The sequence below is a fragment of the Actinomadura sp. 7K534 genome (assembly GCF_004348575.1).
Lineage (GTDB): Bacteria > Actinomycetota > Actinomycetes > Streptosporangiales > Streptosporangiaceae > Spirillospora > Spirillospora livida.
Genome location: NZ_SMKB01000022.1, coordinates 1 through 54,171, shown reverse-complemented (window position 1 = coordinate 54,171; position 54,171 = coordinate 1). Strand labels below are relative to the sequence as shown.

57 protein-coding genes are annotated in these 54,171 nt (G+C 69.7%); 30 read left to right on the top strand and 27 right to left on the bottom strand.

Annotated features, from left to right (window positions below; translation table 11 throughout):
* Together E1266_RS07460 and E1266_RS07455 are read left to right on the top strand one after the other, a co-directional pair.
* Positions 1-776: alpha/beta fold hydrolase (locus tag E1266_RS07460; protein ID WP_132045138.1), on the top strand; the 776-nt coding region annotated here is incomplete at its 5' end.
* A 132-nt stretch (positions 777-908) separates the two neighbouring features.
* Positions 909-1,247, top strand: coding sequence for a TraR/DksA C4-type zinc finger protein (locus E1266_RS07455; RefSeq protein ID WP_132045136.1), 339 nt, complete (start codon positions 909-911; stop codon positions 1,245-1,247).
* 44 nt (positions 1,248-1,291) lie between these two features.
* On the opposite strand, the gene E1266_RS07450 is transcribed toward E1266_RS07455, so the two are convergent.
* Together E1266_RS07450 and E1266_RS07445 are read right to left on the bottom strand one after the other, a co-directional pair.
* Entirely contained in the window at positions 1,292-2,860 is a 1,569-nt protein-coding gene (locus tag E1266_RS07450) for a serine/threonine-protein kinase (RefSeq protein WP_132045134.1), read from the bottom strand.
* A gap of 11 nt (positions 2,861-2,871) precedes the next feature.
* Entirely contained in the window at positions 2,872-5,997 is a 3,126-nt protein-coding gene (locus tag E1266_RS07445; protein WP_132045132.1) for a DEAD/DEAH box helicase family protein, read from the bottom strand.
* A gap of 303 nt (positions 5,998-6,300) precedes the next feature.
* On the opposite strand from E1266_RS07445, the gene E1266_RS07440 reads away from it, so the two are divergent.
* Positions 6,301-8,697 carry a tetratricopeptide repeat protein gene (locus E1266_RS07440; protein WP_132045130.1) on the top strand — a complete coding sequence of 799 codons (2,397 nt, stop codon included), beginning with the start codon at positions 6,301-6,303 and terminating at the stop codon, positions 8,695-8,697.
* On the opposite strand, the gene E1266_RS07435 is transcribed toward E1266_RS07440, so the two are convergent.
* The 4 genes from E1266_RS07435 to E1266_RS07420 all read right to left on the bottom strand — a co-directional run bounded on the left by E1266_RS07435 (position 8,688) and on the right by E1266_RS07420 (position 10,808).
* Complete coding sequence (locus tag E1266_RS07435; protein ID WP_243718272.1) at positions 8,688-9,203, bottom strand: GNAT family N-acetyltransferase; 516 nt, start codon at positions 9,201-9,203, stop codon at positions 8,688-8,690. The two genes, E1266_RS07440 and E1266_RS07435, sit on opposite strands and share 10 nt — an antisense overlap.
* The gene (locus E1266_RS07430; RefSeq protein WP_165965971.1) at positions 9,200-10,033 is read right to left on the bottom strand and encodes a phytanoyl-CoA dioxygenase family protein; all 834 of its coding nucleotides are present in this window, start codon (positions 10,031-10,033) and stop codon (positions 9,200-9,202) included. The genes E1266_RS07435 and E1266_RS07430 overlap by 4 nt, the downstream gene beginning before the upstream one ends.
* Positions 10,006-10,602, bottom strand: coding sequence for a DUF6879 family protein (locus E1266_RS07425; RefSeq protein WP_132045124.1), 597 nt, complete (start codon positions 10,600-10,602; stop codon positions 10,006-10,008). Before E1266_RS07425 ends, E1266_RS07430 begins: the two co-directional genes overlap by 28 nt.
* Before the next feature lie 65 nt (positions 10,603-10,667).
* Complete coding sequence (locus E1266_RS07420; RefSeq protein WP_243718271.1) at positions 10,668-10,808, bottom strand: hypothetical protein; 141 nt, start codon at positions 10,806-10,808, stop codon at positions 10,668-10,670.
* A 442-nt stretch (positions 10,809-11,250) separates the two neighbouring features.
* On the opposite strand from E1266_RS07420, the gene E1266_RS07415 reads away from it, so the two are divergent.
* From E1266_RS07415 to E1266_RS07400, 4 genes are all read left to right on the top strand, one after another.
* Positions 11,251-11,622 (top strand): hypothetical protein, encoded by a 372-nt coding sequence (locus E1266_RS07415; RefSeq protein WP_132045120.1) that lies wholly within the window; start codon positions 11,251-11,253, stop codon positions 11,620-11,622.
* A gap of 65 nt (positions 11,623-11,687) precedes the next feature.
* The gene (locus E1266_RS07410) at positions 11,688-11,912 is read left to right on the top strand and encodes a hypothetical protein (RefSeq protein ID WP_132045118.1); all 225 of its coding nucleotides are present in this window, start codon (positions 11,688-11,690) and stop codon (positions 11,910-11,912) included.
* Positions 11,913-12,234: 322 nt separating this feature from the next.
* Complete coding sequence (locus tag E1266_RS07405; protein WP_165965970.1) at positions 12,235-14,391, top strand: DUF262 domain-containing protein; 2,157 nt, start codon at positions 12,235-12,237, stop codon at positions 14,389-14,391.
* Positions 14,392-14,729: 338 nt separating this feature from the next.
* The gene (locus E1266_RS07400; protein WP_165965969.1) at positions 14,730-16,001 is read left to right on the top strand and encodes a serine/threonine-protein kinase; all 1,272 of its coding nucleotides are present in this window, start codon (positions 14,730-14,732) and stop codon (positions 15,999-16,001) included.
* 90 nt (positions 16,002-16,091) lie between these two features.
* Here E1266_RS07400 and E1266_RS07395 read toward each other — a convergent pair whose 3' ends face one another.
* A complete protein-coding gene (locus E1266_RS07395; RefSeq protein ID WP_132045112.1) occupies positions 16,092-16,703 on the bottom strand; it encodes a TetR/AcrR family transcriptional regulator in 612 nt (203 codons plus the stop codon).
* Positions 16,704-16,922: 219 nt separating this feature from the next.
* Here E1266_RS07395 and E1266_RS07390 point away from each other — a divergent pair, with 219 nt between their 5' ends.
* Positions 16,923-17,378, top strand: a complete 456-nt coding sequence (locus E1266_RS07390) for a dihydrofolate reductase family protein (RefSeq protein ID WP_132045110.1) — start codon at positions 16,923-16,925, stop codon at positions 17,376-17,378.
* Positions 17,379-17,604: 226 nt separating this feature from the next.
* Here E1266_RS07390 and E1266_RS07385 read toward each other — a convergent pair whose 3' ends face one another.
* Genes E1266_RS07385 through E1266_RS39295 form a run of 3 tightly spaced genes read right to left on the bottom strand, consistent with a single transcriptional unit; the run spans position 17,605 to position 18,867 of the window.
* Positions 17,605-17,835, bottom strand: coding sequence for a DUF397 domain-containing protein (locus E1266_RS07385; RefSeq protein WP_132045108.1), 231 nt, complete (start codon positions 17,833-17,835; stop codon positions 17,605-17,607).
* 19 nt (positions 17,836-17,854) lie between these two features.
* Entirely contained in the window at positions 17,855-18,058 is a 204-nt protein-coding gene (locus E1266_RS39300; protein ID WP_243718270.1) for a DUF397 domain-containing protein, read from the bottom strand.
* A complete protein-coding gene (locus tag E1266_RS39295) occupies positions 18,055-18,867 on the bottom strand; it encodes a helix-turn-helix transcriptional regulator (protein ID WP_132045104.1) in 813 nt (270 codons plus the stop codon). Before E1266_RS39295 ends, E1266_RS39300 begins: the two co-directional genes overlap by 4 nt.
* Positions 18,868-19,020: 153 nt before the next feature.
* Here E1266_RS39295 and E1266_RS07370 point away from each other — a divergent pair, with 153 nt between their 5' ends.
* Positions 19,021-19,236 carry a hypothetical protein gene (locus E1266_RS07370; RefSeq protein WP_132045103.1) on the top strand — a complete coding sequence of 72 codons (216 nt, stop codon included), beginning with the start codon at positions 19,021-19,023 and terminating at the stop codon, positions 19,234-19,236.
* A gap of 215 nt (positions 19,237-19,451) precedes the next feature.
* Here the strand turns inward: E1266_RS07370 and E1266_RS07365 are convergent, their stop codons facing one another.
* The 3 genes from E1266_RS07365 to E1266_RS07355 are packed head-to-tail and all read right to left on the bottom strand — an operon-like array spanning position 19,452 to position 24,345.
* Entirely contained in the window at positions 19,452-20,648 is a 1,197-nt protein-coding gene (locus E1266_RS07365) for a restriction endonuclease subunit S (RefSeq protein ID WP_165965968.1), read from the bottom strand.
* A 32-nt stretch (positions 20,649-20,680) separates the two neighbouring features.
* The gene (locus tag E1266_RS07360) at positions 20,681-22,705 is read right to left on the bottom strand and encodes a class I SAM-dependent DNA methyltransferase (RefSeq protein WP_132045099.1); all 2,025 of its coding nucleotides are present in this window, start codon (positions 22,703-22,705) and stop codon (positions 20,681-20,683) included.
* A complete protein-coding gene (locus E1266_RS07355; RefSeq protein WP_132045097.1) occupies positions 22,702-24,345 on the bottom strand; it encodes an N-6 DNA methylase in 1,644 nt (547 codons plus the stop codon). Before E1266_RS07355 ends, E1266_RS07360 begins: the two co-directional genes overlap by 4 nt.
* Before the next feature lie 168 nt (positions 24,346-24,513).
* Between E1266_RS07355 and E1266_RS07350 the strand changes: the two genes are divergently transcribed.
* From E1266_RS07350 to E1266_RS07330, 5 genes are all read left to right on the top strand, one after another.
* A complete protein-coding gene (locus E1266_RS07350) occupies positions 24,514-26,214 on the top strand; it encodes a DUF6119 family protein (protein ID WP_132045095.1) in 1,701 nt (566 codons plus the stop codon).
* A 129-nt stretch (positions 26,215-26,343) separates the two neighbouring features.
* On the top strand, positions 26,344-26,967 hold the full coding sequence (locus E1266_RS07345; RefSeq protein WP_132045093.1) for a hypothetical protein: 624 nt from the start codon (positions 26,344-26,346) through the stop codon (positions 26,965-26,967).
* A 75-nt stretch (positions 26,968-27,042) separates the two neighbouring features.
* Complete coding sequence (locus tag E1266_RS07340; RefSeq protein WP_132045091.1) at positions 27,043-27,423, top strand: VOC family protein; 381 nt, start codon at positions 27,043-27,045, stop codon at positions 27,421-27,423.
* A 101-nt stretch (positions 27,424-27,524) separates the two neighbouring features.
* Complete coding sequence (locus E1266_RS07335; RefSeq protein ID WP_347876705.1) at positions 27,525-28,898, top strand: potassium transporter TrkG; 1,374 nt, start codon at positions 27,525-27,527, stop codon at positions 28,896-28,898.
* On the top strand, positions 28,891-29,547 hold the full coding sequence (locus E1266_RS07330; RefSeq protein WP_243718268.1) for a TrkA family potassium uptake protein: 657 nt from the start codon (positions 28,891-28,893) through the stop codon (positions 29,545-29,547). The genes E1266_RS07335 and E1266_RS07330 overlap by 8 nt, the downstream gene beginning before the upstream one ends.
* Before the next feature lie 12 nt (positions 29,548-29,559).
* Here the strand turns inward: E1266_RS07330 and E1266_RS07325 are convergent, their stop codons facing one another.
* Positions 29,560-30,702, bottom strand: a complete 1,143-nt coding sequence (locus E1266_RS07325) for an acyl-CoA dehydrogenase family protein (protein ID WP_132045089.1) — start codon at positions 30,700-30,702, stop codon at positions 29,560-29,562.
* Positions 30,703-30,779: 77 nt separating this feature from the next.
* Here E1266_RS07325 and E1266_RS07320 point away from each other — a divergent pair, with 77 nt between their 5' ends.
* Positions 30,780-31,481, top strand: a complete 702-nt coding sequence (locus E1266_RS07320) for a MerR family transcriptional regulator (RefSeq protein ID WP_132045087.1) — start codon at positions 30,780-30,782, stop codon at positions 31,479-31,481.
* A gap of 6 nt (positions 31,482-31,487) precedes the next feature.
* On the opposite strand, the gene E1266_RS07315 is transcribed toward E1266_RS07320, so the two are convergent.
* The 7 genes from E1266_RS07315 to fdxA all read right to left on the bottom strand — a co-directional run bounded on the left by E1266_RS07315 (position 31,488) and on the right by fdxA (position 36,927).
* Positions 31,488-33,095, bottom strand: coding sequence for a polyamine aminopropyltransferase (locus E1266_RS07315; RefSeq protein ID WP_132045085.1), 1,608 nt, complete (start codon positions 33,093-33,095; stop codon positions 31,488-31,490).
* A gap of 63 nt (positions 33,096-33,158) precedes the next feature.
* Positions 33,159-33,599, bottom strand: a complete 441-nt coding sequence (locus E1266_RS07310; protein WP_132045083.1) for a DUF350 domain-containing protein — start codon at positions 33,597-33,599, stop codon at positions 33,159-33,161.
* 10 nt (positions 33,600-33,609) lie between these two features.
* A complete protein-coding gene (locus tag E1266_RS07305; protein WP_243718267.1) occupies positions 33,610-34,044 on the bottom strand; it encodes a DUF4247 domain-containing protein in 435 nt (144 codons plus the stop codon).
* Positions 34,041-34,547 (bottom strand): DUF2617 family protein, encoded by a 507-nt coding sequence (locus tag E1266_RS07300; RefSeq protein WP_132045081.1) that lies wholly within the window; start codon positions 34,545-34,547, stop codon positions 34,041-34,043. The genes E1266_RS07305 and E1266_RS07300 overlap by 4 nt, the downstream gene beginning before the upstream one ends.
* A 2-nt stretch (positions 34,548-34,549) precedes the next feature.
* Positions 34,550-35,167 carry a DUF4178 domain-containing protein gene (locus tag E1266_RS07295; RefSeq protein WP_229808740.1) on the bottom strand — a complete coding sequence of 206 codons (618 nt, stop codon included), beginning with the start codon at positions 35,165-35,167 and terminating at the stop codon, positions 34,550-34,552.
* A 191-nt stretch (positions 35,168-35,358) separates the two neighbouring features.
* Positions 35,359-36,444 (bottom strand): succinyldiaminopimelate transaminase, encoded by a 1,086-nt coding sequence (gene dapC / locus E1266_RS07290; protein ID WP_132045077.1) that lies wholly within the window; start codon positions 36,442-36,444, stop codon positions 35,359-35,361.
* 156 nt (positions 36,445-36,600) lie between these two features.
* The gene (gene fdxA / locus E1266_RS07285) at positions 36,601-36,927 is read right to left on the bottom strand and encodes a ferredoxin (RefSeq protein WP_132045075.1); all 327 of its coding nucleotides are present in this window, start codon (positions 36,925-36,927) and stop codon (positions 36,601-36,603) included.
* A 111-nt stretch (positions 36,928-37,038) separates the two neighbouring features.
* Between fdxA and E1266_RS07280 the strand changes: the two genes are divergently transcribed.
* Positions 37,039-37,290 carry a hypothetical protein gene (locus E1266_RS07280; RefSeq protein ID WP_132045073.1) on the top strand — a complete coding sequence of 84 codons (252 nt, stop codon included), beginning with the start codon at positions 37,039-37,041 and terminating at the stop codon, positions 37,288-37,290.
* Positions 37,291-37,317: 27 nt separating this feature from the next.
* Here the strand turns inward: E1266_RS07280 and E1266_RS07275 are convergent, their stop codons facing one another.
* From E1266_RS07275 to E1266_RS07265, 3 genes are all read right to left on the bottom strand, one after another.
* Positions 37,318-38,130, bottom strand: a complete 813-nt coding sequence (locus E1266_RS07275; RefSeq protein ID WP_132045071.1) for a polysaccharide deacetylase family protein — start codon at positions 38,128-38,130, stop codon at positions 37,318-37,320.
* A gap of 200 nt (positions 38,131-38,330) precedes the next feature.
* Positions 38,331-39,203, bottom strand: a complete 873-nt coding sequence (locus tag E1266_RS07270; RefSeq protein WP_132045069.1) for a crotonase/enoyl-CoA hydratase family protein — start codon at positions 39,201-39,203, stop codon at positions 38,331-38,333.
* Positions 39,204-39,261: 58 nt separating this feature from the next.
* Positions 39,262-39,603, bottom strand: a complete 342-nt coding sequence (locus E1266_RS07265; RefSeq protein WP_132045067.1) for a hypothetical protein — start codon at positions 39,601-39,603, stop codon at positions 39,262-39,264.
* A gap of 45 nt (positions 39,604-39,648) precedes the next feature.
* Between E1266_RS07265 and E1266_RS07260 the strand changes: the two genes are divergently transcribed.
* The 3 genes from E1266_RS07260 to E1266_RS07250 all read left to right on the top strand — a co-directional run bounded on the left by E1266_RS07260 (position 39,649) and on the right by E1266_RS07250 (position 42,465).
* Positions 39,649-40,455, top strand: a complete 807-nt coding sequence (locus tag E1266_RS07260) for a class I SAM-dependent methyltransferase (protein WP_229808738.1) — start codon at positions 39,649-39,651, stop codon at positions 40,453-40,455.
* 42 nt (positions 40,456-40,497) lie between these two features.
* A complete protein-coding gene (locus E1266_RS07255) occupies positions 40,498-41,157 on the top strand; it encodes a hypothetical protein (RefSeq protein WP_132045064.1) in 660 nt (219 codons plus the stop codon).
* A 120-nt stretch (positions 41,158-41,277) separates the two neighbouring features.
* Entirely contained in the window at positions 41,278-42,465 is a 1,188-nt protein-coding gene (locus E1266_RS07250; protein ID WP_132045062.1) for an alpha/beta fold hydrolase, read from the top strand.
* On the opposite strand, the gene E1266_RS07245 is transcribed toward E1266_RS07250, so the two are convergent.
* Complete coding sequence (locus E1266_RS07245) at positions 42,462-43,400, bottom strand: zinc-binding dehydrogenase (protein WP_132045060.1); 939 nt, start codon at positions 43,398-43,400, stop codon at positions 42,462-42,464. The genes E1266_RS07250 and E1266_RS07245 overlap by 4 nt on opposite strands.
* Positions 43,401-43,557: 157 nt before the next feature.
* On the opposite strand from E1266_RS07245, the gene E1266_RS07240 reads away from it, so the two are divergent.
* Positions 43,558-44,148: a hypothetical protein gene (locus tag E1266_RS07240; protein ID WP_132045058.1), complete on the top strand. Its 591-nt coding sequence runs from the start codon at positions 43,558-43,560 to the stop codon at positions 44,146-44,148.
* A 23-nt stretch (positions 44,149-44,171) separates the two neighbouring features.
* Positions 44,172-44,942 (top strand): hypothetical protein, encoded by a 771-nt coding sequence (locus tag E1266_RS07235; protein ID WP_132045056.1) that lies wholly within the window; start codon positions 44,172-44,174, stop codon positions 44,940-44,942.
* A gap of 191 nt (positions 44,943-45,133) precedes the next feature.
* Here E1266_RS07235 and E1266_RS07230 read toward each other — a convergent pair whose 3' ends face one another.
* Positions 45,134-45,514 carry an ATP-binding protein gene (locus E1266_RS07230; RefSeq protein WP_132045054.1) on the bottom strand — a complete coding sequence of 127 codons (381 nt, stop codon included), beginning with the start codon at positions 45,512-45,514 and terminating at the stop codon, positions 45,134-45,136.
* 140 nt (positions 45,515-45,654) lie between these two features.
* Here E1266_RS07230 and E1266_RS07225 point away from each other — a divergent pair, with 140 nt between their 5' ends.
* The 5 genes from E1266_RS07225 (at position 45,655) to E1266_RS07205 (ending at position 49,911) form a co-directional block, all read left to right on the top strand.
* Positions 45,655-46,437: a helix-turn-helix transcriptional regulator gene (locus E1266_RS07225; protein WP_132045052.1), complete on the top strand. Its 783-nt coding sequence runs from the start codon at positions 45,655-45,657 to the stop codon at positions 46,435-46,437.
* Positions 46,425-46,604, top strand: a complete 180-nt coding sequence (locus tag E1266_RS07220) for a DUF397 domain-containing protein (protein ID WP_132045050.1) — start codon at positions 46,425-46,427, stop codon at positions 46,602-46,604. Before E1266_RS07225 ends, E1266_RS07220 begins: the two co-directional genes overlap by 13 nt.
* Before the next feature lie 318 nt (positions 46,605-46,922).
* A complete protein-coding gene (locus E1266_RS07215) occupies positions 46,923-47,459 on the top strand; it encodes a hypothetical protein (RefSeq protein ID WP_132045048.1) in 537 nt (178 codons plus the stop codon).
* A gap of 14 nt (positions 47,460-47,473) precedes the next feature.
* Complete coding sequence (locus tag E1266_RS07210) at positions 47,474-48,328, top strand: phosphotransferase (protein WP_132045046.1); 855 nt, start codon at positions 47,474-47,476, stop codon at positions 48,326-48,328.
* Positions 48,329-48,495: 167 nt separating this feature from the next.
* Complete coding sequence (locus tag E1266_RS07205) at positions 48,496-49,911, top strand: hypothetical protein (RefSeq protein WP_132045044.1); 1,416 nt, start codon at positions 48,496-48,498, stop codon at positions 49,909-49,911.
* A gap of 7 nt (positions 49,912-49,918) precedes the next feature.
* Here the strand turns inward: E1266_RS07205 and E1266_RS07200 are convergent, their stop codons facing one another.
* Positions 49,919-50,263 carry an MmcQ/YjbR family DNA-binding protein gene (locus E1266_RS07200; protein ID WP_132045042.1) on the bottom strand — a complete coding sequence of 115 codons (345 nt, stop codon included), beginning with the start codon at positions 50,261-50,263 and terminating at the stop codon, positions 49,919-49,921.
* A gap of 85 nt (positions 50,264-50,348) precedes the next feature.
* Here E1266_RS07200 and E1266_RS07195 point away from each other — a divergent pair, with 85 nt between their 5' ends.
* The 4 genes from E1266_RS07195 to E1266_RS07180 form a co-directional block, all read left to right on the top strand.
* A complete protein-coding gene (locus tag E1266_RS07195; RefSeq protein WP_132045040.1) occupies positions 50,349-50,687 on the top strand; it encodes a CU044_2847 family protein in 339 nt (112 codons plus the stop codon).
* A gap of 7 nt (positions 50,688-50,694) precedes the next feature.
* Positions 50,695-52,353, top strand: a complete 1,659-nt coding sequence (locus E1266_RS07190) for a trypsin-like peptidase domain-containing protein (RefSeq protein WP_132045038.1) — start codon at positions 50,695-50,697, stop codon at positions 52,351-52,353.
* Entirely contained in the window at positions 52,354-53,379 is a 1,026-nt protein-coding gene (locus E1266_RS07185; protein ID WP_132045036.1) for a MoxR family ATPase, read from the top strand.
* The coding region (locus tag E1266_RS07180) for an SAV_2336 N-terminal domain-related protein (protein ID WP_279436310.1) at positions 53,369-54,171 on the top strand (803 nt) is incomplete at its 3' end. The genes E1266_RS07185 and E1266_RS07180, both read left to right, overlap by 11 nt.

Below are 54,171 nucleotides of genomic sequence, written 5' to 3'. Positions count from 1 at the left end.
CCAGTGACCCCGACGCCCCCGTCCCCGGCCTGCTCCCGCCCGGGGTCAACGACTGGTCCTGCCGCTCCCAGTCACGGCCCGTACCGCTCGTCCTCGTCCACGGCACGTTCGCCAACGCCCTCGACAACTGGTTCGCCACCGTCCCGGCGCTGCGGAGGGCCGGGCACTGCGTCTACGCCTTCAACTACGGCGGTGCGCCGAACGCCTTCATCCAGGGCACCGGCGACATCACGATCTCCGCACGGCAGCTGGCCGCGTTCGTCACCCAGGTGAAGACCGCCACCGGCGCCGACGAGGTCGACCTCGTCGGCCACTCCCAGGGCGGCATGATGCCGCGCTACTACCTGAAGAACCTCGGCGGCGCCGCCCACGTCCGCCACCTGGTCGGCATCGCGCCGTCCAACGCCGGGACGGACCTCTTCGGCCTGACCGAGCTGGCCAAGCGGTTCGGCATCGTCGACCTCGGCGGCTACGTCTGCTACTCCTGCTACCAGCAGGTGAGGGGCTCCGACTTCCTCACCGCGCTCAACGCCGGCGGCCAGACCGAACCCGGCGTCGAGTACACCACGATCGTCACCAGGTACGACGAGATCGTCACCCCGTACCAGTCGCAGTTCCTCACGGGCGACGACGTGACCAACATCCTGCTCCAGGACGTGTGCCCCCGCGCGATCGCGGAGCACGGCGTCATCGTCGCCAGCCCCGTCACCCACCAGCTCATCGCCAACGCACTGGCCCCTGACGACGCACAGAAACCCGTCCGCTGCCTCTTCTGATCCGCTCGGTTCCCGTGGTGCGCTCCGGCCGGGAGCACACCACGGCCGTTCTCGGCCTCGCGGAGAACCCAAGACCGGGGGCGTCCGCGCGCGGTTCGGAATGGGGTGCGGCGCGGGGTCGTTGTAAATGGGATGACCACGGCGGAAGAACGGCTGATCGCGGACCGCGCCGACACGCTCAAACTCATGGCGTCGCTGAGCGGCGATTGGGACGGCGTAGTCGAAGCGTCGGCGCACGCCAACGTGGACGACGAGCATGACCCGGAAGGCGCCACGATCGCCTACGAGCGCGCCCGGATCGAGGCATCGTTGAGCCGAGCCCGCGCGCACCTGGCCGACATCGAGGACGCACTGCGCCGCATCCACGGCGGCACCTACGGCACCTGCGAACGCTGCGGCGGCCCGATCGCCCCAGGCCGCCTTGAGGCCCGCCCCACCGCCCGCACGTGCATAACCTGCGCCGCCACCTGAGACACCACGGTCACTGAAACACCGCGGTCACTGAAACACCACGGTCATCGTCCGACGTCGAGCAGGCGGGCGAGGCGGGCGAGGTAGGCGTCGAGTTCGGCGAGCATCTCCGCCGCGTCGTCCGGGCGGTACCGCTGCACGGCGTCCCGCATGACCTGCGCCGTGCCGGCGAGCAGGTCCGGGCGCCGGGCCACCGCGTGCAGCCGCATGAGTGAGGCGAGCGCGTCGAAGTACCGTTCCACGGCGGCGGTGTCGGCGGGGTCGAAAGCGGCCCCGGCCACATCCTGGAACGCGGCGGTGGCGCCGCTCACGTCGCCCATTTCGTCCCTGCATTGCGCCAGGTAGTAGCGGGCGACCTGCGCGTCGGGGTCGTCGGGTCCGTACCGGTCCGTGAAGTAGGCGCCGACCTCGGTGAACAGGGCGGCGGCCTCGGTGTGGCGGCCCGCGATGAACTTGGCGGTGGCGAGCCGGAAGGACATCTCGTTGCCGAGCGGCGCGTCCCCCGCCCGTGCACGGGCGTCTTCGAGGACGTCGAACGCCTCCACGAAGAGGTCGTCGTTCAGCAGCGCCTCGACGCGCTCGCCGATCTCGGAGATCTCCCGTTCGGTGAGCGCGGGCGCGGGCGGCGCCGGCGCGGCCGGGGCGCGGCGGCGCAGCCGGCCGCCGAGCGGGCGGAGGAACGGCAGGCACGGGTCCAGGTCGGCGAGGTCGGGCGGAACGCCCGGTCCGGCGGGACGGGACGCGAACGGCAGCAGCCGCTCGTACACGTCGGCGGCGCCGGGCCGGTCGTCGGGTTCCTTCGCCAGCATCGCAACCAGGAGCGACTCGATCTCCTCCGGGACGTCCGGCCGGGCGGCGCGGATCCGCGGCGGCGCAGAGTGGATGTGGTGCCACTGGTGCGAGCGCGACGCGGACTCCGCGAACGGCGGACGGCCGGTGAGCACCTCGTGCAGGACGCACGCGAGCGCGTACACGTCGGAGGTGGGCCCGACGCTGTTGCCGAGGGTCTGCTCCGGCGACATGTAGGGCGGTGTGCCGACCGTCATGCCGACCTGGGTGAGGCGCGGGTTGTCGCCGGAGCCGAGCAGCGACGCGACACCGAAGTCCAGGACCTTCACGATGCCGCCGGGCGTCAGCATCAGGTTCGAGGGCTTGACGTCACGGTGCACGACGTCCTGCCGGTGCACCTCGTCCAGGACGGACGCGATCTGCGCGCCGATCGCGGCGGCCCGCGCCACCGGGAAGGGCTCGGTTTCGTGGTCGGTCTCGTCGATGACGGTCTGGACTTCGCGGCCGTGCAGGAGCTGCATGGCGATGAACAGCCGCCCACCCGAGACGCCCGCGTCGTACACGGCGGGAATGCCGAGGTGCTCGATCGCGGCCGTCGTCCGGACCTCGCGTAAGAACCGCTCCCGGCGGATCTCCAGCGCCTCCGCGGCGGGCCACAGCTCGGTGGGACGCTCGTCGAGCATCATCTTGACGACGACTCGGCGGCCGCCGAGCCGCTCGTCGTAGCCTTCCCAGACCTCGCCCATGCCACCGGCGCCGAGGGGGGCGCGCAACCGGTACCGGCCGGCGATGAGCCGTCCGCCCGCCTCGTCGGCCTCTCCCATGGGACGCAACGCTACTCGGGACGAGCCGGGCGGGTCCGGCGGTTCTCGGCGAGCCGCTCGGCGGTGGCGCGGCGCTCGGCCTCCCGCCGCACCGGCCGCCGGATCATGTCGTACGCCTGCCGCTTGGCGATCTGCTTGAACAGCCGGTTCACCTTCTCGTCCGCGAAGTACCGCTGCACGAGCGCGTCGTTGGCCCCCGCCCGCTCGATGAGGATGCGGTCGGCGTCCTTCTCGACCTCCCGCTCGAACACCTCCCGGGGGTTGTTCAGCGCGATCGCGGCGAGCTGCGGGTCCTCGGCGACCGCGACGGTGAACTGCCCCGCGAGGATCTTGTCGGCCGTGGAGAAGTTCGTGCCGTACTCGTCGTTGACGCGGTCGATCAGCTCGGCGAGGGTCAGTTCGTCGGGGTCGGCGGACGGGCCGGCCGCGCCGCCGAGCAGCCCGGTCACCTCCTGGTCGCCGTCGGCGCTGAGCCGCAGCTCGCTCTCGCCCTTCTTCTCGATCCGCAGATGGCTGGGTTCGACCTCGCCGACGTCCACGGCGGCCTCCTGCCCGCGCGGCGGGAGCCTGTTCAGCAGGAACCGGCCGTACTGGTAGAGGAGTTCGAGGTCGTCGTCGTTGTAGCCGATCACCTGGGAGAGGAACCCGTAGGCGCGGACGAAGTCGCGCAGCGCGCCCCGGAACGCCTCGGCCTTGTCGGGCTCCTCGGCGGTGAGGGCGGTGAACCGGTCGACGGCCGGTTGCAGCCACCGGTACAGCCTCCCGTGCGCCCTGATCAGCTCGCGTTCATCGGCCGCCTTCGCCCGTTCACCGCTGAGCGCCTCGAAGAACCGGCGCATCTCCGACTCGACGAGCAGGCGGTAGGCGTGGACCTCGCGCTCCTTGGCGTACAGCAGGTCGGGGTCGGTCGGTTCGCTGATCGTCGTCTCGTAGAACGGCTGGAACGCTTCGAGGATGTCATCCGGCTTGTTCACGAAGTCCAGCACGAACAGGTCTTCCTGGGTCTTGCCGGGGTGGGTGCGGTTCAGGCGCGACAGGGTCTGGACGGCGGCGACGTCGGCGAGCGGCTTGGCCACGTACATCGTGGTGAGGAGCGGCTGGTCGAAGCCCGTCTGGTACTTGTCGGCCGCGACGAGGATGCGGTACTCCTGATTCGGGACGGTCCCGGCGCGCCGGTCGTCGGCCCTCGTGTAGGCGAACCGCGCCGGAAGCTCCCGTTCGGGGAACCCGTTCAGCTTGGCCTCGGTGTACTCGGGGCCGTCGTCCTCAGGCCGCAGGGCCCCGGAGAAGGCGACGAGCGCACCGCAGTCGGTGAATCCGCGTTCGTCCACGTACGTACGGATCGCCTGGTAGAGGCGGAGCGCGTCGGCCCGCAGCGGCGTCACGACCATCGCCTTGGCCCGCCCGCCGATGCGGGGCGCGGTGTGCGACCGGAAATGGTCCACGATGATCTTCGCCCGGAGCGCGGTGGACGCCTCCGACCACAGCGCCTGCCGGACGATCTGCGCCTTGGCCTTGCGGGGGTCGACCATCCGCTCGGCCTCGTCGGCGGCGGCCTGCGACAGCTTGAAGTACGTCTTGTAGGTGACGTAGTTCCGGAGCACGTCGAGGATGAATCCCTCGTCGATGGCCTGCCGCATCGAGTAGACGTGCACGGGCCTGTTCCGACCGGCCCGCGCGTCGTAGGTGCCGAACAGGTCGAGGGTCTTCTTCTTGGGCGTCGCGGTGAACGCGAAGACCGACAGGTTGGGCTGCCTGCCGCGCGCCAGCGCCGCCGACGTGAGCGGGTCGCCGGACTCGTCCTCGGTCCGGGCCCCGAGCGCCTTCTTCAGCGCCGCGTTGTCCTCGCCGCCCTGCGACGAGTGCGCCTCGTCGATGACGATCGCGTACTTGCGCCGGGACAGGTCGCGGACCTTGTCCAGGACGAACGGGAATTTCTGCTGCGTGGTGATCACGATGCGGGCGCGTGCCCCGGTGAGCGCCTCGGCGAGCTGTGCCGAGTCCTTCTCGATCTTCTCCACCACGCCCTGGACCTGCTCGAACTGGTAGATGGTGTCCTGGAGCTGCTTGTCCAGGACGAGCCGGTCGGTCAGCACGATGACCTTGTCGAACACCGGCTCGTTCGCGCTGTCGTGCAGCGTGGAGAGCCGATGCGCGAGCCACGCGATCGTGTTGGACTTCCCCGACCCAGCCGAGTGCTCGATCAGGTAGTTCTCCCCCGCGCCCTTCTCCCGGGCGTCGGCGACGAGCTTCTTCACCGCGTGCCACTGGTGGAAGCGGGGGAAGATGAGCGGCTGCGTGTGCGCGGCGAACGGCTTGAAGGAGGGGGCCCTGCCCGCCTTGGCGTCGGCGTCCTCCACGTGGAGGTACTGCTGGAGCAGTTCTAGGAAGTTGTCGCGCTGGAGGACCTGCTCCCACAGGTAGGACGTCCGGTAGGCCGATTCGCCGACGGGCGGGTTGCCCGCCGAGCCCGACTTCCCCGGCCCGTTCGAGCCCCGGTTGAAAGGGAGGAAACGCGTCTTGTTCCCGGCGAGCCGCGTCGTGAGGAACACGAGGTCGGTGTCCACGGCGAAGTGGACGAGCGTGCGCCGCGCGAAGAACACGGCCTTGTGGTCGCGGCGCCGGTACTGGGCCCGCGCGTCGGCGACGGTCTGCCCGGTCGCCGGGTTCTTCAGTTCGGCGGACGCGACCGGTATCCCGTTGACGAAGAACGCGAGGTCGACCGAGTGCGCGGGGTCGTCCGCGGAGTGGTGGAGCTGCCGCGTCACCGTCAGCCGGTTCGCCCGGTAGTCGTCGAGCGCCCCGGCCGCGAGGGTGTGCGCGGGCCGGAAGAACGCGAGCCGGAACCGGATCCCCTTGTCCTTGACGCCCGTGCGCAGCACGTCGAGCGCGCCCCGCGCGTCGACCTCCTTTCCGACCAGCCGCGCGAACGGCCCGGCCGGATCGTCCCCGTAGGCGCCGCGCAGCCGTTCCCACTCCCGGGGCTGGGTCCGCCCGAGGAACACCGCCAGCTCGGCCGTGTCGAGCGCCAGCTCCCGGTCGTAGTTCCCCGGCTCACCCGGCGCCCATCCGTGGTCGATCAATGCACTCTCGACGGCGTCCTCGAACGTCTTCTCTCCGTACACCCTCGCGCCCACACAACACCTCGCCCGGCCTCACGTCTGGTCTACCGCGCCCACTGTACGCACACCGTGAGCAGATCGCCACTGCTTTCAGGATGTTAACGAAGTTAACACTCCCCTTCGTCGGCGTGCGCCGCGGCGGAGCCGGCCTCGCAAGTCGGCGCACACCGGCATGGTCGCTCTGTCCTGCCTTTTGTAAAGGCCCTTCGAAGCCTCGAAATTCGCACGGCCAGGTGTCCTTAGCTGGCCTCGGGGCCGTATACGCCGGCGGGGTCGGGCACCGTAGTCTGGAAACGCCGCTGAGTGACGGGTGGTCGCATGTCGGACAGCCATCATGATCCCGCCGAGCCCGGTACTCGTTCCACCATGTCGGGCAGCGCGAGCGATGTCGTGCAAGCCCGCGATATCAGCGGCGGGATCCATTTCCACTACGGCCGCGGCACCCACACCGCACCGCGGCAATTACCGCGCGGCGTCCGGGTCTTCGTCAACCGCCAGGCCGACCTCGGGCGCCTGGACGACCTGCTCACCGCCCGGCGGGAGGGCGCGGACGGCGGCGTCGTCGCCTATGTGATCGCGGGGACGGCCGGGGTCGGGAAGACGTCGCTGGCGCTGCACTGGGCGCACCGCGTGCGCGACGAGTTTCCGGACGGCCAGCTCTATGTCGATCTCCGGGGTTACGACCCCGGCGTTCCGGTCACGCCGGATCAGGCGCTGGAGGGTTTCCTGCTCGCGCTCGGCGTTCCCGCGTCCGCCGTCCCGAACGACGTGGCGGCCAAGTCCAGCCTGTACCGAACAATTCTCTCTGACCGCCATATGCTGGTCATTCTCGACAATGCGGGGACGGCCGCACAGGTCCGGCCCCTCATTCCGGGAATGGGGCACAGCCTGGCGATCGTGACGAGTCGCGGCAGCATGTCGGGGCTCCTGATCCGCGCCCCCGCGAAGCGGACGATCCTCGGCACGCTCTCCGAGGAGGAGTCGGTCGCGCTGCTCACCGAGACGACGTCGGACTACCGGTCCGGTGACGATCCGGAGGAGCTCGCCGAACTGGCCCGGCTGTGCGCCCACCTGCCGCTGGCGCTGCGCATCGCCGCCGAGCGCGCGGCGAGCCGCCCCGGAATGCCGCTCGGGGAGCTGATCGCGGACCTGCGGGACGAGTCGTCGCTGTGGGACGCGCTGTCCACCGGCGACGAGGAGGAGGCCGAGGCGGTCCGGACCGTCTTCGCCTGGTCGTACCGTGCCCTGCCGCCGGCCGCCGCCCGCCTGTTCTGCCTCCTCGGGCTGCATCCCGGCGGGGAGTTCAGCGAGGCGGTGGCGGCGGTCCTGTCCGGGCCCGGTGACCGGGTGCGCGGCCCGCTCGACGTCCTGGCGGGCGCCTACCTGCTGGAGAACCGGGGATCCGGCCGCTACGGGTTCCACGACCTGCTGCGCGCCTACGCGGTCGACAGGGCCAGGTACGAGATCCCCCAGGGCGAGCAGCTCGACGCGGTGCGGCGCGTGTGCGCCTGGTACCTGCACGGCGCATACGAGTGCGCGCTGTCCATCGCCCATGACACGACCCTCCTGTTCACCGTCGATCCGCCCGCCGACGCGCCTCGGGTGAGGTTCACGGGCCGCGAGCAGGCCGCCGAGTGGTACGCGCTGGAGAAGCAGAACCTCGCGGGGGCCGTCCAGGCGGCGGCGGACACCGGGCAGTTGCAACTGGCGTGGCGGCTCTCGATCGTCCTGGAACGGATCTACGCGACCTACAACCACGTGCATGACTGGCGCGAGACGGCCCTGACGGGGCTGTCCGCCGCGCGGACCCTTGGTTTCCGGGAAGGCGAGGCGGCCCTGTGCGAGAGCCTCGGACGCCTCTCCCGGATGACATTGCAGCTCGACGACGCCAGGCGCTACCACCGCGGGGCGTTGGACATCCACCGGGAGCTGAACGACCCGCTGAGCATGGCCAAGGCCCTCAACGGGCTCGGCTGGGTCCACCTGTTCGCGCACGAGCCGAAGGACGCGCGCTCGGTGCTGGAGCAGGCGCTGACGATCGTCCGCGACCTCGATGACCCGTACTGGACCGCGACCGTCCGCTACAGCCTCGGCTATGCCCTTTGCCAGCTGGGACGGCACGACGCCGCGGAGGAGGAGCTCACCGGGTCGCTGACCGCGTTCCGGGACATGCGCGACCGGCTCTACGAGTCGATGGTGCTGACGGCGTTCAGCCTGCTCGCACGCCGGCGCGGTGACGCGGCGCAGGCCCTCGCGGCGGCGGACGAGGCGGTGTCGATCGCCCGCCACATGGACAACCCGCTGTGGGAGGGGACGGCGCTGCTGTACCTGGGCAAGGCGCAGCTCGCCGCCGGGCTGCCCGCCGAGGCGCTCGTCTCGACCCAGCAGGCCGCCGTGACGTTTCGCCGCGAGGGCGACCCGAGCCGGGAGGCGATGGCCCTGGACGGCACCGGCCGCGCGTACCGGGCGCTGGACAGGCTGCCGGAGGCCGTGGACTTCCACCGCCGCGCCGCCGCGGTGCACGGAATGGTGGGCGACGAGTGGAAGCGCGGCAAGAGCCTCCTGCGTCTCGGCGACGCCCTGACGGCGGCCGGGGATCACGACATGGGCGAGCTGCACGTGACCGAGGGGCTGGCGGTCCTCGCCCGCTACGACGATCCGCGGTCCGTGGAGCTCCGGTCGGAGGCCCTCGTGATCTACGAGGATCAGGGCTGACGCGGCGGGTCGTCGCGCAGCAGCGAGTAGAGCACCTGGTCGTGGCGGCGCCCCTCACGCCATTGGGCGGCGCGCAGCACGCCCTCCCGGGTGAATCCCGCCCGGGAGATCATCCGCTGGGAGGCGGTGTTGGCGGCGTCGGCGACGGCCTGGACGCGCCAGGCGAGGGTGTGGTCGAACAGGTACCGGGTGAGCAGGGTCAACGCCTGTGTGCCGAGGCCGCGGCGCCGCTGCTCCGCGACGATGTGCAGGGCCACCTCCCAGCACCAGGACGTCTCGGCCGGACCCCACTCCCGGCGGAACCAGAACGCGCTTCCGGCGGCTCGGTCGTCGGCGGTGACGGTCAGCCGTCCGCCGTGCGGTCCGAGCGCCCCCATCTCGGCGAGGCCGCGGCCGGGCGGGCTGAACCCGAACCACTGGTGTTCCCCGGCGCCGTCCCGGGTGGAGTAGGCGTGTTCGAAGACGGGGAGGTCGGCCTCCTCCAGCGGGCGCAGCCGGACGGTCACCACCGGAACTCGCCGAGCAGTTCGCGGGTCTCGGCGTCCCCTTCCCGGGCGAGGTCCTCCGTGAGCGCACGTTCCGGTGGAACGCCGCACGCGGTGCTGGGCCGCTGCCAGGAGGGGACGAAGCCGAGCAGGAGCAGCCGGCGGTATCCGGCGGCGGCGCCGGACGGGACGGTCCGGTGCCAGAGCCCGGCGTGGATGAGGACCGCGTCGCCGGGCTCGAAGAACAACTCGACCTGCCCGTCCCGGTCGCCCTGGTCACCGAGCGGGATGCGCAGGTCGCCCAGGCGGTGCGAGCCGGGCAGCAGGCAGAGGGCGCCTTCCTTCTCGGTGATCCGGTCCAGGTAGACGAGGCAGTGGATCTGGTGGGGGTAGCTGAACAGGGCCGGGAGCGGGTCGGGGATGACGGGCAGGTGGGCGTGCCAGGGCACCGCGACCCCGGCCCGGCCCGCGTGGTTCAGCCGGGCCTCCAGATCGATCCAGACCTGCGGGCCGAGCAGCGTCCGCGCGATCGACAGCGCCGGTTCCAGTCGCAGAAGCGGGTGGAACACCGGGTCCTTGTCGAGCAGCGACCGGAGGTAGATGCTCTCGCCGGGGAGGCTCTCGGCTTCGGGACGGCCGTCTTCGGCCTTGGCGAGCCGCAGTACGGCGTCCGCGAGGAGGGCGGCCGTGGCACCGTCCAGCAGCCCTCGCCGGACGAGGTAGCCGGACCGGACGACCGCGTCGAGGTCGTCCGGTCGCGCCGTGGTGGTGACCGTCCGGCGCGGGTAGCCGGCCGCCTGGTCGCTGAGGACGAAGTCGGTGCTCAGGTCCGGGTGGCCTTCGACGCGCATGCGTGCTCCTTCGCCCATGCGGTCCGGAGGTCGAGCGGCGAGCGCGGCACATCCAGCTCGGCGCCGCGGACCTTGGCCAGGAGGTCGGCCAGCGGGAAGGACCGGACGTAGAACTCCCGCCAGGCGGTCCGCGCCTGCTCCCGCCGCTTCGGATCGTCGTTCCTGTTGATGTACAGGAGTTCGCCGGAGCGGTTGTAGCTCAGGTCCACGACGATCTCGTCGTCGAAGAGCCACGTGTCCGTGTAGAAGAGGTCGGGCACGTCGTCGCGATAAATGAACCGGATGTCCTCGCCCGCCGCGCCGTTGACCGCGTAGTACCAGTCGATCTCGAACTGGAGATACGGCGTGAGGACGTGGTCGATGATGTGCACCCTGCCCATGTACTTGCCGGCCGCGACGCACTCCCGGATGTTGCGCGCCCATTCCTCGTTCCGGTCCGGCGGCAGCGGCGCCCCGGAACGGTAGAGGTCGAGGTTGTCGCGTTCCTCCGGCACCGAATAGACGTCGAGCGTCTCGATGCGCGTCGCCGACGACCTGAACTCCGAGAAGAGCCGGCCGAACTCTTCCATGTTGAGAATGATGGCAATTCTCCCGTGTGACGGACCGGTGCCTCAAGCGGTGCCGGCCTGCGCGGTCAGTCGGCGGCGAGCGCCCGCTCAAGGATGTAGCGCGGGATCTCCACGGCGCCCTCGCCGGGCGGCAGCGCGAGGCCCGTCTGCTCCGGGTCGACGACGAAGCCCTGGACCACGATGGTCTTGTTCTCCGTCTCGTACACCGCAGGACACGGACCATTACCGCACCCCGAACCGCCGATCAACCTGAGTGTCATGGCACGGTCCTCGCCTTGCCGATATTACTCTTCACGACTTATATATATCGACCACGGAGGAGCGTCAACCGTACTCCCATAAACACCGTGCGTGACGATGACCTCATTTCAGATTCTATCGGTCCATAACGAGAACAATCGCAGCTCACACGACCCAGAGCTGAAATACCGGCACTTACTTGTCACTCTACGCATACTCTGGCCGGATACGGTCACGCGCTTCTCCGCCGGCCCCGCCATACGGCGGACCGGGGTTTCTTGACCATTCATACGCACCGGCGCCCGGAACCCGATCAGCCGGCCCGTGAAATCTTTCACGGGCCGCTAGACCGCATCGGAATCCTGGGCGAACCTGTGGGGCCAGAGCGTCTACGGAGGGAGCGCGCCCATGTGGCGGACCTTGACTCGCGCCTCGCTGGTCACGGCGGTGGCGGCGGCCGCGGCGGTACTGCCGGTGTCGTCCGCCTCCGCGACGCCGGCGCCGGGCCCCTGGGACTGTCCGGCCGAGTCGCTGTGCGGGTGGTCGGGAGCCGGGTTCGTCGGCCTGGTCACGACGTTCCCGCCGGGCGCCGGATGCATCGACGCGCCGTTCCCGCTGCGGTCCGTCGCCAGCACGCACCGGGACGGCACGGGCGTCCCGGTTGCCCTGTTCGTGTATTCGGACGCGGGCTGCACCGGCAAGCTGCTCGGCTCGGTTCGGGGCAGCGAGTCACTGCCGACGCTGCCCGCCGACGGCCTCAGCGTCTGGTCAGTGTGGTGACCCGGAAATGAGGGTGTCCACGCCCGGCCCGAAATGGAGTGCGGCGCGAAGGCGTTGCAGATGGGATGACCACGGCGGAAGAACGGCTGAGCGCGGACCGCGCCGACACGCTCAGCCTCATCGCGTCGCTCAGCGGCGACTGGGACGGCGTCGTCGAGGCCAACGTGGACGACGAGCATGACCCTGAGGGCGCCACCATCGCCTTCGAGCGCGCCCGGATCGGGGCATCTTTGAGCCGCGCCCGCACGAATCTGGCCGAGATCGACGACGCCTTGCGCCGCGTCTGCTAAGGCACCTACGGCACCTGCGAACGCTGCGGAGGCCCGCCCAACCGCCCAGCACCTGCATCACTTGCGCCAGCGCCTGAGATTCCGCCACCCTTGGCCTCGACCCGATCAAGCTGCGGCTCCGGGCGTGACGCTTAAGATCTCCCTTCGCCGGTAGTGCCACCGCTAACTAAGTGGGACGGGGGTTGTGAGAGATCAACCGCCCTACCAGGGACCTCTTGACGTCCGGCACCACCCACGCCATCCGCGATCATGCTCTGATCAGAGTCTCAAAACTGCCGCCGATAAGGCTCAGTGACCGTCTGATTCCCCTATGCTGCGGTTCGTGGCGGACTCCATTGACGGGCGAGGCGAGGCGGTTCGGCAACTCTTCTTCGATCGCCGATATCGACTGGATCCCTATCAGCGCGAGTTCACGTGGCAGCGAGCACAGGTACTTCAACTGCTGCATGACCTGCGCCGCCGCTTCCTGGCCGCTTGGCGGACCGATCACGCCCGCGACCAGGTCAGCGGGTATCCCCAGTACTTCCTGGGCCCTTATGTGTACTACCAGGAAGGCGGGATCACCTATCTCGTCGACGGGCAGCAGCGCCTGACCACGCTCCACCTACTGTTGCTGCGGGTCAGGCGTCTCCTGGAAGATCACGGACAGGGCGATGACGCGGCGGAGTTGTCGACGCTCATCCGGCGCCGCGAGTACGGCAAGAACGCGTACACGATCGACATCGCCGAACGCGAGCCACTTCTCGACGCGCTGGCGAAGGGTGCGCCGTTCCTGCCCGCGAATGACGCGTCCCCGTCCGTCCGTGCTCTCCATTCCGCCGCCGTTACGCTCGACGAGGAGTTCCCCTCTGAACTGAAGGGCGAGGCCCTGCTCTACTTCCATGACTGGCTGCTGCGCCGGGTGTGCCTGGTCGGCATCCGGGCACCTGGGCGGGATCAAGGCTGGGAGATCTTCGAGACGATGAACGATCGTGGGGTCCGGGCGGGGCCCATCGATCTACTGAAGACCTTCCTGCTGGCCCGGTCCGTGGAGGCACAGCGGCAGGACCTCGACGCCTCTTGGCGCGGCGTCGTTTCCAAACTGTCGATCCTGGACGGCGCGGGCGCGAGCGACTTCGTCAAGGCACTGCTGATCGGGCGTTACGCCGATGCCGTCCGGGACGATAGGGACGACCGGTCCTGGATCAATGGGGCCTTTCACGAATGGGTCCGTGAGAACCACGAGCGGATGGGCCTCCGCAAGTCGTCCGACTTCGCCACGTTCGTAGCCAGGGACTTCGTCCAGCTGGGCAAGGTGTTCGGCGACCTGCTATCCGCGACGAGGCGACCGGTGGAGGGGCTGGAGCCTCTCTTCTACAACGCGGTCAACGGCATCGACCTCCAGATGCACCTGATCTTCGCGGCACTCCTGCCCCAAGATGAACCGGACGTCGTCGCAGAGAAGGCCCGGCTCATCGCTGCGTTCCTCGATCTGCTGTTCGTGCATCGACTCATCTCCGCGCACGCGCAGCACGGTTCCGACCTGAACGATGACATCCACCGGCTCATTCCGCTCCTGCGCGCCTGCGTCACGCCACAGGAGGTCGCGAACGTGCTCGCACCGGAGATCGCGAAGGAGTGGAACGGCTTCGAGGATTTCGCGGCCTACTCGCTGGGCCCGAGCAACCGCCGCCACGTACGCTACATCCTGGCGCGGATGACGGCGTTCACCGAGAAGGGCCTCAAGCGTCCAAACTTGATCGACGCTTACCTGAACGAGCCCTACCAGATCGAACACATCTGGGCCGTCCACTTCGACCGCTACAGCGACCAAGTTAAGACCGAGGACGAGTTCCACTCCTGGCGCAACCGCCTGGGGGCGCTCTTGCTGCTACCGCCCTCCGACAACGCGAGTTACAGCGACGATCCGTACCGGAAGAAGGTCTCGTACTACCGGAACCAGCACGTTTTGGCCGCGTCCCTGCACCCGGAGACGCACCTAAAGAACAGGCCGCTGAAGACATTCCTGACGAAGCACGGCCTGAGCGACCTGGTCCAGTCGTCCGCCGACGACTTCGTCGTCTCGGACATCAGACTGCGGCAGCAGCTCTACCAGCGCCTCTGCCAGATTATCTGGGATCCCGAACGGCTGGGTTTCACGGGTCACGCAACGACGACGGCGCCGCGGCAGCGGCCCCGTACGCGCGCACGCTACAACGTCACCTTCGCGGAGCTGATCGAGCACGATCTTCTTGTCGGAGGCGACCGCATCGTGGGACGACACAAGGGTGTCGACCACTGGGCGACGGTTCTTGAGGACGGCCGTATCAAGGTCGACACAGGGGAGATCTACAACTCGCCGTCCATGGCGGCCGCCGCTGTGGCGCGCAGGCAGAGCTACAACGGTTGGGACTTCTGGCGCGTGCAGGCCCGGGATGGACTGACGCCCATCAAGGAGCTCCGCTCGTGGTACCTCCGAGTGCGGCGCGTGGAGGGATAAGGGGGATGCGCGGTCTGTGGCGGGCCGTCGCGCTGGCGGCGGCGGTAGTGGGCGGCCAGTCGTCCGGGCACGGGCGGCCACCGGTCAAGGCGTCCGTGTGACGGACGATCGCAGGGACGCGGTCGCGGGTGACAGTGCGGGCGATGAAGCCCGCGTTGAATTCGTTGAAGGCGATGGGCTGCTCCCTACCGGTTTCGCCGGTGAATCAGGTGTAGCGGCCTGCTCGAAGACCTTCGTCCCACGGCCGCCGTCAGCTACGCGCTTCGCCCTCCTTCATCAGCCGCACTTGGGACATAATCAACTTCCGTTCAGGCGGTGCCGGACAGTGGAGGACGCGCGTGACGCAGGAGGCGCACCTGGACCGGATCGGCGGACGGTACCGGCTCGTCAAGGAGCTGGGGTCGGGTGGCTTCGGGCGGGTCTGGAAGGCCCATGACGAGACCCTCGGCGTGGACGTCGCGGTCAAGGAGGTTCGGGTGCCGCCGGCCGCGTCCGACGCGGAGCGGGCCGAGTTCCTCACCCGGGCCAGGCGGGAGGCCCGCAACGCCGCGCGGCTGCGGGACCATCCCGGCATCATCCCCGTGCACGACGTGGTGATCGTGGACGACGTCCCCTGGATCGTCATGCGCCTCGTCGACGGGCTCTCCCTTGAGGACCGGCTCAGGAAGGCGGGGACGATCTCCGCCGAGGAAGCCGCGAAGATCGCCGAGGTGCTGCTGAAGGCACTGGACGCGGCGCACGCCGCCGGGGTCGTGCACCGCGACATCAAACCGGCGAACGTCATGCTGGCGGGGTCCGGGGAGGCGCTGCTCGCCGACTTCGGCATCGCGGTCCACCAGGCGGACACGGCGCTGACGGCGTCCGGCGCGGTCATCGGCTCGATGGAGTACCTCGCGCCGGAGCGGCTGAGCGGCAAGAACAACGGCACCGCCGGCGACCTGTTCTCCCTCGGCGTCACCCTCTACCGGTGCGTCGAAGGCGTGTCCCCGTTCCGCCGCGGCACCGTCGCCGAGACCGTCACGGCGCTGCTGCGGGACGAGCCTCCGCCGCCGACGCGGGCCGGGCGGCTCGCGCACCTGATCACCAGGCTGCTCGACAAGGACCCGGACACCCGTCCGACCGCCGCCGAAGCCCTGGACCTGATCGACGGCCCCGGCCCGCAAGATCCGGACGACAAGCCCACCGCACGCCTGCTCTCCCGGCAACGTCCGGGCCCTCAGGAGCACCCGCCCTCTCGGACGACCACCTGGATCCGGCGCCTGGAGGGGGCCGGGAGGCGCGTGCGACGTCCGCGCGTCAGCCGGGGAATGCTCGTGATCGGGATCTGCGCGGCGGTCGTCGTGGCTTTCGCGGGGACCATGGTGACGTTCGCGTCCACCGCGTATCTCGCCAAGGCGGGCGACTGCGTCCACTCCGACGGTCTCGACATCGACGGCTGGGGAACCTGGCGGAGGCACCCCTGCGCGCTCGGTCTCCCGTGGACGGAGAACTACCGCGTCGTCTACCGCTACGACGAGCGCACGTCCTGCTCCACGTTCACGCGGACGCTCGTGCTGCCCGCGAAGAAGGACAAGGGAACGGCCACCCTGTGCATCGTCCCCGACGAGTGACCCGCAGCGGACCGGAGTGCCGCGGCCGGACGTCGCGGCCCGCGTGATCGTCGTGCGCCCGGCCCACTGCCGCCCCGGAGGCCGAAGCCGCTAGGACGTCTGGTCGGTCCCGGAGTGGTCGGTCAGCGCGGCGAGGGCGGCGTCGACGGCATCGGTCAGGCGGAGGGGGTCGGGTTCGGCGCGGGCGAGGACGTGGAGGCCCTGCATGAGGCCGAGCAGGAGGCGGGCCTGGGCTCCGCAGTCGATGCCGGCGCGAACCTCGCCGGATCGCTGCGCGGCTTGGAGTGCCTGCTTCAGGCCGTCCTCCAGCGCGGCGAAACCCCCGCGCACCAGCCGCCCGGCGGCCTCGTCCTCGGGGAGCAGTTCGGCGGCTGTGTTGCCCAGCAGGCAGCCGCGTCCGGGGGTCGCCTGCGCGGCTTGGAGGACGTCGAGGAGCAGCGCCCGGATGCGGGGCAGGACGGCGCCCTCGGCGGCCATGTCCTCGGCCTGCTCCCGGGCGGCGTCCGCGTAGCGCCCCAGCGCGCGGAGGAACAGAGCGTGCTTGCTGCCGTATGCGGCGTACACGCTGCCCGGCAGCACGCCGAGATCCTCCTTGAGGTCGCGGAGCGACGTGGCCGCGTAACCGCGCCGCCAGAAGAGATCGAGGGCGCTCCCGATGACCTGGTCGTCATCGAAGGAGCGCGGCCGTCCGGTGCGTGACATGACGGCATCGTACGACTTCTTGACATGCCGTTCAAAAAGTGACAGCTTGCCTCGGTACGACTTTTTGGTCGAATAACCAAAAAGTCACCCGTTTCAAACCCGAGGAGACCCCGTGAGACGCCTGTTCCTGCACATCAACGTGTCGGTCGACGGTTACATCGCCGACCCGGCGGGCGACATCGACTGGCGTTTCGCCGACGATGAGTTCCAGACCCCCACATGGACGGCGTGCTGGAGTCGATCGGCGGGATGGTCTTCGGCCGGACGGCCTTCGAGCAGCTCGCCGGCTACTGGCCGACGGCCGGCGAGGAGGTCTCGTCCACGCAGCGGCGCCGGATGCACGAGCTGCCGAAGTACGTCATGTCACGCACCCTCCGCGACACCGACTGGCACAACTCCCACCCGCTCGGCGACGACCCGGCGGCGGCCCTCACCGACCTCAAGCGCCAGGACGGCCGCGACCTCGCCTTCTTCGCCGGTGGCCAGGCCGCCACCGCCGCCATCCGCCTCGGCGTCCTGGACGAGCTGCGGCTCCTGATCAATCCCGCCTTCCTGGGCGGCGGCACGCCCCTGTTCAACGGGACGTACCCGCAGCGGGACCTCCGGCTCACCGACACTCGACGGTTCGCCTCCGGCGCCCTGCTCAACACCTACGACATCAACGACCGGCACTGAGCGCCGACCGTCAGGCGCGGGGCCAGAATGCCTGTGTTCCTCCGGATCAGACTCGCTGAGTGATACGCCGCCGGAAACATCGACGGCGCCATGGCTCCGCCATCACTTCCGGCCGGAGGGGACGGAGCCAGGACGACGAGGGCCTCGCGCCGAACGTCGGCGTGAGGCCCCGAAGTGCTGCGGCCGGACGTCGCCTACCGGTCGTACCGCCCGGCCCGGATGTCACTCACCAAGACTCCGAAGGCCGACGCCCGAACGCCAGCACCGGCCCACCCGAATCCTTGGAATCCCGAAAGGCCACCACCGACACACCCCCACCCACCTCAACGCAGTTGCCGCCCGAGGAGTCGCTGTGCGAACTAGTCCGCCAGGACGCGACCTCGACGCAGTTGCCGCCCTCCTGGTCGCTGTAGGTGCTCTTGCGCCAGTGGACGGACGAGGGGTTGATCGTGCTCATATGACCTCCCTACTTGTGGCTAACGGTCGTACCTCTCGGCACGGATGTCCCGAGCCAGCGCACCGAACGCTTCACGTGCGAACGCCAAGACTGGTCCATTCGGATCCTTCGAGTCCCTCACGACCACAACCGAGGTGAGGGCAGCTACCTCAACGCACGCGCCTCCCTCCGAGTCGCTCCGAGAACTCTTGCGCCAGCGAAGGGACGATCCCAGTGTGCTCACGTGCTCTCCATGATCGTGCGGATCAGGTTTTCGGACTCCGCACCCGACAGCGCGGCGGTCCGGATCACATTGAAGAGTATGGCAAGTTCCTGCACATCGTGTGGGTTCGTAAGCACTTGGCCGTGCTGCCCCACTCCGTCCACGTACCCAACATCGGGCGCCTGCTTGAAGCCGAGCAACTGAAATCCACATGGCTGGAACACTGCCGCGTCTGCCGGGATGACCTGAAGGGCGATTTTGGGATGCTCCAGGACGTCTAGCAGTCGCTTGCACTGCTCTGCCCGATATTCTCGCCTAAGATCACGGATGACCGCTTCACGTATGAGCACGAACATCCATGGCGGGTCGGGCCTGCGCAGAATGGCCTGTCGCTCCATACGTATGGCGACCAACTCATCTACCTTGTCGGCGCGCAATCCTGCACCTAGCACGAAACGTGCATACTCCTCAGTCTGGAGAAGCCCGGTGAGAAGCAGGGGCTCATAGATACTGATGCGCGAAGCCTCGGGCTCCGCTTCGGCCAGGGGACGAAAGCCGTTCGGAATGAGCCCGTTCCTCCGGGCCTCCAAGTGTTTCTCCAACATGCGGCGGAAGGTGCCGCCCAACTGGAAGTAGGTGTCCAGGTCGTCAGCAAGCCCCTCGGACGGGGGCTTCTCGAATGACTCGACCTTGGCGATCCACTGGGGAGTACAGCCCAGAGCCGCCGCGAGCTTGTTACGGGAGAGACCAGCCGCTTCGCGCCGCGCCCGCAGCTCGTTGACGAACATCTCCTGGTAGGCGGACGGGTTGGTGTCACGTGAGGGTGCCATCAGGGTGTCTCCCGGGTGTCGGCCCGCATGTTCGGGGGTGTCGGCTGCCTTGCTCGGGTGCTCATCGGGGGGTGAGCGGTTCGTAGCTCACGGTAACTCTTGCCTGGCAGGCTCGTCCTCGAAAAGCCGAACCGATTCGCAGGGACCCCGCCCGTGAACGATCAAGAACGCGAACGCCTACAGGAGCAGTACCCGAGCTGGCACATACGCCGGCCACCGACGATGAAATGCCTCGTGGCCACCCGCCTCGGCCGACCTCTCACACACCGAGAGATTTATTACGGCCTATGCGCGACCATCGTCGAAGACAGTTACGAGCTGCTCAGCGAGGCGCTCGCCAGCCAGCGCAAGATCGAGGAATCTCTATGATCTTCACACTTGCGATCACCGGCGTGACGCTCGTGGCCATCTTCGCCCTCTGGATGATGATCCTCTTCATCAGCATGGCCATGGCCGATTCCGGCTACGTCGGCAAACACCGCTGATCTCCCGGAGCGGCTGTCGCACCCGGCACCTGCGCCTCCCCCAGCGCGCAGGCCGCCTACGGTTCCCCCCTGGGCCGACAGCCGCTCCGGGTCACCCCGTCAAGACACGCGCCGAGCAGTCGTAACGTCCAACTCCCCCGTAACGGCCGCAGTAATAACCGCCCGCCGCCGCTCCTCAAGCAATCGCAACTGAGTCTCACAAGTCTTGGAGACAGCCTGAATGCTGCGCCTTACGGACGCCATCTGTTGTACCGCTGCCTTCTGTTCGGCAATCGACGCGGGAGGAAGGCACAGTGTTTTCGCAACCTCAAGGTTGATTCGAGAGCGCGTTGTCCCCCGACCAACCGCTCTCGCCTGCTCATTCCCCTGGGGAGAACTCAGCGCCCATGCGGCATAGTCGTGACGTACTGAATTTGAGTCCAGCCTCACTCTGAAGCAGTCCGCCTTGACGATGGCCGGCCCAAGCGTATCAGGCACGATGCATGCACGCCCCAAAGGATGTTGTTCGTCACCCAAGCCAGCAATTACCAAGTCACCTCCCACCACCTCGTGGCGACGCAACTGGCGGAAATATTTTGGAGCAATGAATGCTTTATTCTCGTCCTTGAATTCGACCGCTCCAATATTGCCCAGCCTGACAACCCTCGCCCCTTCGTCTACATAGTGACTGCTCGTAAGGGAACTGCCAAAGGGACCGTCAACGAGGGACTCAACAAATCTACGCACCGGCACCCAACCGTACCGCAATCCAAGATCAGCGAAAACCTCGTACCAGATTCTGGATAGGCGCTCGCCCAGCAAACTGACCTGACGGCAACGATATGTTCGCAACTCATCAATGCGGGCGGTCTCGGCGTCGAGGAAGTCCGCGATCCGCCGCTGCTCCTCCAGCGGTGGTAGGCGCACTGGCAGAACACGCAAATCGTCATTGTCGATCTCGACCTGATTGGGGCGGACACCGCGCGAGATGCGCGAGTACTCCAGCGCGTAAGGCGGTGACCTTAGCAGCCAGTTCAAGTAACGAGGGTCTTCGCCATGCTTCGGGCGGAAGCAGATGTAGTGCCCAGAAACTATGCCGCGATAGGGTGAGACACCAACGGACCCCTGCCATGCCTTCATCCGGTTGACGACTAGCCAACCAGGGTCCACGAGCTGGTAGATGTTCCTGTTTTCGGCAGTCTTATTGAAGTTGTCGTCGCGGCCACTCTTCTTAACTACGCCGTGCTCGCGATAGACGCTGAGCATCTCCTCATCAGGATGGCCGACATCCTTGACTCGATCGAAGAGCGCCCACAACGGGACGGTACGCCATGACTCTGGCCACGCCGTCACTTAGTCACCTGGCCGAGGAGTGCTTGAATTTGGGACTCGATGGCCTTCAAGTCGGCGTCGATCTCTTCCAAGGGTCTTGGTGGGGTGTAGGTGTAGAAGTAGCGGGTGAAGGGGATCTCGTAGCCGATTTTGGCGCGGATCGTTTCCTTCGTCTTGGGGTCCTTGGTTTCGGTGATCCAGGCGTCCGGGACGTGTGGGAGGACCTCGCGGGCGAAGTACTCATCTATATCTTCGGTGAGGGGGACGTTCTCGAAGTCGCGTAGGTCGGGGTCGTGGGCGACCTTGCCCTTGACCTTCTGCACCTCGCCCTCGGGGTCGGTGATGGCGAACGCCGTCATGATGGCCTTCTCGACCTTGTCCGGGGGGACGGTGATCGAGTTCTCGATGTAGGCGGCGAAGAGCTTCTCGCGGAACCTCGTCCGGTCCCCCCCGGATGTGCCGATGAGGGTCTTGAGGCCGTTCAGCAACTCGTCCCGCAGCTCGTAGTTCTGCACGGCCGTCGTCTCGGCGAGGGCGGTGAGGGTCTCCTCGCTGACCTCGAAGCGCTGGCGCAGCGGCCGGTCGATCGTGATGCGCTGGTATCCGAAGTCCTCGTTGCGGAACACCTTGACCTTGGCGTGGTCGGGGTGGTCCGGGTCGGCGGCGATGTCGAAGGCGTCGCGGTAGATGCGGCAGATGTGGTCCCGCTGCTCCTCGCTGATCTCCTTGCGCTTCTCGCCGAGGGACTTGCGGATCTTCTTCCACTGGTCGCGGGCGTCCAGGAGGACGACCTTCCCCTTGTTCCGGGGCGCCTTGTTGTTGGTGACGATCCAGAAGTACGTGGAGATGCCGGTGTTGTAGAAGAGCTGGTCGGGCAGGGCGACGATGGCCTCAAGGTGGTCGTTCTCGATGATCCAGCGGCGGATCTCCGACTCGCCGGAGCCAGCGCCGCCGGTGAACAACGGGGAGCCGTTGAAGACGATGGCGATCCGGGAGCCCTTGAGCTCGTCGTCCACGTCGGCCGTGGTCGGCCGCATCTTGGACATCATGTGCTGGAGGAACAGAAAAGAGCCGTCGTTGATGCGCGGCAGGCCGGCGCCGAAGCGTCCGGCGTGGCCCAGGTCCCTGTGCTCGTCCTTGACGGCCTGCTCGACCTTCTTCCACTCCACGCCGAACGGCGGATTGGCCAGCATGTAGCGGAACGTCCGGCCGTCGTGGCCGTCGCTGCTGAACGAGTTGCCGAAGGCGATGGACGAGTTCCGCTCGTCGTAGCCCTTCATCAGCATGTCGGAGCGGCAGATCGCGTAGGACTCGGCGTTGAGTTCCTGCCCGGCCAGGTTGATGCGCGCGTGCTCGTTCATCCGCCGGATGTGCTCCTCAGCGGCGGCCAGCATTCCGCCCGTCCCGCAGGCCGGGTCCAGGATGTCGATGACCTTGCCCTCGCCGGTCAGCGCGTCCTCGTCCGGAGCGAGGAGCAACTCCACCATCAGCTCGATGACCTCGCGGGGCGTGAAGTGCTCACCGGCCGTCTCGTTCGACAGTTCCGAGAACTTCCGGATCAGCTCCTCGAACAGGTAGCCCATGTCGTGGTTGCTGACGCGCTCCAGGCTCAGGTCGAGCTTGGGGTCGGCGAACTTCTGCACCACCTGGTAGAGCAGCCCGGACGCGTCCAGCCGCTCGATCTGCGTGTGGAACGCGTACCGGTCGATGATGTCGGCGACCTCGGCGGAGAACCCGTTGACGTAGTCGGTGAGGTTGCGGCGGACGTTGGCCGGGTCGGCGCCGATCGTCCGGAAGTCCTGCCTGGACGTGTTGTAGATCGGCAGCCCGGCCGCCGCCTTCAGCAGCGCCGGAGGGGTGTCGCCCGGGTAGGCGGCGTCCCGATCCCACACGGCCTGCCGCGTCGGCCCCATCACGCAGTCGAACCGGCGAAGCACCGTGAACGGGAGGATGACCTTGCCGTACTCGGACTGCTTGTAGTCACCGCGGAGCAGGTCCGCCACCGACCAGATGAACGCGGACAGGTTCTGGTCAACGGTCACTCGTGGCCCTCTTCCTTGGTTCCGGGTGGTTCCAGTGTCCCGCTGGTGAGGCCGTCGTGTGCGAGTTGCACGGCCCGGCGTCCTATTTTGGCCGCCTCTTCGAGCTGCCGTACGAAACTCTCCAGTTCTCGGAACGCCGCCCCGTACGTGCGCTGGCGTTCCGGGTCCATCTGCGGGACGCGGGCGCCGCGCGGGTCGGTTCGGTGCGTCCCGGAGCCGGACGTGTTGCGGCGGGTGTTCACCGCGCTCTTAAGGAAACCGAGCAGGAAGTCCGTGTCGAGCTGGTCGGTGGTGGAGACCGGCTGCCCGTCCTCGACCTGGACGAGGCCGCCGCGGATCAGCTCGGACACGTTGACCGTGGCCGCGATCTCCTCGGTTCCCTCGGGGAGGCGGGGCAGGGCGCCGCGCAGCTCGCCGAGGATCTCCTCGAACCGCTCGCGAGCCCGGTCATAGGCCGCCGCGCCCGGCTGGGCGGCGGCGACGTGGCGGCCCGGCGTGAGGTCGGCCTCGTCGTCCAGCAGGGAGATGACGGGCACCTCCGCGACCTGCTCGGGGTCCGGTTCGATCGGGCCGGTCAGGTCGGCGTCGGTCAGGTCGATCATGCGTACGCGGGCGTCCGGGCCGGGCGCGCGGACCGGTCGCCGCAGCACCCACAGGTGCACCGGGGCGGAATGCGCGGCGACGAGCCCGCCGGGGAGCGCGACCAGGGTGTCGAGGATGCCGCCGCGTACGAGTTCCGCGCGGATGCGGCGTCCCGAACGGCGGTACGCGGCGGACGCGGGCAGGACGAGCACGGCACGCCCGCCCGGCGCGGTGTGGAAGTAGCAGTGCTGGAGCCACGCGAGATCGCCCTCCGCCTTCGGGGGTAGGGCGATCTCCCAGCGGGGGTCGAGCAGCAGGTCTTCGCGTCCCCAGTCGGGCCGGCCGGTCGGCGGGTCGCACACCACGAGGTCCGCCTTGAGGTCGGGGAACCGGTCGTCGCGCAGCGAATCGCCCTGGACGACCTCGACCTTGCCGGGCCTCCCTTCGAGCGCCGCCCGCGCCCGGACGAACTCGGGCAGCCCTTCCGCCGCGTCCTGGCCGGCACGCCGCCTCACCTTGTCTCCGCCGACCGACAGGAGCAGGTCGCCGATGCCGCAGGCCGGGTCGTAGACCACACCGCCGGTTTCGCCCGCGAAATGGCGGACGACCCGCACCAGCACCGGCGTGGAGACGTACTCGCCCCCGCTGTGGCTCGCCGAAGCGACGAACCGCTCCGCGAGGCCCCGGACGAGCTCCTCGGGCGATCGGTCGCGCGCCAGTTCGGCGACCAGCTTGGCGGTGGGACCGCTCAGCGGGCGCTTCGCAGGCTCGCCGCGAAGCACGGCCGTCACCGCGACAAGCGCGCCGACCATGTCCGCACCGTATTCGGCGCGCAGCGCGTTCCACAGCCTGACCTCGTCCGCGACTGGCTGCCCCTTGCCCTGCCGCTCCAGCCACCGCCACACCTCGGCCAACGCGAACAGCGGCGCGGACGCGGTGCCTCCCGCGGCCTCCGGGAAGTCCGGATGGCGGCGCCGCCAGTTCGACACGGCCGCCCTGGTCACCCCGGCCATCCGCGCGATCTCCGCCGGCGGGACCAGCGCCTCGTCATCCGTCATAACGGCAACGTACACGGCTGTGAGCGCGGGCTCAATCTGCAAGCACGTTGACAACGCTAACAGACTGCCTCACTCTGTTTACGTCAGATCCGTGATGCGCGGGCCCCGCGAAACCGCGCCCACCTTCGATCCCGGCACCCGCCGGGACGACTTCCCCGGAGGTCCGCGATGTCCGCATCGACCCATGAAGTGACCCTGTACCGGTTGTCCGAGGCCGCGCCCGACCTGGACGCGTTCCTGGAGACGCTGCCCGGCACCTTCCTCGACGAGGTGGGTGGCGACGACCTCGTCTTCCCCGACTACACGGACGCCACCGCCTTGGCGCTGCACTGGCGGCGCGACCCCGTCTCCGCCCCGTGGGTGAAGGCGGCGACCCACCTCATCGGGCCGCTCCCCGACCACTACGAGAGGCTCGACTGCGGCGCACTCCTGCTGCTCGGCGTGGCGGGAGACCGCTACGCGATCGGATTCGGCAGCGGATCCCGTGCCGTCCCCGACCAGCTCAAGGACCACGGTTTCGGGCTCGGGTTCACGATCCGCGCCGTCGACGCCGAGCAGGTCCGCTCGGTCGTGCGGCGCTCCATGACCGGGCTCGGACGCCAGGACGCCACCCACGTCCCGTCCGGCATCCCCATCGGGCACATCGGCCTCAGTGAGTACGCCGAGATCGTCGGCAAGCTGGCGGGCATGGTCGACCCCGGAGACCTCGGCCTCGAACAGGGCCGCCCGGTGCGCGTCGAGGGGGCCGCGGGGCTGCGGCTGCGGATCCCGCTCGACCGTGACCGCCTGGTCGCGCTGCTGCGCAGGATCTCCGAGATCTGCGCGCGATCCGTTCCGGACGACTTCGCGTTCGTGGAGGCCGTCACTCCCGTCCGGGACGAGTGGCGCATCACCGACCTCGACCGGCGCCTCGGCGAACGGCTGCGCACGGGTCCCGGGGACAACACGGGGATGCGGCTCGCCGCGGCCGTCCCGATGGACCTCGCCGACCTGGCGGGCCACGCGCGCAGTCACCGCATCAAAATCGGCTCGGTGGAGACCACCTGCCCGGGGGAACTCGACCTGGACGCCATCCTGCACCGCTGCCGCCTCCAGCACCGGGTCCCGGCGGTCCGGGCGCTGCGGAACGGCGAGGTGCGCATGTGCGAGGACGACGAGGGACTGCAGGTGCTCGGCCGCGCCCCCGCCGACCGCTGGCTGGCGGCGGCCGCGCGGGTGAACGGCCGCGAGTACTTCCTCGTCGAGGGCGTCTGGTACGAGGGCGGCGCCGAGTACTTCGCCGCGGTCCGCCGCAGGATCGCCGGGCTGTTCAAGCCCGTCCCGAGCCTCGGCCTCCCGGCCTGGCCGGACGATCTCGCGCCCCCGCCCGGCTCCAGGAAGCGCGGCGAGGCCGTCTACAACGAGTGGGTGCAGGACTCGTTCGGCGTCACCCGCTTCCTCAGCCTCGACAGGACGAGCGCCCGCACCGAGTTCCACGGCGCGAACGGCTTCGAGCCCTGCGACCTCCTCGGTCCGGGCAACGAACTCGTCCACGTGAAGCGCGGCAAGGGCACCGAGCCGTTCAGCCACCTGTTCAGCCAGGCGCTCATCTCGGCGGAGTCCCTTGTTCTGCGCCACGATGCCCGCACGTCCTTCGCCGCCCTCGTCGGCAAGACCAGCCGCGGGGAGAGGGCGCTCCCCGAAGGTTGGCGACCGGCGAAGGTCGTCCTCGCCATGCGGGTCGACCGCAAGACCCCGCTGACGCCCGCCACGCTCTTCCCGAACGCGCAGATCGCCCTCGCCCACCTTGCGCAGACCCTCGCCCGCTACGGGATCGAGGTCGAAGTCATCGTGATCCCCCACGAGGAGGCCCCCTCAGCGGCGGCCTGAACCGACGCCCGTGGCCGGTACCGACCTCGGGGGGACGGTGGCCTGATCAGGCAACCGGTCGCCGCGCGCCGTCCGGCTCACCGTGACCGAACAGGACGGAGCCGTCCACGCCCTGGGATGATGCCCGGCATGGATCTTCAGGAAGTCGAGGCGGTGGCGGGGCGGCTCGCCGGCGAGTTCGGCATCCGGCCGCCCAAGGTCACCTCCGGCCGGGTACCGCGTTCGATGCGGCTCGGCATCCGCGCGAAGGTCTGGTGGGGGAGGCGGCTCAGGCTGGTGATCGGTCCGGCGGCGGAGCGCCTTGAGCCGGAGGTGCTGGAGGGGGAACTGGCGTCCGCGATGGCCGCCTTCACACTTCGGGGCGGTCTCATCGCGCGGTGCCTCCTGACTTACGGAGCGGCCATCGCCTGCCAGCTCGTCCTCCTGGCGCTCGTAGTAAGCATTCATCCGTCGTGGGGGAATTACATCGTCAACGGGGCCATACCGCTCTGGGTCGCTTTGTGCATCGCGCTCTACCGGGGTTTCGTTTACCGGTCGGATCGCAAGGTCGCCGACGTGCTCGGCGCGAGCACGCTCTTCCCCGTCCTCGATGCCGAGCGACGGCTCTCATCGAACGGCTGGGTCCACCTCTGGGCCCTCCCCCATGCGGACCGCCGCGCCGAACGCATCGCTATCCTGCGGCTCGCCGACGAGACCGCCGAGGATCACCGGGGTCTTCTGGACCGGCTGAGCGATGGCCGAGGATGCGGTTGACCTCAAGTTGGGTTGAGGGAGCACGCTCGTGGGGAGGGGCCCGGAGCGGCCGGGTCGCGTGCACGGGGAGGGTGCATGTCCATCCAGCTCGACCACATCATCGTCCCGGCGAGGGACAAGAAGACCTCCGCCGAGTTCCTCGCGCGCATCCTGGGGCTTGAGGCAGGGGCCCAGACGGGGCCGTTCATCCCGGTGAAGACCGGGAACGGGGTGACGCTCGACTTCATGGACTCCGATGACTTCCGTTCGCAGCACTGCGCGTTCCTGGTGCCGGACGAGGAGTTCGACGCCATGTTCGCCCGTATCAAGGAGTCCGGCGCGCACTACTACGCCCATCCGGACGGTTCCGGCGTGGGGCAGATCAATACGCGGGACGGCGGGCGCGGTGTCTATTTCACCGATCCCGGCGGGCACAACATGGAGATCCTGACCGTCCCCTACGGGGGATGGGCATAGGACGGTCCCCGGCTCACCACTGAGGAGTTCCCGAAGCCCGTATCCCGGTAGGGGCTGAGGTGTGGTGGTATGTCCAGGGCAGTTCTGGACTCGGGGGGTGCGTGCTGGTCGGGGGGCGTAGGTCGCGGCCGTGGGGGACGGTTTTCCTCGAACGGTTCCAGCACCCTGCGCAGATCGTGGCCACCGGGTTCCTGGTCACGATCCTCACGGGGACGCTGCTGCTGTCGCTGCCGGTGGCCACGGCCGAGCCTGGCTCGGCCCCGCTGGTGGACGCGCTGTTCACCGCCACGTCGGCGGTGTGCGTCACCGGTCTGGTCGTCGTCGACACCGGCTCGCACTGGACGATGTTCGGCGACCTCGTCATCCTCGGGCTCGTCCAGGTGGGCGGGCTGGGCCTGATGACGCTGGCGACCCTGTTCGCCATCCTGCTGTCCCGCCGGGTGGGGCTCCGGGCCCGGCTCGCGGCCCAGGTGGAGACCAAGACCCTGCGGATGACGGACGTGCGCCGGGTCGTCCGGCGGGTGGTGGTCTTCAGCCTGGTGTCCGAGGCCGTCGTGGCGGCGGTGCTCACCGGACGGTTCCTCGTCGGTTACGGCGAGTCCCCCGGCCGCGCCGCGTACCTGGGCGGGTTCCACGCGGTTTCGGCGTTCAACAATGCAGGGTTCGCGCTGTGGCCGGACAGCCTCACACGGTTCGCGGGCGATCCGTGGATCATCCTGACCGTCTGCACGGCGGTCATCGTCGGCGGGCTCGGCTTCCCGGTGGTGTTCGAACTGGCCCGGGACTGGCGGCGGCCGCGGGGCTGGTCGATCCTCACGCGCGTCACCGTGGCCGCCACGGTGGTGCTGCTGTCGGTGGGGACGGTGCTGCTGTCGGCGGCCGAGTGGAGCAATCCGGGCACCCTGGGCGCGCTGCCCGAATCCGACCGGCTGCCGAACGGCTTCATGATGGCCGTGATGCCCCGCAGCGGCGGGCTCAACGCCGTCGACGTCGCCCAGATGCGCCCCGAGAGCTGGCTGGTCACCGACGTGCTGATGTTCATCGGGGGCGGCAGCGCCGGAACCGCGGGCGGCATCAAGGTCACCACGTTCGGGCTGCTGGGCTTCGTGCTGTGGGCCGAGATGCGCGGCGAGACGCACGTGAACGTGGGGCACCGCCGGCTGCCCGACGGCACCCAGCGCCAGGCGATCTCGATCGTGCTCCTCGGCATCGCCATGGTCACCGCCGGAACGTTCGCCCTGCTCGTGATGACCTCCCATACGCTGGAGCGTGTGCTGTTCGAAGTCGTGTCGGCGTTCGGCACCGTGGGGCTGTCCACCGGGATCACCGCCGAACTGCCCCCGGCCGGGAAGGTGCTGCTCGTCGTGCTGATGTTCGTCGGGCGCATCGGCCCGCTCACCTTCGCCACCGCGCTCGCCCTGCGGGAACGCACCCGCCGCTACGAACTCCCCGTGGAAAGGCCGATCGTTGGCTGAGAATCTTCCCGTCGTGGTGATCGGCATGGGCCGGTTCGGCTCGGCGCTGGCCCTGGAACTGGCCCGGCGCGGCACCGAGGTCCTCGCCATCGACAACCGTCCGAAGGTCGTCCAGGCGCTGTCGGGGCGGCTCACCCACGTCATCACCGCCGACGCCACCGACATCGACGCGCTCCGCGAGCTCGGGGTCGACGAGTTCTACCGGGCCGTGGTCGCCATCGGCGGCGACCTGGAGGCCAGCATCCTGACGACATCGCTGCTGGCGGAGCTGGAGATCGACGACATCTGGGCCAAGGCCGTCACCCACCAGCACAAGCGCATCCTGGAGCGGATCGGCGCCAACCACATCGTGCTGCCCGAGCACGACATGGGCGAGCGCGTCGCCCACCTGGTCAGCGGCCGGATGCTCGACTACATCGAGGTGGACGAGGACTTCGCGCTCATCAAGACGCGCCCGCCCAGGGAGATCGTCGGCATCCCCCTGGGCGAGACGCGCCTGCGGACCAAGTACGGCGTGACGGTGGTGAGCGTGAAGTCGATCGACGAGCCGTTCACCTACGCCACGGCCGACACCGTCCTGCAGTACGGGGACGTCATCCTGGTCGCCGGCCCCATCGCCAAGGTCGAACGCCTCGCCGACCGCACCTGACGCGGGCCCGGGTCAGACGCCGAGGGAGCGGCCGATGATCTCTTTCATGATCTCGGTGGTGCCGCCGAAGATGGTCTGGATGCGGACGTCCTGGTACGCCTTGGCGATCGGGTACTCGGTCATGTAGCCGTAGCCGCCGTGGAGCTGGACGCAGCGGTCCACGACCCGCTTGAGCAGCTCGGTGTTCCAGTACTTGAGCATCGCCGCCTCTTCGGCGGACAGCTCCCCCTCGCCCTCCTTGACGATGCAGTCGTCGGTGAAGGCGCGGGTGACGGTCAGCTCCGTCTTCATCTCCGCGAGGGTGAAGCGGTTGTGCTGGAACTTGCCGATGGGACGGCCGAACGCCTCGCGGGTCTTGCAGTACTCCAGGGTCTGCTCGAAGGCGACCTCCGCGGCGGCCTGGGCGGTCGCGCCGATGGACAGGCGCTCGCGGGCGAGGTTCTGCATCAGGTAGATGAACCCCATGCCCTCCTCGCCGAGGAGGTTCTCCTTGGGGACGCGGACGTTGTCGAAGAACAGCTCGGCGGTGTCCTGCGCGTGCATGCCGACCTTGTCGAGGTTGCGGCCGCGTTCGAAGCCCGCCATGCCGCGCTCGACCATCAGGAGGCTGACGCCCCTGGCCCCGGCGGACGGGTCGGTCTTGGCGACGACGATGACGATGTCGGCGAGGATGCCGTTGGAGATGAACGTCTTCGAGCCGTTCAGGACGTAGTCGTCGCCGTCCTTGACCGCGGTGGTCTTGATGCCCTGGAGGTCGGAGCCGGCGGCGGGCTCGGTCATCGCGATCGCGGAGATGAGCTCGCCGGAGCAGTAGCCGGGGAACCAGCGGGCCTTCTGCTCGTCATTGCAGAGCTGCCGCAGGTAACCGCCGTTGATGTCGTTGTGGACGGCGAAGCCGGGACCGTGGACGCTCGCCCGCGCCAGCTCCTCGTTGAAGATCACGTAGTAGCGGTAGTCGTCGTTGCCGCCGCCCCCGTACTCCTCCGGCATGTCGATGCCGAGCAGGCCCGCGCGCCCGGCCGCGAGCCACACCTCGCGCGAGACGATCCCGTCCTTCTCCCACTGCTCGTGGTGGGGGGCGATCTCCTTCTCGATGAAGGACCGCACCATGTCGCGGAACGCCTCGTGCTCGTCGGTGTAGATATCCCGTCCCATCCGGCGGTCTCCCTCGGTAAGTGCTCGCTGATACACGATTAATGTAACACTGGCACTGTCACATACAGGGAGGCGGGATGGAACTGACCGTGGACGAGCTGGCCTCCCGCGCCGGGGTCACCGTCCGGACCGTGCGGTTCTACGCCGGGCGCGGCCTTCTCCCGCCCCCGAAGCTGCGCGGCCGGACCGGCCTGTACGGCCCCGAGCACCTCGCGCGGCTGGAACTCGTCCGCGAACTCCAGTCGCTCGGGCTCACGCTCGCCTCCATCGAGAAGCACCTGCAGAAGATCCCGCTGGACGCGCCCGCCGAGGACCTCGCGCTGCAGCGCGCCCTGCTGTCGCCGTGGGCCCCGGAGCGCCCCGAGGACCTCGACCGGCACGAACTGGACCGGCGCGCCGGGCGGCACCTGGACGACGACCTGCTGAAACGCCTGGAGGCCCTGGGCGTCGTCGAGTTCGTCTCGGACGACGTCGTCCGGGTGGTCAGCCCCGCGCTGCTCGGCAGCAGCGCCGAACTGGCCGCGCTGCCGATGCCGCTGGACACGCTGATCGCCTCGCACGAGGCCGTCGACCGGCACACGACCGCGCTGGCCGCCGAGCTGCAGCGGGCCTTCCAGGACACCGTCGTCCGGCCGTACCGGGAGGGCGGCCGGTCCCCCGAGGAGCGGGAGCGGCTCATGGACATGGCAGGGAAGCTGAAGCCCCTGATGATCCAGTCGCTCGTCACGTCGTTCCAGCGGGCCGTGGACAAGGCCATCCGGCAGTCCGTGCCGGACTGACCGGGGTCAGGCGCCCTTCCACTCCTGCTCCTGGTACTTGACCAGGTGCGGGTGGGCGAGCGTGTTGGTCTCCACATCGCGGGCCCTGCGGTCCTTGGGGAAGACCGTCGACGCCTGGAGAAGCTGCTCGTCCATGAAGCGGAGGCCAGGGACGTCGGACGCGAGCCTGAGCGCCGGAGGCTTCTCGGTCGGCGCCGCTAGGACGTACCCCCAGTCCCCGAAGCTCGGCACGTCCACGTGGTACGGGACGGTCGCCAGCCCCGCGGCGGCGATCGACTTCTCGATGCTCCAGAACGACTTCGGGGCGAAGTACGGCGACCCCGACTGGACGACCATCCGCCCGCCGGGCGCGAGCACCCGCTTCACCATGCCGTAGAACTCGACCGAGTACAGCTTGGCGGTCGCGACGTCGTCGGGGTCGGGCATGTCCACGATGATCGTGTCGAACTGCTCGTTCAGGCCGCGCAGCCAGGTGAACGCGTCCGCCTCGACGGTCCTGGCGCGCGGATCCTCGAACGCGCGGTCGTTGAGGGACGCGAGCGGCCCGTACTCGCGCGCCAGGCGCAGCATCTCCGGGTCCAGCTCGACCAGCGTCGCGCTCCGGACGCTCTCGTACCGCAGCACCTCGCGCAGCGCCAGACCGTCCCCGCCGCCGAGGACGAGGACCCTGCCGTGCGGCCCCGACATGATCGGGTGGACGAGCGACTCGTGGTACCGGTACTCGTCCACGGAGGAGAACTGGAGGTCCCCGTTCAGGAACAGCCGCAGGTCCGGCCGGCCCGACAGCGCGACCTGCCGGGTGATGACGATCTCCTGGTACGGGGTCTGCTTGGACAGCACGATCGGGTCCCGGTAGAGGACCTGCCGGGCCGAGACCTCGAACTCGTCGGCCATGACGTACGTCCCGCCGAGGACGACCAGCACCGCCACCATCGTCGACCAGAGCGCGGCCTGGACCCCGCGGCCGACCTCCCGCCGGAACAGCCACAGCACCACCGCGATCCCCGCCACCACGTTGACCGCGCCGACCAGCAGCGCGCCCCTGATGTGCCCGAAGACCGGCAGCAGCAGGAACGGGAACGCCAGCCCGCCGAGCAGCGCGCCCACGTAGTCGGCGGCGAACAGGTCGGCGACGGCGGCGCCCGCCTCCTGCCGCCGTATCCGCTGCAGCAGCGTCATCAGGAGCGGCAGCTCCGCGCCGATCAGCGCCCCGACGAGGAACGCCACCACGATCAGGACGGGGTTGTACAGGCTGAGCCACGCGAACGCCGCGTACAGCGCCAGCACCGACAGCCCGCCGACCAGCGCCAGCACGGCCTCCACGATCGCGAACGCCGGGACCGGCCAGCGCCGCAGCGGCTTGGCGAGCAGCGAGCCGACGCCCATCGCGAAGACCATCACCGACAGCACGATCGACGCCTGGGTGACCGAGTTGCCCATCAGGTAGCTGCCCAGGGCCACCAGTGCCAGCTCGTACACCAGGCCGCAGGCGGCGCAGGTGAACACGGCCGCCAGCACGAGCGCACGCGCGAGCCGCGCCGGGATGCCGAGCGACGCCCGGCCCTCCTCGACGGCCTCGCCCGGCTCCGGCCGCACGGCCGTGTCCTCGGCCATCAGCCGTTGCCCCGCAGCGTCAGCACCCGCGGCACCACGTCGCCCCCCTTCGCGCCGGGGTGGTCAGGAGACCGCCCCGGCGACGATCGCGGCGAGGCCCAGGTCGGCGGCGGAGACCACCCAGCCGGCCGGGTGGATCTTCGCGCCGGCGCCGCCCTCGTCCACGAGCGTCGCGCCGAGCTTGCCGGGCGTCGTCACGTCCAGGAGCAGGAACGCGATGACCATCAGCACGATGCCGATGCCGCCGAACACCGCCGTGTCGATGAGGCCGGCGCCCAGGTCGTCGTCGCTGGTGATGATCGCCGTGGTGACGATGATGCCGACGCTGAACAGCTTCACCGCGAGCAGCAGCGCGGCGCCCTTGTTGCCGTCGGTCCAGATCTGCTTGCCCAGCTTGCCGGGCGTCATCAGCTCCACGGCCAGGTAGCCGACCGCCATGAGGGCGATGCCGACCGCGCCGTAGGCGAAGGTCGCGCCGATCTCGTTGAGCATGCCGTCGTTCATCTATCGCTCCTCATTTGCCCGACCCTGGCCCGCCGCCGCGGAACGACGCCGCGCCGCCGGTGGTCCATCCGTTGCTTCCCGGCCGCAGCCAGACCCCGCCGATGTGCGAGTGGTAGCGGTCGTAGCCGCGCCGGGGGTTGTCGACGGTGATGCGGCTGCCCGCCCCGTCCGGCAGGACGCCGACGACCAGCTTGGGGTACTGCAGGAAGATCCCGCCCGCCGCGCCCCGGGTCGCCATGTCGTCCACCCGGCCGATCGGCTTGAACTTGCGGGAGATCTCCGAGGCGACCGCCTGCGGAGCCTTCGGGGACCGGTACGTGTCGTGCCCGGCCCTCGCGTACTTGTCGGCGATCCAGTCCCGGTTCGAGGTGCCGCAGGCCCCGAGGACCGGGACGACCAGAACCGCGGCGAGCACGCCGCCGAGCATCCTTCTTCTGCTGTTCACGATGGTTTCACCAGCCGGCTCCGCGTCATCACTATCTCCCGGGTCTGCGGGTAGGCGTGCCACGTCCGCCAGCCCAGCCCGATGTCGTCCGGTGCGGGGGTCTCCAGTGCGAGGGCGGTGACGGCGTGGCGTGAGCCGGGGAAGTCCCCGGTCAGCGCGTCACCGCGGTCGGCCAGCCGCGCGCAGACCGCCTCGACGGCGCGGGCGAACGCGGTGCCGTCGCTGTGGGTGGCCGTCGTCGCGGCGAAATCGTAGGTCCAGCCGGGGACGCTGGTGGTCGCGCGCCCCGGCAGCGGTTCGGCGTCGCCGGGCAGGCACGCCACCGTCTCGCTGAGCGGCCCGGCGATGACCTGGTGGGACGCGCCGAGCAGCCGCAGCTCCACGGTCAGGCCGGCCCGCTCCAGGGGCAGCACGGCGAGGGCCTCCAGGCGGGGCAGCCCGAGGGCGAAGGAGAGGGCGTCGGCGCGGGCGTCCGCGAAGGGGGTGTCGAGGGTGGCCCGCAAGATCAGGCACCGCCGCCCGGGTAGATGGTCATCGACCCGGTCGGCACGCGTTCGCCGAGGCCGGCCTCCCAGCGGCCGCCGCCGTACTGCTCGAACGACAGGTACTTGCCGCGCGGGCCCTCGTAGTCGACGTACTCGACGCGTCCCTGGACGCCGAGGCCGGTCGTGCCCTCACTGGTGTAGTCGGCGGTGCCGTGCTCCTCGCGTCGGTACTCCACGCCGTCCACGACGACCGTCCGAGCGCTGGGGGTCAGGTCGCCGATCTCGTGCTCCGTCCACCAGACGACCTCCAGGTCGGGGTCCTCCTCGACGGAGATCCACACCTTGGTGCCCTCGATGGTGTCGGCGTCGAGCAGGTGCTCGCTCCAGGTGAAGCCGCCCTCGCGCAGCCGCACCGACCCCCGCACGAAGTAGCGGACGCCGAGGTACTCGACCATGTCCCCCGCCTTCAGCGTCCGCGGGTCTCCCGCGACCTGGTCGCCGGGCGCGAACGGGTCCCGCGGGACCTGGGCGGCCGGCGCCGGGGCCGGTGTCCGGCGGCGCCCGAGCAGGACGACGATCAACACGATCAAGGCGATCAGGATCAGCACGAGCAGGATCACTATCGCCGTTCCGCTCACGGACACCTCCATCTTTTCGTCACCGTTCCTGGACAGACCCGCGGATCCTACCGACTGCGAACCGCCGTGCCCATACCGCGTCAGACGTACCAAAGGAACGGCCGGTTTCACACGGAAACAGATCAATCGGCACGAAACCGAATCCGAGCCGGAACAAGCGGTGGCCTGGGACGGAGAGTCCTCAGAGAGGGTCAGAGACGGTCGGCGGCGGCGGCGACGCGCTCGTCGGTGGCGGTGAACGCGATCCGGATGTGCCGCGCGCCGGCCGGGCCGTAGAACTCGCCGGGACCGACGAGGACGCCCAGGGACGCCAGGTGGGCGACGGTCTCCCAGCACGGCTCGTCCCGCGTGGCCCACAGGTACAGCGACGCCTCGGAATGGTCGATGCGGAAGCCGTGCCGCTCGAACGCGGCGCGCAGCGCGGCGCGGCGGCGGGCGTACCGCGCCCGCTGCTCGTCCACGTGCGCGTCGTCGTCGAACGCGACCGCCATCGCCGCCTGCACCGGGCCGGGGACGATCATCCCGGCGTGCTTGCGGACCTCGAGGAGCCGCTTGACGAGCGCGATGTCGCCCGTGACGAAGCCGGCGCGGTAGCCGGCCATGTTGGAGCGCTTGGAGAGGGAGTTGACGGCGAGCAGGCCCTCGTGGGACCCCTCGCACACGTCCGGGTGCAGGATCGAGACCGGCGGGCTGGCGTCCTCCCAGCCGAACTCCAGGTAGCACTCGTCGCTGACGACGATCGCGCCGCGGCCGCGCGCCCACGCGACGACCTTGCGCAGATGCTCGGCGGGCAGCACCTTGCCCGTCGGGTTCGACGGCGAGTTCACCCAGACGATCTTCGGCCGGACCGGGCCGAGGGAGAGCAGGCCGTCCGACGCGACGGGCGTCGCCCCGGCCAACCGGGCGCCCACGTCATAGGTCGGGTAGGCCAGCTCGGGGAAGACGACCCGGTCGCCGGGGCCCGCGCCGAGCAGCGTCGGCAGCCAGGCCACCAGCTCCTTGGTGCCGATGACGGGGAGCACCGCGTCCGGGTCGGCGCCCGAAACGCCGGCGCGGCGGCGCAGCCACCCGGCCGCCGCCTCGCGCAGCCGCGGCGTCCCGTAGGTCTGCGGGTACCCGGGCGCGTCGGCGGCGCCGGCCAGCGCCGCCCGGATCGGCTCGGGGGTGGGGTCCACGGGCGTCCCGACCGAGAGGTCGGCGATGCCGCCGGGGTGGGCGAGGGCCCGCTCCTTGTACGGCGCGAGCCGATCCCAGGGAAAGTCCGGCAGCGTGAACACGTTCCACCCCTATATCTGGAAAACCACGGGTCACTCCAGAACCCGCGAGGCCGTGGCCCTCCACCGGAAGTGGAGGCCACGGCCCGGAAATCGACGCAGGAGGCCCTGGGAAGCGCGCCCCTCCGGGCGCTCACCCGGCGCCAGGCCGGCCCCTCGTCACTCGTCGTGCTCCTGCGGGGGCAGCGCGGCGACGATCGGGTGATCCTTGTCGATCTTGCCGACCTTGGACGCCCCGCCCGGCGAACCGAGGTCGTCGAAGAACTCCACGTTGGCCTTGTAGAAGTCCTTCCACTGGTCAGGCGTGTCGTCCTCGTAGTAGATCGCCTCAACCGGGCAAACAGGCTCGCACGCACCACAGTCGACGCACTCATCCGGGTGGATGTAGAGCATGCGCTTGCCCTCGTAGATGCAGTCGACCGGGCACTCCTCGATGCATGCCTTGTCGAGCAGGTCCACGCAGGGCTGCGCGATGACGTAGGTCACGTCAGTGACTCCTCTCGGGTTTCCGGCCCCGCCGCACGGCACGGCTCACCGCAAGCTCGCTGTGAATAGTATGGCCACCACGGCGCCGTCGATTCGACACGGGGGTCCTCCATGTCAGGCCGCTTCGTCGCGCGCTTGGTGGTGTCCATCAGCAGCGCGGACGTGGGGCAGCGGATCTCGCTGCGCCGCCGTCTGCCAACGGGAGAGTACAGCGACGTCCTCGGCGTCCTCGAATCCTGGTCCGGGGATACGCTCACCGTGCGCCGCCGCGATGGTGAACTGGTCGAGATTCCGGAGAGCACCATGGTCGCGGCCAAGGTCGTCCCGCGGAACCCTCCGCCGCGCCGCAGACCGCGCGGCTGAGCCCCGCGCCCCCGGGAACGCCGCAAGTCAACGGGCCGGCGGGCCGGCCGGTGAGCCGGACGGCGGCGGGTCCGCCGCGACCTGCGCGGCCTCCTCGATGCGTCCGGTGTAGGTCTCTCCCGGCGTGAGCTTCTCGCCCTGGAACATCTCCGTCACCGTGACGAGGGTGAACCCTCGCTCCTTCAGGCCCTCGATCACCTCCGGGATGGAGTCGACGGTCGGCTTGTGGATGTCGTGGTACAGGACGATGTCGCCGTGGACCGGCTCGTGGATGCCCACCTTGGTGTTGCGGACGAGACTGCGGTGCCGCCAGTCCATGGTGTCGACGCTCCACAGGATCTGGGGCATCCCTACGGCGCGCGCGACCTTCTCGTCCGTCGCCCCGTACGGGGGCCGCATGAGCGCGGGCTCGACGCCCGTCACGTCCTTGACGGCCTCCTGCGTCCGCTCGATCTGCGACCGGACGCCCGCCGGCGACAGCCCGGTGAGGTCCCGGTGCGACCAGGTGTGGTTGGCGACCTCGTGGCCCTCCAGCACCATGCGCCGCACGAGGTCCGGATGCTCCCGGACCATCTGGCCCAGCATGAAGAACGTGGCGCGGACACCGGCCGCCTCGAGCGTGTCGAGCAGCCGGCCGGTGTGCTCTCCGGGGCCGTCGTCGAAAGTCAGGGAAACGCACTTCACCTGGTCGCAGTCGATGTCCCGGGGCGGTGGCGGGCTCGGCGGCCGGCTCGGCGAGGGAGGCCGCATCTCCTGCCGCAGCTTCTCCGCCGCGGCGGCCTGCCCTCCCGTCGCCTGCGTCTCGTTGCCGCCCGCGCACCCGGTGGCGGCCAGCAACATCCCGCCAAGAATAAGAACATGCCAATATCGCACCACGAGCCCCCGAACGTGTTGCCTCGGGCGGGTTCCTACCCCCGTCACGCGGATGACACGGGGAGTAACGGTGCGTAATGCGAAGATCATCCTTGACCGGATGATCACTCATGACCATCATGCAGGACCGCCCCACCCCGGAGACGCACCGGGGTAGGGCGGAGGGCTCAGCGGACGGGCCAGTCCGGGACCTCGGGCGGGAGGTCCTTGCTGACGCGCATCGGGAACGCCGCGTCGCGCTTCTCCAGGAAGGACGAGACGCCCTCGATCGCGTCCGCACCGCCGCCGAGCGCGGCCATGAGGCGCGAGTCGGCGGCGTGCGCGTCCCACGGGGACGGGGCCGACAGGCCCGACCACATGAGGCGGCGGATGGTCGCGACGGAGACCGCGGAGGTGTTGTCGGCGATCTCCCGGGCCAGCGCGTAGGCGGCGGGGAGCAGCTCGTCCGGCGGGAGGACGCGGGACACGAGGCGGCCCTCCAGCGCCTCCCGCGCGTCGAAGACGCGGCCGGTCGCGGCCCACTCCATGGCCTGGGCGATGCCGACGAGCCGGGGCAGGAACCAGCTGGACGCCGCCTCGGTGACGATGCCGCGCCGCGCGAACACGAACCCGAACCTGGCCTTCTCGCTGGCGAGCCGGACGTCCATCGGGAGCGTCATCGTGACGCCGACGCCGACCGCGGCGCCGTTGAACGCGCCGATGACCGGCTTGAGGCAGCGGGCGACGCGGAGCGCGACCATGCCGCCGCCGTCGCGCGGGGTGCCGTCGTCCAGCCGGTCGATCTCGCCGGGCAGCACCGCCTCGGCCTTGTCCTTGTCGAAGGTGTCGCCGCCGCCGCTCAGGTCGGCGCCCGCGCAGAACGCGCGCCCCGCGCCGGTCACGACCACCGCGCGGACGTCGTCGTCGGCGTCGATCCGGTCGAAGACGTCGATCATCTCGTCGCGCATGGTGAACGTGAACGCGTTCATCTTGTGCGGCCGGTTCAGCGTGACCGTCGCGATCCCGTCCCGAACCTCGTACTCGATCTCTGTGTACGGCACCTGCGATCCCTTCTGCGGCCTGCTGGACAGAATCCGATTCTAGGAACAGGTGCGCCGGTCAGGTGCGGGCCTCCGGGAACAGGCGCAGCAGCACGTCCCGGTGCCAGCCGTCGGCGTCGTGGCCCGGCGGCGGCCCCGGAGTCAGCACGCCGTCATCCGTCGGTGTGAGACTGATCTCAACCTCCGCGCCGAGCGTGATGCGCGCGGGGACCTCGCCGGACGCCGCCAGCCGCCGCGCCAGGGCGGCGAGGACGCGCGCCCAGCCCTGGCCCAGGTAGGGCGGAAGCCCGGCCACGCGGAGCTCCGGGAGGTTCCCGGCGGACAGCCCCGACGTGCGCAGCGTGAGGCCGTCCGGCCCCTCGGAGCCGATGATCCGCACCTCGGACGTGACGTCCGCCATCCCAAACGCCGCCTCCACCTCGGGTTTGTCCGATAAATTATGACAGTGAATTGGGCCGTGACGACGTACGACTCCGCTTTCGGGTACGTCTCCGCGCACGGCGCGCCCCTGGTCGACCTGCTCGATCCGCAGCCCGGTGAACGGGTCATCGATCTCGGGTGCGGGACGGGGACGTTCAGCGCGGAGATCGCAGAGCGTGGCGCCGAGGTGCTGGGCATCGACGGCAGCCCCGAGATGGTCGCCCAGGCGGCCGCCGCGTACCCCGGGCTCTCGTTCATCGTCGGCGACGCCCACGACTTCACCGTCGGGGAGTCGTTCGACGCGGTGGCCTCGAACGCGGCGCTGCACTGGATGAACCGCGACCCCGACGCCGTGATCGGGCGCGTGTACGCGGCGCTGCGCCCCGGCGGGCGGTTCGTCGGCGAGCTGGGCGGCGCGGGCAACTGCGCCGAGCTGATCGTCGCGATGCAGACCGCGTGGCGCGTGTTCGGCCTCGGCGAGCCCGAGCTGCCCTGGTACTTCCCGACGCCCGCCGAGTACGCGGCCCGGCTGGAGGAGGCCGGGTTCACGCTGCGGCTGCTGGAGCACGCCGACCGCCCCACGCGGATGACCGAGGGGCCCAACGGAGCCGCCGACTGGGTCCGCGCCTACGCCGCCCGCGCCCTCGCCGACGTCCCGCCGGAGATCGTCGACCCGCTGCTCAAGCGGGTCAACGACCTGGCCGCGCCGGCGCTGCGCCGCGAGTCCGGCTGGGTCGCCGACTACGTGCGGCTGCGGTTCGCGGCGGTCCGCAAGGCCGACAGCGCCACCCCGCTGCCCTTCGGGCCGTTCGCCGCCGACCCCCAGCTGTGACCCGCCGCCTTGGGACGGGGCGGCCCGTCCTAGGGTTGAGGCATGCTCCGGCTGTACGACCATCGCACCGGGCGGACCGAGCCGCTGCCCGGCGGCCCCGGCCTCCGCGTCCAGATCCTGGACGGCGAGGGGCGGCGGGTCCCGGTCGTCGCCGACCTGCTCCGCCGCGTCGCGCAGCGCGCCGGGAAGCGCGTCAGGGTCGCGACCACCTCGCCCCTTCCCGGTGACTGCTCGGACTACAACGTCGCGCCGTTCGAGGTGCTCGACGCGCCGCTGCCGAACGCCGACGTGTACGTCTCCGGCGGCGCCGGCGCGGATGGGCTCACGCTGACCGTGCCGCCCGAGACCGGGGAATGGGCGTCGGCGGACCCGCTGGCCGTGCGCCTGGCGGTGCTGGAGGTCCCGTACCGGGAGCCGCTGCACCTGTCCGGGGAGACCGTGGCGCGGGCCGCCGACCGGCTGGACCGGTGGCGCTCCGCCGTCGCGGAGTGGGCGAACGCCCCGGGCCGCCCGATGAGCCGCGAGCACGCCGCGGAGGCGGAGGCCGCGCTGGCCGACGACCTCGGCAGCCCCGGCGCCCTCGCCGTCCTGGACCGGCTCGCCTACGACGCGGACATACCGCCGGGCGCGAAGCTGGAGACGTTCATCCACCTCGACATGCTGCTGGCCGTCGGGCTCGTCGCCGCGATCGGCAGCGCCTGACCGGCCGGCCCCGCGCCGCGCCGATGGCACCTTTCCGGCAGAATAACCGCACGGATCAACATATTGCGCGGTGACCCGGGCGTTGGCGACCCTCGCCCGGGAGGGTTAACTTCTCATGCCGTGCCGACATCCGCAGCAGAGTCCGCCCCCGAGTCGCCGACCCCTGCCGTCCCCGCGCGGCCGACGCCCGGGCGGCCGCGCCGCCGTGTCCGCGCGCTGATGGCGACGGCCACCGCGGTCACCGTGCTGCTGTTCGCGGTCGTCGGCGGAATCGGCTGGTACTTCGCGGGCGTCGCCATCGAGGTCGACCGCACGGCCGAGTACCCGCTGGTCATCATGGACGCCGGGAACGACACGGTCACCCTGCCCCGGACGGCGACCACCGAGCGCGCGGGAACCTGGGCGCTGGTCTGGGCTGGCGGGCGCGCCCTGCTCGGACCCGTCGTCGGCGGGGACGAGCGGCGGGTCGTGCGGGAGGTCGCGGCGGTCGTCGAGGGCACCCTGGCGAAGGGCGCCCCCGCGGCCATCGACCACTGGATGTACGACGGCGACCCCGGGAAGGCGCTCGAACTGCCGTTTCAGGACGTCACCTATCCGTCCAGGATCGGCCCCATGCCGGCGTGGCTGCTGCCGGGGAAGACGCCCAAGAGCACGTGGGTCATCGGCGTCCATGGACGGAACTCGGACAAGGCGGAGACGTTCCGGGTCATGCGCACCGTCCATGAGGCGGGCCTGCCGATGATGTCCATCGCGTACCGGAACGATGTGGGGGCGCCCTCGTCAAGCGACGGCAAAAACCATCTCGGCAACACCGAATGGGAGGACGTCGTCTCCGCCATGGGCTACGCACGCGCGCATGGGGCGACGGGCGTCATCCTGTACGGCTGGTCCATGGGCGGGGCCATGGCGATGACTACTTTGCGTAGGGACCCGTCGTTCGTGCGTGGGGTCGTGCTCGACTCCCCCGTGCTCGACTGGAGCGCCACCCTGGACAAGCAGGGTGACGCCCGCAACCTGCCCGGCTTCATCACCGGTGTGGCGAAACGCGTCCTGGAATGGCGCATCGGCATCGACCTGACCGACTTCGACCACCGCCGGTACGCGCCGCAGCTGCGGACACCCGTCCTGCTGTTCACCGCCGCCGACGACGCCACCGTCGCCAATGGCCCCGCCCACACCTTCGCCGCGGCGGCTCCGCCCGGCATGGTCACCCACATCACCACGCCGGGCGACCACACCGAGTCATGGAACGTCAACCCCGTCGTCTACGAACGCGCGCTCGGCGCGTTCCTGGAGAAGGTGCGCTAAGCGGGCCGGACCTCCAGGAGCGTCTTCCCGACGGTCTCCCGCGCCTCGATCGCCGCGTGCGCCTCGGCCGCGCGTTCGAGGGGGAACCGCTGCCCGATCACCGGCTTCAGGCTCCCCGTGAGCGCCGTGCGGGTGAACTCCCGCAGCTGCTCCGGCGTCGCGGTCGCCCGGACGAGCTTCACCCCGCGCTTCGCCGCCTCGTCCTCCGGGATGTCCGCCCACTCACCGCTCGCCAGGCCGAAACTGACCATGCGCCCGCCGTCGCCGAGCAGCGTGAAGGCTTCGCGCGCCACGTCACCGCCGACGCCGTCGAGGACGACGTCCACCCCGTCGAGCTTGTTCGCCCAGCCCGGCTCGCGGTAGTCGACGGCCTCGTCCGCCCCCTGCCGCAACGCCACCTCCACCTTGCGGGCGCCCCCGGCCGCCGCCACGACCGTCGCCCCGGCGGCCTTCGCCAGCTGGACGAGCAGCGTCCCGACCCCGCCCGCCGCAGCCTCCACGAGGACCCGCTCGCCCGGCCTCGGCTCCACGGCCTGGAGCATCATCACCGCGGTGCGCCCGTCCGCCAGCAACGCCACGGCCTCGTCGAGCGGCAGGTGGTCGGGGACGTCCAGCATGCCCGCGGCGTCCACCGCGACCAGCTCCGCGTACGCGCCGGAGCCGCCGGTAGCGCTCACGACCCGGCGCCCGACCAGCCCCGCGTCGGCACCCGGCCCGACCGCCTTCACAACTCCCCCGACCCCGTTGCCGAGGACGACCGGCGGCTCCTTCATCGGGAACGGCGACGCCCCCGCCCGCATCTGCGTCTCCACGAACGTGATGTTGACGAACTCGACCCCGATCAGCGCCTCCCCCTCCCCCGGCACCGGATCAGGCGCGTCCCCCGGCACGAGCTTCTCCGGCCCGCCGAACTCCCTCAACCACACCGCACGCATGCGAACCCCTCCGATCACGTCGTTCACCCGAAGCCTGCAACCTCAGGCATGGTCGAGGTCAAATCGGTTCGCAACGAATCTCTTTTCTCGCCACACGCACCTCTGTAAGCTTTCGCGCGTATCTCGCCCCGTTGTCGGCTGCCGCTCAGGGATGGCGATGCGCGCCCGGTTGGTACGTTCCTCCCCGCACGGGTTGACCCGCGCCACCGCTCCGGCCGTCCTGCTCGCGCTCTGCGCGGTCGCCGGATGCGGCTCGTCGGACCCGTCGTCCAGCGGCGAACTGGCCCCCAACGGCGCCTTCGAGAGCGGCGCGGCGCCGTCCCCGGCCGCCGCCGCCCCGTCCGCGATCCCCACGGCGCAACTCTTCAAGACGGTCCTGGACCGCTACCGCGAATACCAGGCCGCCTACAAGAAGGCGTACGAGAAGAACGACCCGTCCGAACTCAACACCGTCGCCATGGACCCCCTCCTCAGCCAGGTCAGCGAGGACGTAGAGGCCACCAAGGCGAAGGGCGAGATCTGGCGCTTCACCAACACGTTCAACCCGCGCGTGTACGCCCGCTCGAAGGACAGCACCAAGGTCTACGTCATCGACTGCGTACGCACCCTCGCCGCCTACCGCTTCTCCGCCAAGACCGGCGAACGCCTCGACGGAGGCCCAGGCGCGGCCTACGTTCAGCGGACGACCCTCCAGTACGACTCCGGCACCTGGAAGGCCGCCGCAACCGCCCGGGACGAGAAATGCTGACGGCCCGCAGGGAAGGACACCCGATGTCTCCCCAAACCCCCACCCACCGCCGGACGACGACCGCCGCGATCTCGGCCGGCTTCCTCGTGGTTCCCCTGTTCGCCTTCGCCCCCGCGGTTCAGGCGGCACCCTGCCAGAACACGGGCGCCCAGAAGCCCCGTTTCGGCTGCAATCCGACCGGCACCAGGCCAGGCTCTCCCGGTGGCGGATCGGGGGGCACGTCCGGCGGCTCGAGCGGTCCCTGGATGCCGCCCGCACCCGAGGGCCTGACGGCGGACGAGGCACAGGACATCGTGCCCGTCGATGGAGGTCCGCCCCCCGCCGCCGCTGCGCCTCCCAGTGCCGCTCTGGCAGAGCAGGCGTTCACTGAGCGGGGGTTCCCGCTCGTCAAGGTGCACACCGCGCCGGACGGAAAGACCTATGTGCGCGTGCGGACGTCACTGTGGGTGGAAGGCTTCGACACCCTGACGACCGATCCGGTCAGCGCTGGTGACCAGACGGTGCAGGCAACAGCCCGCCCCATGTCGGTCGAGTGGAATCTGGGCGAGAAGAAGATCGTTTGTGAGGACGCCGGAACCAAGGACGGCAGGACCTGCAACTACACCTACCAGCGCTCCTCGACCGGCCAGCCTGGCGGCTCCTACAAGATCACCGCAACGATCACGTGGCGCCTCGGCTGGACTTGCGAGGGCGGCGGCTGCGACGCCCCCAGCGGCGTGCTCGACAACCAGGCTGTGACCTCGCAGCCTACGCCGCTAGTCGTGAGCGAGATTCAGACCAACACGGGTCAATGACGCCCGGACGCGGACCCGGCGGCCTGCCGGGTCCGCGTTGAACGGAGGCTCGCCATTCATCGCCGCTTCCAGTTCTTCTGGTGACGTCGCCCAGATGAGGCGTGGCCCGGAGGCTCGCCACATGCCGCGATCTGCCGACACGGCCCACGCGGGAAACCGCTCCCGCAACCGGGCCAGTGCATCGGCCGCGCTCACGCCGCCCCGTCCGGCAGCAGCGCCCACACCGCCTTGCCGCCGCCCCCGAGTGGCTGGGCACCCCACTCCTTGACGAGTGCGCCCATCATCGCCAGCCCGCGTCCGCCCTCGCTCAGCAGGTCTGCCGACTCCGCGGCGGGCAGCACGTCGCAGGAGTCGAAGACCTCGATGACCGTGCCTTCGTCGGCTTGGATGACGCGAACGGTCGCTGCCGTGCTCTCCGTGTGCCGCAGGACGTTCGTCACGAGCTCCGAGACGACGACCTTCGCCACATAAGCGTCCTGCCCGAGCCGGGCGAGCACCTCACCCACCCAGTCCCTTGCCACCTTGATCGACTCGGCCTGGACCGGCACGACGATCTCCGCGGGGCGTTCCATGAACGATCACCTCCGAACTTCCGTGACTCCCCGCACAGAATCCACTCCAAGGCGTAATGTGACCATGCAAGCCGTGAGACGCACATCGAGGGCTTAAAACCACTTAAGAACAGTCCAGAACCGCTGGAGGTCCCCCCGCCATGGCCAAGCGCAAGCCGTCTCCCGCACTCAAGGCATTCGGTGCCGAGGTTCGGCGTCTACGAGAAGACGTGGGCATCACCCGAACGGAACTCGCGAACCGGGTGGCGGTAACGCCCTCGTACATCTCACAGATCGAGAGCGGCAACACCCGCTGCCGCAAGGACTTCGCCCAGCGCATGGACCAGGCGTTGGGTGCGGGCGACCAACTCACGCAGGCATGGACGAAGCATCTCCGCTCAGCGAGCTACCCGAAGTTCTTCGCCGACTACACGGAGGCCGAAGCATCGGCCGAACTGCTGCGCGCCTACGAGGCGACCTTCGTGGTCGGCCTCCTGCAGACGATGGAGTATGCCCGCGTCCTCCTTCCGTCCGAGGCCGATCTCGATGGGCGCCTACACCGGCAACAGATCCTCACCCGCGACGCACCGCCCCGGCTCGTCGTCGTCATGGAGGAGACCGTGCTCATGCGAGAGGTCGGCAACCGAGATGTGATGCGGGAGCAGTGTGCGCACTTGCTGAGAATGTCGGAACAGGAGAACATCACGATGCAGATAGCCCCAATCGCTTACAACCGCGGCGTCTCCGGGTCGTTCAACATCGCCACGCAGCCCACGCGGGATGAACTTGTCTACCTGGAGACTTCACCCGGAGGTGTCACATCTGACGATCCAAGAGATATCTTGCACGTGATCGGAGCGTTCGCCGAGTTGCAGGCAAATGCAATGAGCTTCGGCGACTCTCGCGACTTCATACGAAAGGCGATGGATCGATGGACGATGTGACCTGGCGTAAATCACGGCGAAGCAACGACCAGGGCGGAGCATGTGTGGAACTGGCCGCTCTCTCGGAGGGTGTGGGCGTCCGGGACTCCCAGGACCCAGACGGACCGAAGCTTCACCTTGCCCCGGCCACATTCCGGGCACTCCTGACCGACCTCAAGCAGCGCTGACCGCTAGTCCTAGCCTCCTTGGAGCGGCAACTACCAGGCCGACCAGCACCGAAGAGTCACTGTTGCCGCGCAAGCCGACTCAACGCCTGCTTCAAGGCTTGCGGCGAGCTACCTACCCCGCCGCTTAAGGCCCGGCTGCCGCGAGCCGGCCAACGAGTTGTCGAGACACATCGAAGCCGACTTGGGCGCAACAGCGCACAACATCCTGGACCGTAGCCTTTACGATGAGTCATCATTGCGTCACACAGAGGTTGGACTTGGAAACGAAGTCGGTGCGAGGGCGTTGAGCCTCACCCGGAGACTCCAGAGGAGGAGTCGATGACCATTGCGATCACACAGGTCGAGCAGATCGGCCGTGATCCCCGCGAGCTGATTCCTACGTGGGCGTACGAACTGCTCGTGAAGGACTTCCGTAGGAGGCACCACAGCTCGCACGAGTACACCGAGCGTGTGGTGGGTCAGAACCTCGTCTTCCTGAAGGCCGCCGGCCAGATCCGCCGGGAGTCGCGGCGGGACCCGCGCGCCTACGTCAGAATCGTCCCGACCCGGCCCGTGGACGAGGCGTGGCACGAGGCGCTCCAGCGGACCGAGGTGTACCTTCCGATGAGCCTCGCGTTCGCGGACTCGATGATTCACCACCGGCCCGTAATGGACGACGACATCCGCTCGGGCGCAGCTCTCGCCCGCACGCTCCCCTACCTCAGGGCCACCGGCATGTACGTCGACCCCGAATTCTGGGAGGACGAGGCCGGATCATCCTGTTGTCCGCCGGAGTGCAACGACCAAGGCGGCCGTGAGTTGCTCGGCAGTTGGGGCGACTTGGTGGCCAGCGGGCCGCCGACCATCCAGTTCTGATCCGAGGGAGGCACATGCGTTGCGGCTGGACGGACCTGCCCGAAGAGCTTCGAATCGAAATCGAGGCCAAGACCGGCCCGATCGGCTCCATCGAGCCGGCTCCCGCAGGAAATCACGCGGATATCGCCGCTACGCTGCACAGTCCGTCCGGTCTTACGTTCGTCAAGGCCGCCCGGAAACTGGCGGACCGGGACGGTCCCGAGGTCATGTCGCTTCGTCGTGAAGCGGCCGTCAACCCGTACGTATCGGAGTTCGCTCCCCGGCTTCGGTGGCAAGCCGAGGCCGGGGAGTGGGTCGCGATCGGATTCGAGCACGTAACCGGCCGACGTGCCGACTTCACTCCGGGTTCACCGGACTTGGCCGTGCTGGCCAAAACCATCCATGCACTACAGAGCACCCCTTGCCCCGACGTGGTTCAGATGACGGTCGAACGGCGCTGGCAGGCCGTCACCGAGGACGTCTCCCCCATGGCCGGCCCTGCGCTGCTCCACACCGACCTCAACCAGGACAACCTGATCATCTCGCCCGAAGGGCGCACATACGTCGTCGACTGGGCTTTCGTCTCCCGCGGGCAAGCCTGGGTCGAGCTGGGCCTCCTGATCCCGTGGTTGCTCAAAGCCGGCCACAGCCCGCGAGAGGCGGACGAGTGGCTCTCGCAGTTCGCCTCGTGGGCGGGCGCGGAGCCGTCGCACATCGACCTCTTCTCGAAGGTCTTCGCCGAGAGGTGGCGGAAGCACGGCGAGGCAAGCTCGGCGCCTTGGGTGGGTGAGCTCGCGGCGCTGACTGAGAAGTGGGCGAACCATCGATTGGGCAGTCGAGGGAACCCGAGGCCGGCCGGTGATCGAGAAGCGGTACGACGGAGGGGATGATCGGGGCGCTGGTAGGATCCGGGGTTCTGGGTAGGCGGGTGGAGTATCTGCCCACGGGGCCTGGGCCGGTGTGTTGCGGGTGGTTCGCCGCCGGTTCCCCGTTCGTCCACAGTTAGGGTTCGGTGTTGCTTTCCCCCCTGGTCGGCCGGCTTTCGCGGGTCGGGGCCGTGTTGCGACGGCACTGGGTGTTCGCGGCGGTGCTGGTCGCCGGGGTCGTGCTCCGGGTCGGGGCGGTGCTCGGGTTCCGGGGGACGTTGTGGTTCAACGACAGCTATGACTTTCTCGCGATCGCGAATGACCCGTTTCCGCATCCGCTGAGGCCGTCCGGTTACGGGCTCTTTCTTTGGGTGCTGAAGCCGTTTCACAGTGTTGCGCTGGTCACCGCTTTGCATCATGTGGCGATCGTCGGGGTGGCGGTCGTCGGTTACCGGATGCTCGTCCGCGACTTCGACGTGCGGCGAGGGTGGGCGGCGCTGGCGGTCGTGCCGCTGTTGCTGGACTCGTTCCAGATCGAGCTTGAGCATTTGTTGTTGTCCGACACCTTGTTCACCGTTCTGGTGTTCGGGGCGATGCTCGTCGTGGCTAAGCCCGGTGCCACCGGGTGGCGGCGGGCGGCGATGGTGGGGTTGCTGCTCGGGCTCGCGGTCGTCACGCGGACGGTGGGGGCGCCGCTGTTCCTGATCGTCGTGCTGTATCTGGTGGTGCGGCGGACGCGGTGGCCCGTTTACTTGGCGCTCTCACTGGCGTTCTTCCTGCCCGTCGGCACTTACGCGACGTGGTACCAGCAGGAGCACGGGCGCTTCGCCATGAGCGGCACGGACGGTGTGTTCCTGTGGGGGCGCACGGCGGCGTTCGCCGACTGCGAGGCTTTCACGCCGCCGCCGGACATCGCGCGGCTCTGCCCGCACGGGAAGAAGGGCGAGCGGCTCGCGTCGTCCCACCAGATCTGGCACGAGGACTCGCCGCTCGGGTGGACCAACGGCGAGGCCTTCGACGAGCAGACCAACCGGGACGCGCAGCGGTTCGCGTTGTGGGCCATCCGGAACCAGCCGGGCGACTATCTGCAGGTCGTGGCGTACGACTTCTTCGTCCGGACGTTCTCCTGGAACCGGAACCAGTACCCGACGATCGGCACCGAGGCCAGGTACCACTTCCCGACGAAACCCACGGCGCGGAAGCCGGAGCTGCCCGTGCTGGGGGCCGGTGACCGGCGTTCCGTGGTGGACGAGTACGTGCACGGCCCGGCACCACTGCACATCGTGGAGCCGTACGCGGAGTACATGCGCACCTATCAGGAGCGGGTGCGCGTGCCCGGAACGGTGCTCGGGATCGTGCTCCTCGTGGGCGCGGCCGGGATCGTGTGGCGGCGTGCGCGGGCCCGGACCGCGCTGTTCTGGGTGTCGGCCGTGACGCTGCTGGCCGTTCCGCCGGTCACGGTGGACTTCGACTACCGCTACATCCTGCCCGCCATGCCGTTCGCCTGTTTCGCGGCGGCGATGGCGTGGGGGCGCCGCGTCCCGGGCGATCCCGTCTCGAAGAAGAAGGCGGCGGACGAGAGGCAACCCGAGCCCGCGCGCGCTTGAGCCGGCGTCAGGGGGTACCCAGGCGGGCGGCGGCGACCTTCTTCGGGACGACCATCCGCCACGCGTCCATCACCAGTTCCCGCATTTCCGGCTCGTCAAGGGCGGCCGTCCAGGCGTGCACCCAGTTGAAGCGCATGTCGGATTCGCGAGGCAGGTGGAACTTCTCGGGCTCCGACTCGATCAGCGCGGCGCGTTCCTCCTTGGGGAATGCGAAGCCCATCACGGTCTCGTCCCGGGAGAACGCGACGTAGACAATGGAACCCACGCGGAACTTCACCTGGTCTCTGATCAAGTGCTCGGACGTACGCGGCAGCGTCCGCGTGAGGGACCGGACCTGCTCGACCGTGATCATCGTGTCCTCCTGTGGTCGCGTTTCTCCCAGTGAACATCCCGAATGGTGTGATCTTGATAGCGTTTTCGTCGCGAAGGGGGCGGTGTTGAACGAACTGGTGCGCTGGGAGACAGAGCACGGGACCGTGATCGTGGAGACCGACGACCGGGAACCGGGGTTCCAGTCGGTGTCCCGCACGGGCGACATGATCCATGACGCGGCGGGCAGGTTCGAGGACGCTTTCCAGAACGTCCGGGACGCGGCGGAGGCGGCGCTCGCGTCGCTGCGCGGCGGGAAGCTGAACCCGGACGCGGTCGAGCTGGAGTTCGGCGTCAAGCTCAACGCGGCGGCCGGGGCCGTCATCGCCAAGACCTCCGTCGAGGGGCACCTCAAGGTCAAAATGACCTGGGGACGTCCCCTGCCCCAGGAGCCGGAGGGAGCGTAGCCGCACCGTGGACGACTGGCAGTGGCGCGCCTGGGTCGGCCGTCCGGGGGGCGGCAGGCACGGCGCCGCGTTCCTCGTCACCGACACCCGGCTGCTGACCTGCGCGCACACCGTCCACGGCATGGACGAGGTCCACGTCGGCTTCCCCGGGCTCCTGGAGGATCTGCCCGCCACGGTCGTCCATCGCGGTGACTGGCAGACGTCAGGTGACAAGGGGGACGTCGCCGTCCTCGAACTGGACGAGCCCGTCCCGCTGACCCCCGCGCGGCTCGCGGCGCCGGAGGACGCGCGGACCCGGGCGGCGGAGCGCGAGTTCGGCGTCTGGGGGTTCCCGCGGCGCCCGGACGGCGGTGAGCGGCACGCGACGGTCACGACCAGCCCGCGCTGGGGACGCGAGCAGGAGTGGTGGGAGCTGCGGACGAAGGGCTCCGACGCGCTGGAAGAGGGGTACAGCGGGTCGCCGGTGTACGACACGGCGACCGGCGAGGTCATCGGTATGGTCACCAACGCCGAGCTTCGCGGCGACCGGGGCGACCTCGGGTGGATGCTCCCGATGGGCAGCATCCGGCGGCACTGGGAGGCGCTGGACGACCTGCTGCCGCTGCGATGGCTGACGGCCGGGGCGCGGCGCGAGCTGCGGGAGCTGCTGGCCGGCGTCCGGTTCACCGACCCGCTCGCCGCCGACCTCGAACGCGTCGTCGGGCGGCGGGCGCTCGGCGGGTTCCGGTCCGCGTGGGGTTCGGTCCGGTACGTGGCGGAGGGCTGGCCGGAGGAGAAGCTCGTCCGATACCTGGCGGCGGTCGCGGGGCACCTGCCGGAGCCCGGCCGGTTCGCGGCGTGGTCGGTGCGGCATCTGCCGGGGGCCGCGCCCGCCGAGGCCCCGCGGTCCGGTCCAGCGTCGGTGATCGTGCGGCTGGAGCGGGTGACGTTCGACAACGCCTTCGACGTCACCGTGCACACCTGGATCGACGGCGCGGAAGGCCCGTTCCGGCGGACCGAGCGCGTCGCCGAGCGGCAGGTCAGGCCGACCGTCGAGGCCGGGGTGGCGGGGCTCGCGCCGGCGCTGTTCGGACGCGACTGGATGATCGAGTTCGCGGTGCCGGAGAGCTGGCTCGGCAAGCCGTTCGAGCAGTGGTACCTCGATCCCCGCAACAAGATCCAGATGCGCAAGTACCCGGTGGTCGTGCGGGACGTGGAGCGGCTGCGGCCCGACTCGATCCGGCGCGACCAGGCCCACCACCGCTGGCGGCTGCTGACCGAGCGGGGCCGCAGCGACCCGCACCCGATCGCGTGCGACGCCCCCCGCAAGGGCAGCGAGTTCCAGGACTGGCTGGAGGCCCACGTCGACTTCTGCGTCCTCGTGTACGGGTCGCGCCCGGTGAAGAACTGGCTGACGGCGGCGCTGAACAACGGCATCCCCGTCATGCTGTGGACACGGACCCCCTGCGACTCCTCGGCGCACGGCGACTGCCGCGGGCACCGCGTCCTCGACGAATTGACCGCCGCCGTCGTGGACAAGCACCCGTATGAGCTTCCCCAGGTAGCCCTCGCTCTCCGCAAGAAGGCACTCCTCGCCAAGGACGAGCCGCACTGCGGGCGCGACCTGACGCTCCTGTGGGACGATCCGTCCCGGCTGCCCGACCCCCCGCTCGCCATGGAGGTATAGGTGCCCGACTGGCTGCTCTACACCGGGAGCCGTCACCCGCATGACGGCATCGACCGGCTGCCTCCACCCCCGCCTTGGCGCGCGTTCGACGGCGAGCCCGTGCTGCGTACCCCGGAGGGGGGTTCGGGCAACGAGCACCAGGCGACGACGTACCGGCCGTCGGACGACGCCGTGCAGCAGGTCAACGCCGCCCTGTACCTGCGTCGCCCGCTGCTGGTGACGGGGCCGCCCGGTACGGGGAAATCGACGCTGGCCTACGCGGTGGCCCACGAACTTGGGCTCGGGCCCGTCCTGCACTGGCCCATCACCAGCCGGACGACCCTGCGCGACGGTCTCTACCAGTACGACCCGCTGACCCGCCTCTACGCGGCCGGACGGGAGGGCGCGCCCTCCGAGGAGGACATCGGCCGCTACATCCGGCTCGGGCCCCTCGGCACCGCGCTGCTCCCCTACGGCCGGCCCCGCGTCCTGCTGATCGACGAGATCGACAAGAGCGACATCGACCTGCCCAACGACCTGCTGACCATCTTCGAGAAGGGCGAGTACGAGATCGCGGAACTGACCCGCCGCGCCGACCCGTCCGCCGAGGTCATGACCGCGGACGGACCGTCCTCCAGCCCCCACCCACCGCCATCCGAAGGACGAGTTCCGCTCGACTGGCCCGGCGCCCGCGTCACCGTCACCGCCGGAACCGTCCGCTGCAACGCGTTCCCCCTGGTCGTGATGACCAGCAACGGCGAGCGGGAGTTCCCGCCCGCGTTCCTGCGGCGCTGCGTCACCGTCGAGCTGCGGCAGCCCGCGGGCGAGGCGGAGCTGGCGGCGATCGTCCGGGAGCACCTCGGGCCGCTCGCCGACCAGAGCGACGACCTCGTCCGCCGGTTCTTCGAACGCTCCTCGGCCGGGACGCTCGCCACCGACCAGCTCCTCAACGCCGTCTACCTGTGCCGGCACGCCGACGCCGAGGACCGCCGGAGCCTCGCCGACCGGATCATGCCGTACCTGTCCGGGCCCATCGATGACGATTGACCGGTTCCGCGAGGTGCTGGGGGCGGTGGGGCCGCCGCCGGACGCACGGGAACTGAGCGAACTGCTGTGGCTCGCCTGCCACATCTCAGGACCGGAGGAGACCGCCCCATCCGCCCCCGTGCGTCCGCAGCGGCCCGTTTCGGCGCCGCCCGGCCCGCCGGGTTTCACGACTCCGCGTTCAGACGGGCCGGTGCCGGTGCCTCCGGTGCCGCTGACCGCGCTCCATCCGCCTCCCGGGCACTCCCCCTTGCCCGAACCGGCGGCCGGTGCGGCGGCCGAGGTACTCGTCCCGACCGCGCCGATGCTGGCGGACCCGCTCGGCGTGCAGCGGGCACTGCGGCCGCTGAAACGCCGCGTCCCGTCCCGGCACCGCACCGAGGTGGACGAGGAGGCGACCGCCGCACGCATCGCCGACACCCGCCGGTGGACGCCCGTCCTCGTCCCGTCACCGGAACGCTGGCTGAGCCTCACCCTGGTCGTCGACACCGGGCCGACCATGCGGCTCTGGCGCCCCCTAGCCCGCGAGCTGGCCGAGACGCTGCTGCGGCAGGGCGCCTTCCAGGACCTCCACGTCAGCTACCTCGGCGCGACGGGCCGGGTGACGTCCGCGCCCGGCGCGCCGTCGCAGGACCCCGCGACGCTCCTGGACGCGTCTGGCCGCCAGGCCGTGCTGGTCCTCAGCGACTGCTCCGGCCCGCACTGGTGGGACGGCCGCGCCGTGCGGGCCGTCCGGCGCTGGGCGCGGGCCGGGCCGACCGCGATCCTCCAGCCCCTTCCCGAGCACCTCTGGCG

Excerpts from the sequence above, each read along its gene's own strand:
- E1266_RS07455 (WP_132045136.1), top strand. The coding sequence starts at position 909 with ATGACCACGGCGGAAGAACGGCTGATCGCGGACCGCGCCGACACGCTC.
- E1266_RS07450 (WP_132045134.1), bottom strand. The coding sequence starts at position 2,860 with ATGGGAGAGGCCGACGAGGCGGGCGGACGGCTCATCGCCGGCCGGTAC.
- E1266_RS07440 (WP_132045130.1), top strand. The coding sequence starts at position 6,301 with ATGTCGGACAGCCATCATGATCCCGCCGAGCCCGGTACTCGTTCCACC.
- E1266_RS07430 (WP_165965971.1), bottom strand. The coding sequence starts at position 10,033 with ATGCGCGTCGAAGGCCACCCGGACCTGAGCACCGACTTCGTCCTCAGC.
- E1266_RS07425 (WP_132045124.1), bottom strand. The coding sequence starts at position 10,602 with ATGGAAGAGTTCGGCCGGCTCTTCTCGGAGTTCAGGTCGTCGGCGACG.
- E1266_RS07415 (WP_132045120.1), top strand. The coding sequence starts at position 11,251 with ATGTGGCGGACCTTGACTCGCGCCTCGCTGGTCACGGCGGTGGCGGCG.
- E1266_RS07410 (WP_132045118.1), top strand. The coding sequence starts at position 11,688 with ATGACCACGGCGGAAGAACGGCTGAGCGCGGACCGCGCCGACACGCTC.
- E1266_RS07395 (WP_132045112.1), bottom strand. The coding sequence starts at position 16,703 with ATGTCACGCACCGGACGGCCGCGCTCCTTCGATGACGACCAGGTCATC.
- E1266_RS07390 (WP_132045110.1), top strand. The coding sequence starts at position 16,923 with ATGGACGGCGTGCTGGAGTCGATCGGCGGGATGGTCTTCGGCCGGACG.
- E1266_RS07385 (WP_132045108.1), bottom strand. The coding sequence starts at position 17,835 with ATGAGCACGATCAACCCCTCGTCCGTCCACTGGCGCAAGAGCACCTAC.
- E1266_RS39295 (WP_132045104.1), bottom strand. The coding sequence starts at position 18,867 with ATGGCACCCTCACGTGACACCAACCCGTCCGCCTACCAGGAGATGTTC.
- E1266_RS07355 (WP_132045097.1), bottom strand. The coding sequence starts at position 24,345 with ATGACGGATGACGAGGCGCTGGTCCCGCCGGCGGAGATCGCGCGGATG.
- E1266_RS07350 (WP_132045095.1), top strand. The coding sequence starts at position 24,514 with ATGTCCGCATCGACCCATGAAGTGACCCTGTACCGGTTGTCCGAGGCC.
- E1266_RS07345 (WP_132045093.1), top strand. The coding sequence starts at position 26,344 with ATGGATCTTCAGGAAGTCGAGGCGGTGGCGGGGCGGCTCGCCGGCGAG.
- E1266_RS07340 (WP_132045091.1), top strand. The coding sequence starts at position 27,043 with ATGTCCATCCAGCTCGACCACATCATCGTCCCGGCGAGGGACAAGAAG.
- E1266_RS07325 (WP_132045089.1), bottom strand. The coding sequence starts at position 30,702 with ATGGGACGGGATATCTACACCGACGAGCACGAGGCGTTCCGCGACATG.
- E1266_RS07320 (WP_132045087.1), top strand. The coding sequence starts at position 30,780 with ATGGAACTGACCGTGGACGAGCTGGCCTCCCGCGCCGGGGTCACCGTC.
- E1266_RS07315 (WP_132045085.1), bottom strand. The coding sequence starts at position 33,095 with ATGGCCGAGGACACGGCCGTGCGGCCGGAGCCGGGCGAGGCCGTCGAG.
- E1266_RS07310 (WP_132045083.1), bottom strand. The coding sequence starts at position 33,599 with ATGAACGACGGCATGCTCAACGAGATCGGCGCGACCTTCGCCTACGGC.
- E1266_RS07280 (WP_132045073.1), top strand. The coding sequence starts at position 37,039 with ATGTCAGGCCGCTTCGTCGCGCGCTTGGTGGTGTCCATCAGCAGCGCG.
- E1266_RS07275 (WP_132045071.1), bottom strand. The coding sequence starts at position 38,130 with ATGTTGCTGGCCGCCACCGGGTGCGCGGGCGGCAACGAGACGCAGGCG.
- E1266_RS07265 (WP_132045067.1), bottom strand. The coding sequence starts at position 39,603 with ATGGCGGACGTCACGTCCGAGGTGCGGATCATCGGCTCCGAGGGGCCG.
- E1266_RS07255 (WP_132045064.1), top strand. The coding sequence starts at position 40,498 with ATGCTCCGGCTGTACGACCATCGCACCGGGCGGACCGAGCCGCTGCCC.
- E1266_RS07245 (WP_132045060.1), bottom strand. The coding sequence starts at position 43,400 with ATGCGTGCGGTGTGGTTGAGGGAGTTCGGCGGGCCGGAGAAGCTCGTG.
- E1266_RS07240 (WP_132045058.1), top strand. The coding sequence starts at position 43,558 with ATGCGCGCCCGGTTGGTACGTTCCTCCCCGCACGGGTTGACCCGCGCC.
- E1266_RS07235 (WP_132045056.1), top strand. The coding sequence starts at position 44,172 with ATGTCTCCCCAAACCCCCACCCACCGCCGGACGACGACCGCCGCGATC.
- E1266_RS07230 (WP_132045054.1), bottom strand. The coding sequence starts at position 45,514 with ATGGAACGCCCCGCGGAGATCGTCGTGCCGGTCCAGGCCGAGTCGATC.
- E1266_RS07225 (WP_132045052.1), top strand. The coding sequence starts at position 45,655 with ATGGCCAAGCGCAAGCCGTCTCCCGCACTCAAGGCATTCGGTGCCGAG.
- E1266_RS07220 (WP_132045050.1), top strand. The coding sequence starts at position 46,425 with ATGGACGATGTGACCTGGCGTAAATCACGGCGAAGCAACGACCAGGGC.
- E1266_RS07215 (WP_132045048.1), top strand. The coding sequence starts at position 46,923 with ATGACCATTGCGATCACACAGGTCGAGCAGATCGGCCGTGATCCCCGC.
- E1266_RS07210 (WP_132045046.1), top strand. The coding sequence starts at position 47,474 with ATGCGTTGCGGCTGGACGGACCTGCCCGAAGAGCTTCGAATCGAAATC.
- E1266_RS07200 (WP_132045042.1), bottom strand. The coding sequence starts at position 50,263 with ATGATCACGGTCGAGCAGGTCCGGTCCCTCACGCGGACGCTGCCGCGT.